49 protein-coding genes (1 of these 49 cut by a window edge) are annotated in these 57,671 nt (G+C 43.4%); 16 read left to right on the top strand and 33 right to left on the bottom strand.

All coding sequences use genetic code 11. From position 1 onward, the window contains the following. The 7 genes from NSQ66_RS10915 to NSQ66_RS10885 form a co-directional block, all read right to left on the bottom strand. Positions 1-2,907, bottom strand: partial view of a beta-galactosidase gene (locus NSQ66_RS10915; RefSeq protein WP_076140970.1) — the 5' portion only. The gene continues 228 nt to the left of window position 1, outside the view; 2,907 of the gene's 3,135 nt are visible here — the first part of the coding sequence; its start codon is at positions 2,905-2,907; the stop codon falls past the left edge of the window. Next, positions 2,904-4,223 (bottom strand): glycoside hydrolase family 125 protein, encoded by a 1,320-nt coding sequence (locus tag NSQ66_RS10910; protein ID WP_038569961.1) that lies wholly within the window; start codon positions 4,221-4,223, stop codon positions 2,904-2,906. The genes NSQ66_RS10915 and NSQ66_RS10910 overlap by 4 nt, the downstream gene beginning before the upstream one ends. 122 nt (positions 4,224-4,345) lie before the next feature. Next, the gene (locus NSQ66_RS10905; protein ID WP_038569959.1) at positions 4,346-5,863 is read right to left on the bottom strand and encodes an ABC transporter substrate-binding protein; all 1,518 of its coding nucleotides are present in this window, start codon (positions 5,861-5,863) and stop codon (positions 4,346-4,348) included. A gap of 85 nt (positions 5,864-5,948) precedes the next feature. Continuing rightward, positions 5,949-6,872, bottom strand: a complete 924-nt coding sequence (locus NSQ66_RS10900) for a carbohydrate ABC transporter permease (RefSeq protein WP_076214321.1) — start codon at positions 6,870-6,872, stop codon at positions 5,949-5,951. Positions 6,873-6,890: 18 nt separating this feature from the next. Next, positions 6,891-7,820 carry an ABC transporter permease subunit gene (locus tag NSQ66_RS10895; protein ID WP_076100799.1) on the bottom strand — a complete coding sequence of 310 codons (930 nt, stop codon included), beginning with the start codon at positions 7,818-7,820 and terminating at the stop codon, positions 6,891-6,893. Between the two features lie 281 nt (positions 7,821-8,101). Continuing rightward, complete coding sequence (locus NSQ66_RS10890) at positions 8,102-9,676, bottom strand: response regulator transcription factor (protein ID WP_076214319.1); 1,575 nt, start codon at positions 9,674-9,676, stop codon at positions 8,102-8,104. Next, positions 9,651-11,489, bottom strand: coding sequence for a sensor histidine kinase (locus NSQ66_RS10885; protein WP_179089304.1), 1,839 nt, complete (start codon positions 11,487-11,489; stop codon positions 9,651-9,653). Before NSQ66_RS10885 ends, NSQ66_RS10890 begins: the two co-directional genes overlap by 26 nt. Positions 11,490-11,738: 249 nt before the next feature. Between NSQ66_RS10885 and NSQ66_RS10880 the strand changes: the two genes are divergently transcribed. From NSQ66_RS10880 to NSQ66_RS10870, 3 genes are all read left to right on the top strand, one after another. After that, positions 11,739-14,885 carry an alpha-mannosidase gene (locus NSQ66_RS10880; RefSeq protein WP_339279686.1) on the top strand — a complete coding sequence of 1,049 codons (3,147 nt, stop codon included), beginning with the start codon at positions 11,739-11,741 and terminating at the stop codon, positions 14,883-14,885. A 171-nt stretch (positions 14,886-15,056) separates the two neighbouring features. After that, on the top strand, positions 15,057-16,247 hold the full coding sequence (locus NSQ66_RS10875) for a pectin acetylesterase-family hydrolase (protein ID WP_339279685.1): 1,191 nt from the start codon (positions 15,057-15,059) through the stop codon (positions 16,245-16,247). A gap of 46 nt (positions 16,248-16,293) precedes the next feature. Further along, entirely contained in the window at positions 16,294-16,929 is a 636-nt protein-coding gene (locus tag NSQ66_RS10870; protein WP_051491631.1) for a TetR/AcrR family transcriptional regulator, read from the top strand. A gap of 2 nt (positions 16,930-16,931) precedes the next feature. Here the strand turns inward: NSQ66_RS10870 and NSQ66_RS10865 are convergent, their stop codons facing one another. From NSQ66_RS10865 to sbnA, 4 genes are all read right to left on the bottom strand, one after another. Then, positions 16,932-17,624, bottom strand: coding sequence for a HAMP domain-containing sensor histidine kinase (locus NSQ66_RS10865; RefSeq protein WP_339279684.1), 693 nt, complete (start codon positions 17,622-17,624; stop codon positions 16,932-16,934). 169 nt (positions 17,625-17,793) lie between these two features. Continuing rightward, entirely contained in the window at positions 17,794-18,504 is a 711-nt protein-coding gene (locus tag NSQ66_RS10860; protein WP_081388114.1) for a serine hydrolase domain-containing protein, read from the bottom strand. Between the two features lie 201 nt (positions 18,505-18,705). Continuing rightward, positions 18,706-19,671 carry a 2,3-diaminopropionate biosynthesis protein SbnB gene (locus NSQ66_RS10855; protein WP_076140961.1) on the bottom strand — a complete coding sequence of 322 codons (966 nt, stop codon included), beginning with the start codon at positions 19,669-19,671 and terminating at the stop codon, positions 18,706-18,708. 24 nt (positions 19,672-19,695) lie between these two features. Continuing rightward, a complete protein-coding gene (sbnA, locus tag NSQ66_RS10850) occupies positions 19,696-21,903 on the bottom strand; it encodes a 2,3-diaminopropionate biosynthesis protein SbnA (RefSeq protein ID WP_305953812.1) in 2,208 nt (735 codons plus the stop codon). A gap of 162 nt (positions 21,904-22,065) precedes the next feature. Between sbnA and NSQ66_RS10845 the strand changes: the two genes are divergently transcribed. Then, complete coding sequence (locus NSQ66_RS10845) at positions 22,066-22,875, top strand: YheC/YheD family protein (protein ID WP_076140960.1); 810 nt, start codon at positions 22,066-22,068, stop codon at positions 22,873-22,875. Positions 22,876-22,946: 71 nt separating this feature from the next. Here the strand turns inward: NSQ66_RS10845 and NSQ66_RS10840 are convergent, their stop codons facing one another. Further along, complete coding sequence (locus tag NSQ66_RS10840; RefSeq protein ID WP_038569942.1) at positions 22,947-23,969, bottom strand: NADP-dependent oxidoreductase; 1,023 nt, start codon at positions 23,967-23,969, stop codon at positions 22,947-22,949. A gap of 127 nt (positions 23,970-24,096) precedes the next feature. Next, on the bottom strand, positions 24,097-24,393 hold the full coding sequence (locus tag NSQ66_RS10835; protein ID WP_038569940.1) for a metalloregulator ArsR/SmtB family transcription factor: 297 nt from the start codon (positions 24,391-24,393) through the stop codon (positions 24,097-24,099). 129 nt (positions 24,394-24,522) lie between these two features. On the opposite strand from NSQ66_RS10835, the gene NSQ66_RS10830 reads away from it, so the two are divergent. Further along, a complete protein-coding gene (locus NSQ66_RS10830) occupies positions 24,523-25,302 on the top strand; it encodes a helix-turn-helix domain-containing protein (protein WP_051491630.1) in 780 nt (259 codons plus the stop codon). Between the two features lie 47 nt (positions 25,303-25,349). Here the strand turns inward: NSQ66_RS10830 and NSQ66_RS10825 are convergent, their stop codons facing one another. Next, on the bottom strand, positions 25,350-28,217 hold the full coding sequence (locus tag NSQ66_RS10825; RefSeq protein WP_076140959.1) for a glycosyl hydrolase 115 family protein: 2,868 nt from the start codon (positions 28,215-28,217) through the stop codon (positions 25,350-25,352). A gap of 241 nt (positions 28,218-28,458) precedes the next feature. Here NSQ66_RS10825 and NSQ66_RS10820 point away from each other — a divergent pair, with 241 nt between their 5' ends. Next, positions 28,459-30,201 (top strand): SGNH/GDSL hydrolase family protein, encoded by a 1,743-nt coding sequence (locus tag NSQ66_RS10820; RefSeq protein ID WP_076140958.1) that lies wholly within the window; start codon positions 28,459-28,461, stop codon positions 30,199-30,201. A gap of 86 nt (positions 30,202-30,287) precedes the next feature. Here NSQ66_RS10820 and NSQ66_RS10815 read toward each other — a convergent pair whose 3' ends face one another. Further along, entirely contained in the window at positions 30,288-31,238 is a 951-nt protein-coding gene (locus tag NSQ66_RS10815; protein ID WP_249267666.1) for a methylenetetrahydrofolate reductase, read from the bottom strand. 237 nt (positions 31,239-31,475) lie between these two features. On the opposite strand from NSQ66_RS10815, the gene NSQ66_RS10810 reads away from it, so the two are divergent. After that, positions 31,476-31,874 (top strand): cytidine deaminase, encoded by a 399-nt coding sequence (locus NSQ66_RS10810; protein ID WP_036689594.1) that lies wholly within the window; start codon positions 31,476-31,478, stop codon positions 31,872-31,874. Between the two features lie 133 nt (positions 31,875-32,007). Here NSQ66_RS10810 and NSQ66_RS10805 read toward each other — a convergent pair whose 3' ends face one another. Then, a complete protein-coding gene (locus NSQ66_RS10805) occupies positions 32,008-32,190 on the bottom strand; it encodes a hypothetical protein (protein ID WP_076140957.1) in 183 nt (60 codons plus the stop codon). Positions 32,191-32,441: 251 nt separating this feature from the next. Beyond that, positions 32,442-35,114, bottom strand: a complete 2,673-nt coding sequence (locus tag NSQ66_RS10800; RefSeq protein ID WP_076140956.1) for an adenosylcobalamin-dependent ribonucleoside-diphosphate reductase — start codon at positions 35,112-35,114, stop codon at positions 32,442-32,444. A gap of 386 nt (positions 35,115-35,500) precedes the next feature. Here NSQ66_RS10800 and NSQ66_RS10795 point away from each other — a divergent pair, with 386 nt between their 5' ends. The 3 genes from NSQ66_RS10795 to NSQ66_RS10785 all read left to right on the top strand — a co-directional run bounded on the left by NSQ66_RS10795 (position 35,501) and on the right by NSQ66_RS10785 (position 39,486). Next, on the top strand, positions 35,501-37,246 hold the full coding sequence (locus tag NSQ66_RS10795; protein ID WP_076129985.1) for an SNF2-related protein: 1,746 nt from the start codon (positions 35,501-35,503) through the stop codon (positions 37,244-37,246). Further along, on the top strand, positions 37,243-38,307 hold the full coding sequence (locus NSQ66_RS10790; protein ID WP_076140954.1) for a YqhG family protein: 1,065 nt from the start codon (positions 37,243-37,245) through the stop codon (positions 38,305-38,307). The genes NSQ66_RS10795 and NSQ66_RS10790 overlap by 4 nt, the downstream gene beginning before the upstream one ends. Positions 38,308-38,451: 144 nt before the next feature. Beyond that, positions 38,452-39,486 (top strand): hypothetical protein, encoded by a 1,035-nt coding sequence (locus tag NSQ66_RS10785; protein ID WP_339192915.1) that lies wholly within the window; start codon positions 38,452-38,454, stop codon positions 39,484-39,486. 68 nt (positions 39,487-39,554) lie between these two features. Here the strand turns inward: NSQ66_RS10785 and NSQ66_RS10780 are convergent, their stop codons facing one another. Further along, positions 39,555-39,743, bottom strand: coding sequence for a YqzE family protein (locus NSQ66_RS10780; RefSeq protein WP_036689445.1), 189 nt, complete (start codon positions 39,741-39,743; stop codon positions 39,555-39,557). A 183-nt stretch (positions 39,744-39,926) separates the two neighbouring features. On the opposite strand from NSQ66_RS10780, the gene NSQ66_RS10775 reads away from it, so the two are divergent. Next, positions 39,927-40,679 carry an N-acetylmuramoyl-L-alanine amidase gene (locus tag NSQ66_RS10775; RefSeq protein WP_235219580.1) on the top strand — a complete coding sequence of 251 codons (753 nt, stop codon included), beginning with the start codon at positions 39,927-39,929 and terminating at the stop codon, positions 40,677-40,679. On the opposite strand, the gene NSQ66_RS10770 is transcribed toward NSQ66_RS10775, so the two are convergent. The 3 genes from NSQ66_RS10770 to NSQ66_RS10760 form a co-directional block, all read right to left on the bottom strand. Further along, positions 40,666-41,526 carry a divergent polysaccharide deacetylase family protein gene (locus tag NSQ66_RS10770; RefSeq protein ID WP_076100825.1) on the bottom strand — a complete coding sequence of 287 codons (861 nt, stop codon included), beginning with the start codon at positions 41,524-41,526 and terminating at the stop codon, positions 40,666-40,668. The two genes, NSQ66_RS10775 and NSQ66_RS10770, sit on opposite strands and share 14 nt — an antisense overlap. A 105-nt stretch (positions 41,527-41,631) precedes the next feature. Then, positions 41,632-42,717 (bottom strand): glycerol dehydrogenase, encoded by a 1,086-nt coding sequence (locus tag NSQ66_RS10765; protein WP_076140951.1) that lies wholly within the window; start codon positions 42,715-42,717, stop codon positions 41,632-41,634. An 82-nt stretch (positions 42,718-42,799) separates the two neighbouring features. Then, the gene (locus NSQ66_RS10760) at positions 42,800-43,543 is read right to left on the bottom strand and encodes an SDR family oxidoreductase (RefSeq protein WP_076140950.1); all 744 of its coding nucleotides are present in this window, start codon (positions 43,541-43,543) and stop codon (positions 42,800-42,802) included. A gap of 68 nt (positions 43,544-43,611) precedes the next feature. Between NSQ66_RS10760 and NSQ66_RS10755 the strand changes: the two genes are divergently transcribed. Beyond that, on the top strand, positions 43,612-44,238 hold the full coding sequence (locus tag NSQ66_RS10755) for a hypothetical protein (protein ID WP_339279681.1): 627 nt from the start codon (positions 43,612-43,614) through the stop codon (positions 44,236-44,238). Positions 44,239-44,262: 24 nt separating this feature from the next. On the opposite strand, the gene NSQ66_RS10750 is transcribed toward NSQ66_RS10755, so the two are convergent. The 11 genes from NSQ66_RS10750 to NSQ66_RS10700 all read right to left on the bottom strand — a co-directional run bounded on the left by NSQ66_RS10750 (position 44,263) and on the right by NSQ66_RS10700 (position 52,802). After that, positions 44,263-44,853, bottom strand: coding sequence for a TetR family transcriptional regulator (locus tag NSQ66_RS10750; RefSeq protein ID WP_036689440.1), 591 nt, complete (start codon positions 44,851-44,853; stop codon positions 44,263-44,265). Between the two features lie 455 nt (positions 44,854-45,308). Further along, a complete protein-coding gene (locus NSQ66_RS10745; protein ID WP_081388113.1) occupies positions 45,309-46,238 on the bottom strand; it encodes an alpha/beta hydrolase in 930 nt (309 codons plus the stop codon). A gap of 68 nt (positions 46,239-46,306) precedes the next feature. Further along, on the bottom strand, positions 46,307-46,714 hold the full coding sequence (locus NSQ66_RS10740) for a MerR family transcriptional regulator (RefSeq protein WP_051491619.1): 408 nt from the start codon (positions 46,712-46,714) through the stop codon (positions 46,307-46,309). A gap of 166 nt (positions 46,715-46,880) precedes the next feature. Next, positions 46,881-47,324 (bottom strand): DinB family protein, encoded by a 444-nt coding sequence (locus NSQ66_RS10735; protein ID WP_036689438.1) that lies wholly within the window; start codon positions 47,322-47,324, stop codon positions 46,881-46,883. Positions 47,325-47,327: 3 nt separating this feature from the next. Further along, on the bottom strand, positions 47,328-47,855 hold the full coding sequence (locus NSQ66_RS10730; RefSeq protein ID WP_036689436.1) for a pyridoxamine 5'-phosphate oxidase family protein: 528 nt from the start codon (positions 47,853-47,855) through the stop codon (positions 47,328-47,330). 44 nt (positions 47,856-47,899) lie between these two features. Next, positions 47,900-48,679: an ABC transporter ATP-binding protein gene (locus NSQ66_RS10725; RefSeq protein ID WP_036689433.1), complete on the bottom strand. Its 780-nt coding sequence runs from the start codon at positions 48,677-48,679 to the stop codon at positions 47,900-47,902. A gap of 1 nt (position 48,680) precedes the next feature. Beyond that, entirely contained in the window at positions 48,681-49,670 is a 990-nt protein-coding gene (locus NSQ66_RS10720; RefSeq protein WP_051491618.1) for an iron ABC transporter permease, read from the bottom strand. A 16-nt stretch (positions 49,671-49,686) separates the two neighbouring features. After that, on the bottom strand, positions 49,687-50,724 hold the full coding sequence (locus NSQ66_RS10715; RefSeq protein WP_051491617.1) for an ABC transporter substrate-binding protein: 1,038 nt from the start codon (positions 50,722-50,724) through the stop codon (positions 49,687-49,689). Positions 50,725-50,957: 233 nt separating this feature from the next. Further along, the gene (locus NSQ66_RS10710) at positions 50,958-51,509 is read right to left on the bottom strand and encodes a GNAT family N-acetyltransferase (protein ID WP_076214314.1); all 552 of its coding nucleotides are present in this window, start codon (positions 51,507-51,509) and stop codon (positions 50,958-50,960) included. A gap of 25 nt (positions 51,510-51,534) precedes the next feature. Beyond that, positions 51,535-52,236 (bottom strand): hypothetical protein, encoded by a 702-nt coding sequence (locus NSQ66_RS10705; RefSeq protein WP_076214312.1) that lies wholly within the window; start codon positions 52,234-52,236, stop codon positions 51,535-51,537. Between the two features lie 194 nt (positions 52,237-52,430). Continuing rightward, the gene (locus NSQ66_RS10700; RefSeq protein ID WP_051491616.1) at positions 52,431-52,802 is read right to left on the bottom strand and encodes a hypothetical protein; all 372 of its coding nucleotides are present in this window, start codon (positions 52,800-52,802) and stop codon (positions 52,431-52,433) included. A 217-nt stretch (positions 52,803-53,019) separates the two neighbouring features. Between NSQ66_RS10700 and NSQ66_RS10695 the strand changes: the two genes are divergently transcribed. Continuing rightward, entirely contained in the window at positions 53,020-54,216 is a 1,197-nt protein-coding gene (locus NSQ66_RS10695; RefSeq protein ID WP_339279678.1) for a S8 family peptidase, read from the top strand. On the opposite strand, the gene NSQ66_RS10690 is transcribed toward NSQ66_RS10695, so the two are convergent. Next, entirely contained in the window at positions 54,208-55,017 is an 810-nt protein-coding gene (locus NSQ66_RS10690) for a class I SAM-dependent methyltransferase (RefSeq protein ID WP_076214309.1), read from the bottom strand. The genes NSQ66_RS10695 and NSQ66_RS10690 overlap by 9 nt on opposite strands. Positions 55,018-55,217: 200 nt before the next feature. Between NSQ66_RS10690 and NSQ66_RS10685 the strand changes: the two genes are divergently transcribed. The 3 genes from NSQ66_RS10685 to NSQ66_RS10675 are packed head-to-tail and all read left to right on the top strand — an operon-like array spanning position 55,218 to position 57,159. Next, the gene (locus NSQ66_RS10685) at positions 55,218-55,589 is read left to right on the top strand and encodes a GntR family transcriptional regulator (protein ID WP_036689422.1); all 372 of its coding nucleotides are present in this window, start codon (positions 55,218-55,220) and stop codon (positions 55,587-55,589) included. Further along, on the top strand, positions 55,586-56,476 hold the full coding sequence (locus NSQ66_RS10680; RefSeq protein ID WP_076104627.1) for an ABC transporter ATP-binding protein: 891 nt from the start codon (positions 55,586-55,588) through the stop codon (positions 56,474-56,476). Before NSQ66_RS10685 ends, NSQ66_RS10680 begins: the two co-directional genes overlap by 4 nt. Beyond that, the gene (locus NSQ66_RS10675; RefSeq protein WP_038569897.1) at positions 56,476-57,159 is read left to right on the top strand and encodes a hypothetical protein; all 684 of its coding nucleotides are present in this window, start codon (positions 56,476-56,478) and stop codon (positions 57,157-57,159) included. Before NSQ66_RS10680 ends, NSQ66_RS10675 begins: the two co-directional genes overlap by 1 nt. Positions 57,160-57,671: the final 512 nt, after the last annotated feature.

Below are 57,671 nucleotides of genomic sequence, written 5' to 3'. Positions count from 1 at the left end.
CCCACCACTAATCCATTCAAAATCACATTCCACAAAAGCAGCATTAACCGCGTAGCGGTAAAGTGCAGCCGTAGTATCCCTACGCTCACTCAATTCAACTGGCAGTGGGCTCCATAGGAGTCGACCCTTGCCAAGCGGAAGGTTCACGACAGTCTCTATAGTTGAACTTCCACCAGTTTCTTGAATGATCGTTTCCTTTGTCACCTCAGCTATCCGGCGGTGGCCGAAAGAGACAGGCAGGACTTGACCTTGAAGCATAAGCACTTCTTCGCGGCGCACATTACGCAATTCACGTTTGCCAAGGATATCACTCAACCGATCCGAAGAACGCCAATAGGCATCAATGCCTAACGGTCCAGTGGCAAGCAATACCGCTCCTGTCTCTTCAACAATGTGTAACAACCGTTCCATTGCTGCATCAGCGAAGTTATGCGCGCTTGGCAGTATAATCAGTTTCGCAGGGTTCTTCTCCAAATCATCTAGATGGTATTCGGAAGCCCCCCGAAAAGACATCTTGAGCTCATAAGACAGAATGCGGGTAAGCTCTGTTGTAGCAGCAAAAGCCAACTTCCGATTAGAGAAATCATTCGAATAAGGGAACACCACCGCAATCTCTTCCAATTTCCGATCACCAAATATATCACGGATACCTTCTATAAACTTCCCGAAATCATAAGATACGCCTGCCTCAGGCTTCTCGGTTCCATCTGCTCTCAGTGCTCCGATATGGGACTCATTCGCATTATCCATATAGAAATTCGTATTCCAGATCCAGTGAATAGCCCCCGCACCTGCCGTTCCAAAAGCGTAAGCATACTTGCGTTCCAGCAAATTCTGCAGCTCTTGTTCTGAACGTTTGGCTCGGCCATCTGGAGTTTCTACATACATGACGCCAGTCTCCTGAATTAGGTTTGGCTTATTAGGCGTCTTGGCAAAGATGCCATCCCACACCAGATAATCATTAAACCACCAGGAATGAACAGTGGTGTAATCCACCGCCTCCTCGTAGAAGAACGGCGAAGGTCGCTGCGCTCCTAGTCCCTCATCCTGACCAACCGTAACCATCTGAGCTGGACATTGCTCCTTAATGGCGTCGTATAATTGTTTCACCCAACGGTTATGCATCTCCATAGAGAACAAACAATAATCCAACCAGCGTGTTCCCCTCTTAGCACTGTGCATGTCTTGTACGTCGAAGTTAATCTCTTTTGCTTCTGGCAGCCCTGCAGATGCAAAGTTCGGAAGCTGTGCAGGTGTCATATTCCAGCGTTCCTGCAGCACGTCGATTACACCATGTCTTTCTTGTAGCCATTCCATAAAGGCTTGTCGCTCAAAACGATCATGGCATGAACTCGGGCCGTCCGAAAAAATACGTGCCGGATCAAACATCGACGGTTCATTAATAAGATCCCAATCTACATTCGAAGAATCTTTATGACGAGATACAATAGACCAAATGAACCGCTTCTGAGCTTCCACACTTTGTGGGTCCAGATAAGGATTTACCCCTCCCCACGTTTCCGGTGTGAAGGAGAAGAACGTGAAAGTCACTTGAAGATCATGCTTCTTCGCCGTCATGATGAAGGCGTCGATCGCCCGCAATACTTCTTCCGAGACATGTCCATCGTCTTGCATCACATTGCGATAAGCTGTCCAGATCCCTGTACGGATCCAGTTAATCCCGGCCTTCCGCATCTGGCCCATATCACGGTCCCAAACTCCCACGTTCGGTAGAAATAGAAATTTCCGCGCCACATCACTCGCCATATAAGTCATGCCGACCACTGGTAGCGGACGCCCATCTTTTATAAAGTAATCTCTGCCGCTCGTTACCGGATTGCCTGCTGCCAGCAGCTCAGGAGCATGACCCCAGAACCCTTGGCGCAGAATGCGAACCTCACCATCACTGGCTTCTGCTTCACAGACAATCTGGTAGAGGCCCCTACTTATCTCCAAAGGAATAGGCAGACGCACCATGTTTAGTTCAGCATTCGCCTTCATTTCCAAACTCTGAGACCACTTCAAAGAGGTATCTGATTCATGCTCTACATGAATTGTGAAATTCCATGTATCTTCATTACGCATAGAAGGTCTCACTCGTTCAAGCTGCTGAATCTGAAGGGTTAGGGAAGCACGTTCTCCTAATTCATAAGACGCGTAATTGGGCTTAACCCACATTTCCGTTACACCCTTGCTGCAGAAACGAGCCCAATTGGATATCGCGAAAGGACCTTTTTGCTCCCAAAAAGAAGCTGTTGCAGGTGTATTTACGAACAGCCAGCGTGAGCCTGCAAATAAACCGCTCGTATTCTCCCAAAGAACTACTGGCGCAGAAATTTCCCGACCCTCGAGTGTAACTCCTTTTAATAGCGGGTAAATCCGTGTGCTCATTGGACCTGCAGAGCCCATTTGATGTGGTAAATCACTCGTCTTTGTCGTATGTGGCACGAGGTTCCATGTATTCGCACTCGTTAGAAAAAGAGATTCTTGACCCTTAAGCAGAGGAATGACATCCGAGGCAAGCAATGAATGGTTGCGTGAGCATTCAACATGAAGTGCCTCATGAATATACAGCTCCTGATGATAGGAAGTCTGCTCCGCTTCCACATGCCATTGGCCATTTTCCCAACGAACAGGTTGTTTGAAGGGTGCGCCTCCAATGCTAATCAGCCCGCCTTCTCTTTGCAGGTATTCAAGAATGGCTATCCAGGCCGTTTTCGGGAAATAGGGTGCATGCAGATTGATGAAACAGCCGCCTTCCGTTTCGCGAAGCGTTTCTGCAAGCTGATTCTCATTTACAATAGATCCGAACTCACTCATGGATGTAATCGCATCGCTAGGAATGGGACTGGAAATTGGAAAATCAGAATCATAAAATATGATTACAGGTCTGCTCGGGCTGCTCATAGTAGTCCTTCCTTCATCGTTTTATAGACAAGTTGGGAGAACAGGCTATTGGACCAGGCGAACCATTTTCTAGTGAACGTATTCGGATCATCAACATGGAATCCCTCATGCATAAAGCCAGTATCCGCATCTGTAGCTTCTAACATCGCAAGCATCTCCAACTTTTCCTCCTTAGTGGAAGCCGTCAAACCTTGCATCGATAATGCCATATGCCAGATGTAGTCTTTGGGAGTATGCGGACTGCCGATTCCCTTCGCTGCGGTTCCTTCAAAATAAAAAGGATTCTCCTTGCTCAGAGCAAATCGTCTCGTATTCTGATAAATTTCATCCTCTGCGGTAACATAGCCGAGATAAGGAATCGACATGAGTCCTGGTGTTCCCGCATCATCCATCAAGCAGTAGTTGCCATAACCATCGGTCTCGTAGGCGTAGATTGGACCGAATTTTGGATGACGATAAATGCCATACAATTGAATTCCGTGATCAATCTCAGCTTCTAATGCTTTAAGCTGTTCCAGAAATTCAAGATCACGGAATACCCATTCAGCGAATTCCTGCATATGACGTAATGCAACAACAGCGAACATATTCCCCGGAATGTTGTAATGGAAGTCGCAAGCATCATCGCTCGAGCGGAACCCGGACCAGACCATGCCCGTGTAATTAACAGGCATACCCAGGCCGTTATTACGCAGTGTATCTTCAGGAATCCCATTGTTACGCGTAAAGCGGTATGGAGATAATTCACTATGGCGCTGTTCAGTTTTGAACAGGTTGAATATTTTGACCATTGCTGCCTTAAATCCGGCGTCGAATATATCAGCCTTTCCGGTTTCTTTCCAATAGGCATAAGCCAGACGCATGGAAAAACAAAGAGAATCGATCTCGAATTTACGTTCCCACACCCAGGGGGACATTTCCGTAATATCGCTAGTGCTCCAATGCCAATCATTCGCCGTCTCATTAAACGCATTGGCGTACGGATCGATATGAATATACTCGATATGACGTTTAATTAACCCGCCAATAATCCGCTGAAGATCGGGATCGTTTTTAGCAAAGGGCACGTAGTGCATAACCTGCTCCACAGAGTCTCGCAACCAAGAAGCCGGGATATCTCCTGTAATCACAAACGTTGTTCCATCATCCATAAGCTTAGTCGTTGTCTCAAGCGTATTAGGGAAACAATTCTTAAAGAGCTGCAATAGCTTCGGCCGATGAGCTAACTTCTCCTCTGCTTCGTTTAATACTTCTTGAACCGCTTGAGGAAGCGTCAGCTTCGGCATAGAGATGGTGGGAAGTCGGAATTGTTCCATATTCTCACTCCTTCATAATAAATGGGGATAGATAGAGAGACGGGCAGCATAGCTGCCCGTCTCCACTAATCCTATTTGTGTTACCTTTAGTGATTAATCTTAGGCGTGTTACGTTCATTAGCTTATTTCTTTGTCTGGTTCCACTCATCAAGTTGCTTTTGAACTTCTGCAATGACTTTATCAAGTCCAGCTTCTTTAAATTTCTTCGCTGCTTTTGGCAGATATGTTTTAGGATCAACAGAACCTGTGTATAGCGCTGGCATAAATTCTTTAGTTACGTTGTTGATAGCCGCTACTTCTGTTTTCACAGGTGTAGGATCAAATGCAAAACCGAAGGTAGGGGCTTCTTTTGAAGAATCATTAAACTTCTTAAAAGCATCCCATTTATCAGCAGGGTCATCAGCATGCAGATAAGTCAGTAACATGTTTCCAAGTGTGAAGCCTGGCATTGCATAGCTATCTTGCATAGCTGGCAGATCTTCAATGACATTGTCGGAGATTTTCTTATAATGAGTGCCTTCAATACCATAGTTGAGCAAATTGCGTAAGTACTTATCTGTATTCAAAAGATTCAAGAACATCATAGCCCGTTCAGGATCACCTGAGGTTACGGAAATCGCGTGCATCGAACCTGCGGCGGACTGTGTATATACATAAGGCTCATGCATAGGCGAAGTTACAATTTCATAACCTGCTGAACGAGACCAACCTTTTTCTGCATATGGTTGTGTAATTTCGCGATCGGCAAACCATTTACCCGTCTTAATGTTATCAATACCTTCAAGTGTTGCAACGTCTGGGCGTAAGTAACCTGCTGTGTAAAGTCTACGCATCGTATCTAACGATGTTGCAAGTTCAGGTGTCTCCAGAATATTAACAACCTTGCCATCTGTGGAATCCATATAGACCCCGATAGGTAACTCATCACCTAGTACATAGTCAAATGGCATAAATGGTTTAAAGCCTTTAGGAACAGCTAGCGGTGTAATATCACCCGGCTCGTTCTCTTTAATCGTTTTAAGAAGTGGCTCTAGATCATCCAATGTACGGATATTGGAAATGTCCATGTTGTATTTATCAACATATTTCTTATTGAAGCGCCATACCCATTGCTGTCCAAGCTCCTTATTTACAGGAACACCATAGATCTCACCTTTAATCTTAGTTCCTTCTAAGAAACGAGGGTCCAAAACTTCTTTCGTTTCCTTACCATACTTATCTAGCAGATCATTCAGACCCAAGAACGTACCATTAGCAGCGTTACGACGGAAGTCATTTGTCCAAGAAGAGGTAAAGGCAATATCATAAGGCTCACCAGAAGCGGTGATGACTTGCATCTTCTTATCGTAATCGCCCCAATCGAACATCGTAATGTTCAACGTCGCGTTAATTTTTTCTTGGGTATATTTATTAACTTCTTTTAAGACAAGATCCAAATCCTTTTGAGGTCCACCAATTAAATACATCTTCAACTCATATGGCTTTAATTCTGATGTGTTCCCTGCTGAATTCCCTGCTGCCGCTGAATTGTTTGTTTCTTTAGCAGCATTTGTATTATTATTCGAACCACATCCAGCTAGAAGGCCAGAAAAAAGCATTGTCCCTGCAAGAGCGAGTGTTAAGCCTTTTTTCATTTTCATTTCTATTTTCCCCCTTTAGATTAATGAACGCTTTATTTATATCGATTCCTATCCTAGCGATTCGAATAAATACATCTTAGTAGTGTTACTCCTTTAAAGAGCCCACGGTTAAACCTTGTACAAAATACTTTTGGAAGAACGGATACGCTAGTGCTATAGGCAAGGTTGCCAGTACAACCATCGCCATACGAACGGTTTCTGTTGGCAAGGTTGCAGCAATCTCAAAGCTTGATCCCATCTGTATACTGTTCTGAATGACAAACTCCATATTATTCTGAATTCGCATCAGCATCGCTTGGAGTGGAACAAGACTAGCATCATCTATATACAGCAGGGCATTAAACCAATCATTCCAATATCCCAGCGTACAGAACAATCCAATCGTTGCAATCCCCGGTAAAGAGATTGGAAGTACAATTTGCAGGAAGGTCCGAAACTCACCAGACCCATCAATTTTGGCAGCCTCAATGAGTGCATCAGGTACGCTAGTCTGGAAGAAGGTCCGCATTACTAGAATAAAGAATGCATTCATCGCGATTGGCAATATCAAAGCCCATATCGTGTTGTACAAATGTAAAAACTGCGTAGCCACGATATAGTTGGGAACCATTCCGCCTGAGAATAACATCGTGAAGAAGGCGAAGAAGCTGAAATAATTACGATAGCGAAATGATCTTCGAGAGAGAACATACGCATAAGTTGTTATTAGAAATAAACTAATGAGCGTACCTAGTACAGTAACCATCAAAGTAACTCCAAAGGAACGAAGTAATTGATCACCTGTGTTAAAAACAAACTGATAAGCTGCTAAACTATATTTTTCGGGTAACAAGCTAAATCCATTTAGAGCAAGTACTTTCTCATCTGTAAAAGAAATGGCTATGACAAACAAGAACGGAAACACACAAGTAAAAGCGAAGATGCCAATTATAATATTGAGTACCACATTCCATAGAGGAGTAATGGCGTTGTTGTCGATTTCTTTTGGCTTACGTTTGAATACTGCCATAACATCACTAACTCCTTTCTAGAATATCGCATTCTCTTTGCTGATCTTTTTCACAATAGAATTCGTTACAAGCACCATGATAAATCCAACAATCGATTGATATAGACCCGCCGCTGTACTCATTCCTAGATTACCTGTCGTACTCATGCTTCGATAAATATAAGTATCGATAACATTCGTTACGGAGTATAGAACACCTGAATCCCGAGGGATTTGATAGAATAAACCGAAGTCTGATCTAAAAATACCACCAATCGCTAAAATCGTTAGCGTTACCATTAAAGGTTTAAGCAAAGGAAGTGTAATAAACTTAATCTGCTGCCATTTGCTGGCCCCATCAATCATAGCCGCTTCATAGTAGGACTTGTCGATACCCGCTATAGCCGCTAAGTAAACAACACTTGAATAACCAATTGATTTCCAAATCCCCATGAAAATTAGGATATATGGCCAAAAGCGAGTATCCCCATACCAGGAAATAGGATCGCCTCCGAAGTAAACAACCACTTGATTCAATATTCCTTTATCTACACTCAGAAAGCTGAAGGTAAAGAAACTAATAATGACCCAAGAAAGGAAGTACGGCATAAACATCGCCGTTTGATAAACTTTAGCCGTCCGTTTGTTCACAAGTTCATTTAAGGTGATCGCAATGCCCACCGCAAGAACTAAACCGAGAGAGATCAACGCCAAGTTATAAAGAATCGTATTTCTTGTAATGATATAGGCGTCCTCCGTCGAGAACAAAAAGTTGAAATTTTCAAGGCCAACCCACTTACTATTTAAAACGCTTGCAAAGAATCCATCCCGATGAATCTTGAAATCCTTGAATGCAATTACTGTTCCAAACATCGGTAAGTAGCAAAAGATCAGGAACCATAATGTCCCTGGTAATACCATAAACCAGAGTACCTTATCCTTAATTAGACTTTTGAAAAATGCAGGCATTATTCCACATCCCCCTTCTCTCTATCCCCAAACAACCCCTATATATCCCTTCGATCTTTTTCCCTCGCCCCTTTAACTACCCTTAATTCTGCGCCATAAAAGCGGTTTCATAAAGTTGAAAAACTCCAGAATCAGATGTAAAAATTAAAGATCCACAGCAGAAAGGACATTTAAAAAGTCTATTTCCCCTTAAATTTGAGCAAAAAAAAGGAAACATTCTCGTTATCAGCGTCCATGAAACCCGTACTTGAACGTGGATAGCCAGGAACATTTCCTTTATTTTAGGATTTTGCTTTTTTGTACATATTCCGAAGCTCTGTTGGCGATACACCTACTGATTTTTTGAACTGGCGATAGAAATATGCTGGATCCGGATACCCTACTTCAGCTGCAATTTCGTTGGTTAGTAACGTAGTTTGTAGCAGCAATTGTCTTGCCTTTTCAATTCGAAATTGATTAACATAATCAGAGAAACTACGGCCCATTTCCTTCTGAAATAGCTGTCCCAAGTAATTAGGATGCATTTCCATACGCTGACTGAGCGTTTTCAGGGATAGCTCTTCTCTATAGTGTTTGCTTACTTGATCAACCATATATCTCATATTCGGACTGAGCTCATCACTTACTAACGATAATTGGTCCAGTGTTTCTTTCACACTTTCCTGCACATGGTGCACCAATTGCTCAATAGTATGTATGCGCAGCAATGGATTAAACACGGCACTAAAATTAGAGTTTTTCTCCATTTTCTTGGCAATCAACATTAACTCAATCGCTACGTTGTAATTATCAATACGGGTAATCATGCCACAGCCAAACAGCTTTTCGAACGTTTCTGCGATAAACTGGTTCGTAGCTTCACGGTCTCCAGATAATAATAATTTGGTGAATTCCTCATAATCAATTTCGAGCTTCTCCTCGTGCAGAACCATCTTTGACAGTTGTTCCGCATCTATAATCGGGTAGCCAGGTAGCATTAGATGATCAACATATAAACTCTTCGCCTTTTTATAACTTTTTGGGACTTCCTGAAAAGCATGCTCCTTACTTCCTATCGTTATCCAGACAGACTTCTCCAACTCATGCATAGTCTCATATTGTACTCGTTCCAGTACACAATAAAGCTCTTCTTTGTTCTCAGCTTCAGCCCGCTCAGCAATAATAAGAACAAGATCACCTTCCATATCTATAAATACAATAACGGTTCCAAGTTGCTCTAATGACTTCACAGCGATACGATAACATTCATCCATAAGCAGATTCCTGTGGAGTTTATCCTGCCCCTCATCGTCATCCTGTTCGGTGATAAGCCGAATCGCAGCCACCGTAAAAAATGAACAGTCCAGTGAGATATTTAAGACTTTTGAACGGTGCTGTAGCTCCTGCCTACCTATATTGCCAGTTACCCAGCGGTTTAGAATATTGTTGCGCAGAACTTGCCAATCCTCTTTAGCATGAAATTGTTCAACATCCTCTTGATTCAGCACTTCAACAATTTGTTCAATGGTTGATTCCAATTCATTTATATTAATGGGTTTGAGAATATAATTTTCAATGCCTAGACTCATTCCAGCTTTTAAATACTCAAATTGCTCATAGCCGCTCAAGATAATAAATCTCATTTTTGAATCAAAAACCTTTATTTGTTGAATCAGTTCAAGTCCCGTAAGTTTTGGCATCGTAATGTCAGTAATTAATATGTCGATCCCTTCATCATGATTGCGTAGAAATTCTAAAGCTTCTTCCCCATTAGACGCTTGTCCCGCGATTCTCAATCCATATTTTTCCCATTCAATCACTGAACGTAATCCTTCAAGAATAAGAGGTTCATCATCCACGATAAGTATATTGTGCATTATTAGTACTCTCCCTTACTACTGGTATATTCATGATGACTATTGTTCCTTTATTTACTTCACTAGCGATCGTCAATCCATATTCAGTCCCATAATAAAGTTTAATTCGTTCATTCACATTACATAGGCCTACCGAAGAAGGAGGTTCATCCATTCTCATACTGACTTGAAGCATTTGCTGTAGCTCTGTTAGCTTGCTGGGAGTAATTCCATTTCCGTTATCACTTATAGCAATTTGAATTTCCCCGCCAGATTCAGTAACTTCAATACGGATGAGATTGCCAAAACGGTCAGGTCTAAATCCGTGAACAATATAATTTTCAATAACCGGTTGAATAAGCAATTTAACGATAGAACAATTCATGGCAGCTGGACTTATTTGTGATTCGATTTGGAGCCTATCTTTATGTCTAATCTGGAACAACTCCAGATACAAATTACAATATTCAATCTCATCAGATATTGTAACGACCATACTTTTCTTAATCATCGTTCGAAATAATGTCGATAAAATGTAAATCATCTGACCTACATCCTTCGCTCCTTGCGTAATTGCCCGCATCCTAATCGCCTCAAGTGTGTTATATAAAAAATGTGGATTAATCTGTGATTGAAGTGCAACTAGCTCAGCATTTTTCTGGGTAAGCTCCGAAATATACACTTTGTTAATATAGAGTTCTAGTCTTTCACACATATAGTTAAAATTGTTGGCAATTAGCTGCAATTCATCTTCTCGATTAAGGTGAATACGTGTGCTCAAATCACCTTCCTGTAAGCGCTTCATAGATTTGACAATGATCTTCACTTTTTTAGAGAAACGTAAAATAATTCCGTATGTAAAAGACATTGCAGTAATAATAAGCGCTGTGGTAATCCCGATAATCCAAGTTCGAACCGTTTTCATTTCGTTGTTGACCTGTGACTTCTGAATGATTCCTGCCATAATAAGACCTGAGCTGTTCGTTGTATTTAAGTTAACCTTGGAGATCTCATCCAGTGTTGTCCAGCCATCGGCATGAAGCGCATCGATATGTGGATATCGCTGTCCCATATACCTTCCCAATGAATCATATATAACGTCACCGCTTGGGGTTAAGACCAACAATTGACCATTATTTTCTGCAACTTTTGTGCCAAGCCATTTTGAAATAAGTTCTGCGTCAAAATCTACTATGAGCATACCGATCGTTTTCAATGTAATCGGATCTTTAATTTCCCTAGTCATTGTATACAAATTGTTATTGTCTTCTCTTATTTCCTTAAGCACTAATTTGGTTTCATGCGAGACCCAGCCATTCTTCGGTAAGGATAATTTTTGCTTAGGACCGTCCATGTCGCTCAAATAGAATTGTCGGGTATTATTTTTATATAAATAATAAAATTCTTTCTCTGTGCTGTACAAAATAACGTCATAAATCCCATTTTTCTGATTCAAATAGGTTTTGAAATAAGTATCGAACGTATGAGGAACGGAGCTCCCTATGTCTGCATATTGATCTAAACGGTATTTAAGATAATCCCCATAATCATGTTGCAAAAAGTAGGACAAATCCTCACTGACAGAGGCATCGCTATAAATTTGCTGGATGGCTACTTGGATGCTTTCGTACTGCTGATTCATATACAAACTTACATAATCCAGCACCTCCCGATTGGCATCTACATGTTGGCGAGTGATCGTCTGTTCATAGTATTTATATACGGTAATGGATGAGGCTATTAACGTAATTATGATGATTGAAGAGTATATAGCTAATATTTTATTGAACAGTTTTTTCTGCAAATGGTTTTGATAAAATTTCTTTACATTCAACAAAGCCACCTTCTTTCTGAATATCACCTTTAGGATTAGAAGCTTAACATCACACTTCTTTTTCTGCAATGGAAGCGCATGCATTTTTTATTTATAAATTCTAGCGCTCCAACTTTTCTCTCCACCGAGAGTTTACAACTCACAAAAAATCGTCTATAGTTGATTTCTACCCCCCAAACAAACCTATAATAACCCAAATAGATCTTAATTTCCTCGTCCCCCATCAACATATTGGAGGGGCTATTACTCATGTTTCTAACCAAACGCAAACTCAACTCCCAACTAAACGAAATTTCCGAATATCGTTACCGGGATCGTATACACATTCCTTTTTTCAACTCAATGATTGACGAACAAGGTGAAATTGCAGCCGAACCGCCCGTGGATGGAGAATGGTCTGAGCTACGAGTTGGCGATACCTGGAAAGGCCGCGATTTGTATTTATGGCTAACGACAAATATAGACGTACCCGCTACTTGGGCAGGCCGTAGAGTACTGGGTCGATTTGATTTTGGCGAGACGGGTGCTGGAAACAACTCCGGATTTGAATCCTTATTCTTTTTCAACGGCAAACCCTATCAAGGTGTAGATTCCAATCATACCGAAGTGTTCTTGCCAAATGAAACGGTAGGCACTCAGCTTCCACTGACCTTCCGGTTATGGTCGGGACTCGAAGGAGGCGGCCCTAAAAAGGATCAGACACATGGCATTCGCATGGCTGAAATTTGTTGGCTGGATGAAGCAACGGATGATTTCTATTTTACCGCGCTTGCTGTAGTCGAGACGCTGAACGTACTCGATGCCAAAACTCCAGAATATACACAACTTATGAGTACAGTAGACCGCTCCTTTCTTCTGATCGACTGGTCTCGTCCTGGTTCAGACAACTTCTATGCTTCGATCGGGAAAGCCCGCAATTATTTGCGTGATGAAATTAATAAAATGGAGAAGTCCTCACCCGTCACAGTTACCTGTATTGGCCATACCCATATTGATGTGGCTTGGTTGTGGCAATTGAAACACACCCGTGAGAAATGTGCGCGTTCCTTCTCAACCGTACTACGTCTGATGGAAATGTTCCCGGACTATACCTTTTTACAGACTCAGCCGCAACTCTATGAATATATCAAAAATGACTATCCAGAAATCTACGAAAATATTCGTGAACGTGTGGCTGAAGGACGCTGGGAAGCTGGCGGCGGCATGTGGCTTGAAGCAGATTGCAACTTGACCTCAGGAGAGTCTCTAGTCCGTCAATTACTGTATGGAACTCGCTTCTTACGTAATGAATTTGGGGTTGAATGTGACTATTTATGGCTGCCGGACGTATTTGGCTACAGCTGGTCCTTGCCACAAATCCTAAAAAAATCAGGAATTAATACCTTCATGACCACAAAAATTAGCTGGAATCAATATAACCGGATGCCACATGATACCTTTCAATGGCGTGGGATTGATGGCACAGAGGTGTTAACACATTTTATTACAACGCCAGAGCCTTGGTCCGAAGAAGATTCTTGGTTCTACACTTATAATGGCCGGATTATTCCTAAGACTGTAAAAGGAATTTGGGATACCTACCGGGATAAAGAAGTGAATCGCAATCTGTTACTTTCTTACGGATATGGCGATGGTGGCGGGGGTGTGAACCGTGAAATGCTAGAGATGCGCCGTCGGCTAAACGATCTTCCCGGTCTGCCGAAGATTGAAACAGGAACAGCGGGAGACTACTTCCGTACCCTGCAAGAAACTGTTGCAAATACGGATCGTTATGTCCATGTATGGGATGGCGAGCTTTACTTAGAATATCACCGCGGCACCTACACAAGCCAAGCCTACAATAAGCGGATGAACCGTAAGCTTGAACTGCTATACCGTGAGGCGGAATGGCTAAATACACTGCAAAGTGTGATGACAGGTGACTGGTCGAACTATCGTCAGACCGATTTAGACGAGGGCTGGAGAATTATTTTGCGCAACCAATTCCATGATATTATTCCGGGCTCTTCGATTCGTGAAGTATATGAAGACAGTACGATTGAATATGCACAAGCAGAAGCAATAGGTCAGTCTGTCTGGGAGCAATCCAGTAAGGCACTTGTGAGCGGAAATGAAGCCGGTAAATATACGATCTGGAACAATGCTGCTTGGGAGCTGACAGAACTCGTAGAAATTACTGTTGAAGCCGGGATGGAAACAGGACATTGGATAAGCTCAGAAGGAAAACAACTACAAGCTCAACGTGAAGGTGACCGCTGGATCGTTGAAGTATCTAACATTCCTTCTCTCGGATACACAACCATTTCCTTCGTAGAAGATGTGAATTCTGAGTCTCTAAGTGCTCCATTCAAGCTAAATGAATCAGGAATTTCAACGCCTCACTTCGAAATTGAATGGAACGAACAAGGGCAATTAGTATCCATCTATGATATAAATGAACAAAGACAAGTATTAGCAAACGGAAGTCACGGTAACGTGTTCCAAGTGTTTGAAGATAAACCCCTAGCCCATGAAGCTTGGGACATTGACATCTACTATCAGCAAAAGAAACGTGAAGTCACCGACTGCCGCAGCATTGAAGTCATAGAAAAGGGTTCACTGCGATGTGTTGTACAATTCACATGGAGCTATATGGATTCCACGATTAAGCAGCAAATGATCTTACATGCACACCATCGTCGTATCGATTTCGTGACGAAGGTAGACTGGCATGAGCGACAACAGCTAATGAAAGTAGCTTTCCCTGTTGCGATACGAGCTACCGAAGCCACTTATGATATCCAGTTCGGTAATGTTACGCGTCCAACACATTGGAACACTAGCTGGGATTACGCTAGATTCGAGACTGTGGGGCATCAGTGGGCAGATTTATCAGATCGTGGTTATGGCGTTAGCTTGCTGAACGACTGCAAATACGGTTATGACATCAAGGATAATGTGATGCGTCTATCCTTAATCAAATCGGCAACGCACCCTGACCCTGAAGCGGATCAAGGCGAACATACTTTCACCTACTCTATCCTGCCTCATACTGGGGATTGGCTACAGGGTGACACCGTCCGTCAAGCTTGGTCCGTCAACAACCCTCTACGGAGCACCATGGGGCAAGCAGAAGTAGCAACCAAGTCGCTTATTCGCCTTTCTACACAGACGGTTATGGTTTCTGCGATCAAGAAGTCTGAGGATGGTCAAAAATTAATCGTACGTGTGCACGACTATTCTGGAAGCCGCCAGCAAATTGATATGACTAGCGACTTGAATATTATTTCGTGGCAAGAGTGTAATCTAATGGAGCGTCCTGAAGGGGAAGTCCACACTGAACCTGTCATTACTTTTATACTTGAACCTTACGAACTAAAAACATTTGAAATCGAAGCAGAAAAATTAATAAAGTAATACACAAAAATAAAGTAACATACAAAAATCGGGGTGTCCCTGTAGCCATGGATCAAAGGCTATGAGGACACCCCCTTATATATTTTCTCACGATTGTTTCTTACGCTTTTAAGTATACACCTTGTGTAATGAGTGATCTTGACGTATACTCCGAGTAAGGGAGAGATGGATATGAGAAAAATGAGGAAAATCACAATATTCACAGGTATTGGGTTATTCAGCCTTGTTTTGATTGCCATGTTTGCAATCAGCGCTTTTGTAATCAAAAGACCGGCGACTACCACCCCCGTAATCGCGGAAGTGAAGCCTTACAAGTGGAATAAAGTCACGCTAGACGGAAATGTCATATCAAGTGATGGATCAGAGTATTTTTTGTGGAATAAAAAGGGTGAAAATAATAACTGGATCATCTTCTTTTCCGGGGGCGGGGCCAGCTGGGATGCCCAAAGTGCCGCACACCCCATCAAGCTTATGAACTTTATTAAAGGTGGAGATACAGGCAACTATTTCCCCAACATCCCCTTCTATATGCTTACATTGCTGAGAGGCATGATGGATACGGATAACCCTGCCAATCCATTTCATGGCTGGAATGTGGTCTACCTTCCCTATTCGACCGGTGACTTCCATATCGGCAACCGCACGGTTGAATATAAAAAAGATGACGGCAGCCCCTTTACTATGCGTTATAACGGCAGCAATAATGTGCGAAGCAGCCTCGATTGGATATATGCCAACGTGGATAAACCCGGCAAACTACTGATTGCTGGCGAAAGTGCTGGTGGCTTTGGGTCCGCTTTTTGGGCTCCCGAGATCGCCTCTCACTACAAGGACTCCGAGATCTTCCAATATTCGGACAGTTCCTTCTTGAAATCAGACAAGTGGCCAAATGTTGTGAAGCAGGAATGGCAGGCAGACTTCGTGAAGAACTTCGGATATGCCCCTGAAGCGGATATCATCGGGGCAGCTTTTAAAGCGAACGGCCATCTACTTCCTGTGAATGCGATAATATTGCAATCCTACTCGGTATTTGACGAGATTCTGATCCACTTTCAGAACAACATCAACGATTACAAGGGGCCAAGAGATCAAAGCATCATTAATGAGTGGTCACAGGAAATGCGGCAATCTGTTTCTTCTCTGGCAGCCACTTTACCTAATTATTATTACTATCTCACCGACTATGGACTGAACGCTAAGACGGGTACAACTCCGCACACTTTTGCCACCAGAGAGACCTTCTTTCAGGCTGAACAGGATGGTGTGAAGCTTCTGAATTGGTTAGGTGATGCGATCAACCGGCAGAACCCCTATTCAGTGGGCAGCAAATTCCTCATGAATTTGAAGCCAGCTCAGAAATAGTGCTAGAAGCAGCGGAAGAGTTGCAACAAGACAGGAGAGAAAATCAATGAATTTGCGGGAAAAGCAAATGCAAATGACAAGGGAGATCATTAAGGATACAGCGCTTAGCTTATTCTGTGCCCAAGGTATTGAGCGCACGGATATGGCACAGATTGCGGAACAAGCCGGCATCTCCCGGCGTACTTTGTATCATCATTATAAGGACAAGGAAGAGTTAGCCGCTCAAATTTATGCCCTAAATCTGGAGCGGATGTTTGGACAGCTGCTGTTTGATTTTGATTTTGAACACCCTGTACAGTCATTGGAGAACATTCTCGATAAATATCTGGCGTTAAGAGATCATCAGGAAGCCCTGATCTACTATGATGCCATTTTTGGAGTTTACTACAGCACGCTTTCCAAAAATCCCGCGGAACTTCCTGACTTTAAGCAGGCTATGGAAGGCTGGTATTCACGGTTAATTCTCCTTGAGACAATTTCAGTCGCTCCGGAGGAAAAAAATAAGTGGCTGGACATTCTGCACAAGTCCACCCACCTGTATTTCATGTATTTACAAAAAGCCGTCATTATTACTCATCAGCGGGGGGGTGTGGTTACGGAGGAAGATCGGGTTATGGACCGGCAATTCAAGGATTTCATTATGTTTGGCGTACGGCAATCCAAGAATGAGACAAACCCTTAATTTCACTTATGGGGCAAACTGACGATAATCGTCGTTCCCGCTCCAACCGCACCGTCCACTTCTATGTTTCCCTGATGCAGGGAGACAATTTTTTTAACGATTGCAAGTCCCAAGCCATTGCCATTGTTGTTTCCATTCCGTGACTTGTCTATTTTATAAAATCTTTGGAATACGGTGTTGAACTCTTCCGGGGAAATCCCGATCCCGTTATCACTGATGGTGACCGATACATCTGCTGCACTGTCATCTATGCTGATGCGGATGTTCCCGCCTTCCGGTGTGAACTTGATGCTGTTGCTAAGCAAATTCATCCATACTTGCTTCAGCTGATCTTCATCACCCTTAATTTTGACAGCTTCCGGCAGCTCAAGATCGATAACGATGCCTTTGGCTGACCATTGTGGCTCACAGGTCACAACGATGGTTCTAATCTGCTCGTCAAGATTGAAGGAATCTGCGTTAAAAGGATGATGTTCAGAATCCAGGGAAGCGAGCTTCAGCAAATTATCACTTAACCTCGACAGACGCTCACTCTCAGCATTGATGATATCAAGATATTCAGAACGTTCCTCTTCCATGATTAGATCATTGTTCTGCAATGCCTTAGCAAAGCCGGAAATAGACGTAAGCGGTGTCTGAATTTCATGAGACACGTTGGATACGAAATCCTGCCTCATCTGTTCTAACTGCTTCAACTCCCCGGCCATCTCCACATAGCTTTGTGTCAGTTCCCCTATTTCATCCTAAATACTGGACAGCTTTCAAGCGTGTGCATTATACACTAGTGGCACTTTCGGCTGTAGTGATGACTCTGTTTTTCTACTATTGGAACCTGTTGGGTTGGCAGTTCGGATAACTTCGTTTCTACAGACGCAAGATCAAGGCGATGACGCCTCCGGAAAAGTGGGCCATCCGCTTATCTGTGGGAACTGCTGGGTGGGCGCTGCCGGGGGGGCTTACCCGTGCCAGCATATGCTTATTGAGTGCTTCCGAGATTGATCCCGGCAATTTGGCAGGGTCGGTAGTGATTTGATAACCCACTCCACCCTCTTCAAACCCCGCTGTATGTGTCATCAAATGGCGCATCGTGATCGGCTCAGGATAAGTAGCAGGAATCTTCACTGATTTCAGGTAGGTGTTAATATCAGTGTCCAGATCTATCTTGCCTTGTTCGACCAGCTGCATCACCGCTGTCCAGGTGAACAGCTTTGTTGTTGAAGCGATTCGAAACATGCTGGTTGTCGGATCAACCGGTGCCGCTTCTTCCAGATTGGAACTGCCATAACCTTTGGCTAAAATAATCTTGCCGCCTTTTACAATGGAGATAACCGCTCCCGGAATTTGCAGCCGGTTCATATCTTTTTCCATAATTCCATCAACGAAGCTAGTCAGTCCTGCGGCATCATCGAGATTGGCAGATGCTTCAATTTGAGCTGCCGGTAGCGCGGTTTGACCCATTTTGGTCTCAGCCGAGGCCTGTTTCCCGGGAAATACCAAGCTTGCGCCTAAGCCGGCACTAATTATAGCCAATAGAGTCAGACCAGCGATCAGCCTTTTTTTCATAGGTGTTAACATTATTATCCTCCGAGTCATCATTTATTGGGGTGGATGATCATCCGCCTAACACTTATAGAGATTATCAGAGTATTATGAATGGAACGTTAACAAGACAATAAAAAAACTAGACAGCAATCCACCCTTAAAAGTGACGGATCATAGTCTAGTTACATCACAAAAACCTATAAAAAATCCCATAGCGAACGTATGCCTACCACCTTACTGTAGCTCAGTCCCGATCCCTTTTTCTCTCGCCTTTTTCACGAAGTATACCGCTGTTGCGATATCAAAAACCGCCATCCCCATCGGACAAAAGAAAATCGGCTCATCTGCTCTGAGTTCATTCAGGCAATGGCGCGAGACAACATCGGTAATCATTCGGGTATCGGCACGAGTTAACCCATGTTTCAGATGGAGCTGCTGTATGTCAGTATTCTCGCGGCACACCTCATCCCAGTCGTCGACGATTATGGCCTTCACCGAAGCTAATGCCTCAGGCTTATAATCACGCAGTGAAATATTCAGTAGAAGACTACCTTCCGCCGGAAGCATATCGATATATCTATGATTGGATACGGTACAGGTGATAAAGATATTGGACTTTCGATAAACGTCCGCCCACGTCTCCTCCACTTCTATCCTATCCTTATATATAGATGAGATGTCTGACAAATCTACTTCCCTTATATCAAAGATGCGGATACGTTCAACTCGATCTCCGTACAATGCCATAACCATTTGAAAATGATATCGCCCGATTGGTCCCCAGCCGATAATGCCAAGATGAATCCGTTCAAGTGAACGAGCCTGCAAAAAGTGACCAATCATCAGTCCACTGATGGAAGCTGTCCTTACGATGCTGGGGAGCGGAGAGCTTAGGACGGATATAGGCTCGCCCGTAATGGGATCATTCAAGACAATGATGCTATGCGCGCGGGGAAGACCAACCTGGATATTATCCGGGAAGCTGGAAATCCATTTGATCCCTGCTGCGTTCACGTTCCCCCCTACGTATGCGGGCATTGCAATAATACGATTTTGAGGATTTTTATACCTTAGGTAAGGTTTTACGGGCTGCGCGTAATCTCCAGAATCAAGTATGCGCACCGTAGTTTCTATCGATTCCACGAGAGAAGGCCAATCAAGCCCCACCTCCCGGATGTCCCGATCGTTTAAATACAGCATTCCACAACCTCCTTTTGCCGTTCGTTAAGCAAGAACATCTCCACCGTCAGGCGAGAATTCCTGCCCAAATTCATTCTGAATCCATGGGTCAGAGTATACTGTATCGAGGTAACGCTCCCCTTTGTCATGCAGAATCACCGCACAGACAGATCCTGGAGCCATTTCTTGCTCCATACGCCTAACAGCGGCAAGGTTAGCCCCTGAGGATGCACCGGCCAGAATCGATTCATTCTGGGCGAGTGCTCGGCATCCTTTTACGATATCCAAGTCTGAGACATGCACGATACGGTCGATTAAATCCGTTCTGCAGAAAGGGGGTACGATACCAGCACCCAGTCCCGGGAACCGCCGTTTCTCTTTGTTCCCACCAAAAATAGTACTTCCCTCCGCATCGACGGCAACAATCTTAGTCTTCAGACCCTGATCCCTTACATATTCCGCGAGACCACGAATCGTGCCGCATGTACTTACGCTGCAAAACAAATAATCTACTTCGCCAAGCTCAGTCACGATTTCTTTCATGGTCGTATGGTAGTGGGACAAATAGTTATTTGCGTTTGCATATTGATTCGGCCAGTAGCTGCCCGGTATTTCCTCCAAGAGTCGCTGCACTCGATTCAGTCTAGCAGGCAGATATTCACCGGTCTCGGGATCGGGTTCGCTAACAAAGTCAATTTTCGCAGTTAATGCTTTCAGAATCTGCAGATTTGTTGTGGTAGTTCTTGGATCAACCACACTAATAAACCGCAGCCCTAAATATTGGCAAATCATCGCCAAGCTAATCGCCATATTTCCCGAACTCGACTCAATAATAGTAGTTCCCGGCCCGATTTTCCCTTCCTTCCATGCCTCATGGATCATCCGCAGAGCTGGACGGTCTTTCGCACTTCCTCCCGGATTTAGCAGTTCCATTTTTGCGTAGACTTCGAACTCACTGTTCTGGAACAGATTATCCAGCTTGATTAATGGTGTTTTTCCGATAGTCGATAAGATACCGTCTTGGATATTTATGTCCACCTTAGCTTTGTCCTTCTGATAATATAACTTCTTGTTCTTGACCTGCCCGCTGGCCAGCGGCTCCCCTTTAGCTACTATAATGATCTCAATATCATCAAGCAGATGGTTGCGAATCATCATCCCGATTTCCGGAATACACTCCCTGATTTCCTCTTTGATTACCGGAATAATAGAGGGCTTCACAGATTTACTCTTGATATAAATAGAGAGCGCATTGTTTTTTACTTTGACCCGAATGATCGCATCTTCAATATGACGGTATACGACCTGCTCGATATCGTACAGGCTGATTTTCTCACCGTGCTTCAGTTCCTGACCCACTCTTTTTACAATGGACTCAAAGCTTTGTTGTTCAACCCCGTCTATCATCACAGGCCTAAAATCCCTTACGACGTCATAAGTAACAAAACGAAGGGCTGGCAGCATCCTGCGGACAGTTGAGGTAAGCACCAGAATACTTTCATTGTTCCGAAGTGGCCTTACTTCTTCGTCTAACTCATGAACCCCGATTCCTTCCGCAAAAATTCCGTCGGCAAAAATGTACCTGCCATGATCATGGGAGTAATAAGCGATCGTACCGATTTCAATGGAGCCGTAAGTATCGATGATGTCTCTAGGCTCAATACCGAACATGCCAGCCATGTTCCGCTGCCACTCAGGCGGAGCAATTTCCCCTACCAAAATAATCTTGCGAATTCCGAATTCACGCGGGTTTCCGGCAGCATATACGATATGGTCAAGGATGGACGGCATCGTATAGAGCAAGTCAGGTTTAAAAGCTTTAAGCTGTTCAATATGCTGTTCGATTGGCAGTTCAAAGGGGATTGAACTTTTTTCCAATCCTAACCTTTCAAAAATGGTCAGCGCAGTATTTGCTGCATGTCCAGTGCCCATATCCGCCAACGCTCTGTTACATCCGCTTCCCGCAATAAGCTCGCCGAATAGCTTCGTTTTAATATCCACATAGTGTTTGTCATCTTCCTCAGAGTAGAGGATTGCTTTTCTACGGCCTGAGCTTGTACCAGACGTCCTATAAACAGTCCAAGAAGGATCGATGGGTTGGTTATAATAGAAAGTTTCAAGTGTTTTCGAAGACATAAGAGGTAAGTTCTGCAGGTTATAATTCGTTTTCTCCCCATCGATCAACCCCTTGTACCAAGGGTATTCGTCCATTACTTCTTGCACCTTATTCTGCAATTTCCCGAGCAGCATCATAGCCGCCTCCCGTTGACCGCATGCTGCAGCCCAAGTTTAATAAATGCCTCCAATATTCATATGTAGAATTCTTTGCATGTGTTCTATTCTTCTGTGGTTGCCCAAGCAAAAACTGCGTATTCCCGTAATATAGCCTATAGATATATAGAACGGAGGAACAAAATGAAGGAGCCAATACGGCGGATATCCAATAAGCTGACGAAAACAAAGGTACTGCTTAGAAAACAAGAGCTAAGGAAGTATATCCCGGTAACGAAAAAAATGAATAAAAACGTACTCTATGAGATGTTGCAAAAACATAAAATGGTGTACATTAAGCCCTGCTGTGGATCTTTGGGACAGGGTGTAATCCGGATTGAAAGATCACAAGATCATTCCGCCAAAAAACGACCAGCCTACAGCTATCAGTCCGGTACGCATAAACATACATTTTCTGATTACGAGATGGCTTATCGGGCAATCTTTAACGAGACCCAAGGAAAGTCCTATTTGGTGCAAAAGGGGATTTGGCTTTTGGTTTATGAAGGAAGGCCATTCGATATCCGGGTAATGGTGCAAAGAAATCTTAAGGGTGGGTGGGAAGCTACAGGCATTGCGGGTCGCGTTGCTCATCCTCGCAAAGTGGTTACGAATGGGAGCCAAGGGGGAACGATTTATCCGGTAGAGGCATTATTAGAATCCTACACAAACATAGAGAATAGTAGCGCGTTGATCCGGTCCATGCAACAAATTGGAGTGAACTCCGCCAGACAGCTAAGCACAGCCTATCCCGGCCTGCAGGAAATCGGTGTGGATATTGCCTTGGATCGACGCCTTAAACCATGGATCTTGGAAGTAAATACGGCCCCCGATCCGTGCCCGTTTACCAAACTGAATGACACCAGCATGATTGAGCGAATCGTCAAATATGCGAAAGCCTATGGCCGCACATACAATCTTAAATGCATGAAGTCCAAACAGGGTATGGTCTGAACGAATTAGATTGGTGATAATACAAACAGCCCTGATATATAGAAGTCTCTACCAGGGCTGTTTGTGTTGTTTTAGAATTCGGAGTCGCTCACCTTAACAAGCATCTTCCCTAGGTTCGCACCTTGGAACAATTGCAGGAATGCTTCCACCACATTGTCGAATCCTTCAACAACTGTTTCTTCATATTTTAATTTACCTTCTGTTAGCCATTTTCCAAGCTCTTGAAGGCCTTCTGACTGGCGGGCTGCGTAATCACTAAGAACGAATCCTTTGATAAGGGAGCGGGTTTTGATCAATCTGCTCTGAATACGGGGACCCATATCTCCATCTGTACTGTTATAGGAAGAAATAGCGCCACATAGTGGAATACGTGCATAATCATTAAGCAAACTCATCACAGCATCTGAAATCGCTCCACCCACGTTGTCAAAATAAACATCAACACCATTTGGACATGCTTCTTCCAAAGCCTGGCCTAAATTTTCCGTTGTTTTATAATTAATGGTTGCATCAAAGCCAAGTTCATTTTTTAAATAGTCGCATTTATCATCGCTACCTGCGATCCCAACGACACGAGCGCCTTTGATTTTGGCAATCTGTCCAACAAACATCCCCACTGAACCCGCTGCCCCAGACACTACGACAGTCTCTCCTTCTTTCGGCTGACCGATATCAAGTAAACCGAAATATGCAGTGAGCCCTGTCAAACCAAGAACACTTAAGTAAGCCGATACAGGTGCAATCGAATCATCGATTTTGGTTACTGCTTTAGCATCTACAGTATTATATAACTGCCAGCCCAGCATACCGATGACTTTATCTCCAGCTTTGAATAGCTCCGATTTGGAGTCTACGATCTCTCCCACAAGTCCTCCAGCGATGACTTCATTAAGCTGATACGGAGGAACATACGATTTAGCATCATTCATTCTTCCGCGCATATAAGGATCCACTGACAAATACAACGTACGTACAACAACTTGTCCTTCTTTTGCTTCAACTACAGGAATATCTTTGAACTCGAAATTTTGCTGGGTTGGCATGCCTACAGGACGTGAAATTAACAGGACCTGTTTATTTTTCAACTGATTCATAGATCACTACTCCATTAATATTTATTTTTGCTGCTACCTATAACTATTAACCAAACCCTGTACATGATTATCAAATAGTTATAAAACTATCAAACTATCAAGAAAAAATTATAGGTTTCCGGACATATTATAAACTGTCCAAGAAACCCGGTAATAATTCGCTAAACGTATCCTCTCGAAGCTGGCTAATCTTATTCTGCCCCATACGTGTGACACTTACTAAATCAGCTTCATACAAAATCTTCAGATGGTACGACACATTAGATTTGTCCATTCCCATAGATTCACCAATGGACCCACATGTATTGTTCTCCTTATGGAGATGAAGATAACGAATCATTTCAATTCGTTTCACTTCTGCTAATGCTTTAAAAATCTTCACTCGCTTTTCATCATCTTTTAAGGAATATTGTTCGATAGTCATAAAACTATTGTATTCTTCTGATTGCGCAAAGTCAATTTACAATCCCATTTCTTAATCGGTTTCATTTTTGTATAATATACCAATCGGCATTAGCGCGGCTCTATTTATTAGGAAGGAGGGGTGGTAGAAATGGACATTACCAAATATGAAAATCTTGTTCCCCGTGTTTTTTTGTTTGTTGATCGCCGATCCTTCCCGGATTGGGAGATTACGAGGAGTAAAATCGATTTCCATGATCTTACCTTCATCGTAGAAGGGAAGTCTGACTATTTTATTAATGGAGAGAAATTCACGGTTGAAGCCGGAGATATGCTCTATGCCCCTTCTGGCAGCATTCGGGAAGCTCAGACCTTTAAGGAGGCACCCATGCGTTCTTTTGCGTTTAATTTCTTCTGGGAGGGGGAGGACAATCATGTGCAGCTCCCTTTTGAGACTGTAACTAGGAATTGGAGAACTAAAGAGATTCTAGAGGATATTAAAGAATTCTCACATGTCTGGATGGGCAAACAACCTTTCTACAAAATGAAGGCCCGGGCCATCTTTCAACTGATAGTGTACCGCTTATTAAGTATCGCCCACCATCAAGAAACACCTCTGATAGATCTAAGAATCCAAAAAGTGATGACCTATATTATGGATCATTATTCGGAGGAAGTTACGATCAAGGAGCTGGCAGATTTGGTTGCCCTAAATCCCGTATATCTTGGTAAGCTATTTAAGCAGAACACTGGCTCCACCTATAAAGAATTTATAAACAAGGTGCGGGTGAACAATGCTGAGATGATTCTATCGGCAGGTGGTTTTAATGTGTCCGAAGTGGCTGCGCACTGTGGTTATCAAGATGTCGCCTACTTCAGCAACGTTTTCAAAAATATAAAGGGTTATCCTCCGTCATCTGCCCTGAAATAACGGAGGATTCGAAGCAACAACCCAGTTGTTCGCCCTTTTAATTCAACCTAACTAAGAATGGACGCCGTCCCGCTAGTATAAAAGCTCTCCTCCGGCCCTAAATAGGAATAAGGAAGCTGGGCAGCGGACAATACAAGCTTTTGCAGAACCAGACCCGCATCCAATCCGTAAAAGCGGAGGGTATGAAGATCCTTTGTTAAAGCATGGCTGGTGGTCACAGCATGAATATTGTCCATAACCGCGCGGCACCACGGTTCATTATCATGATTACCGCCTTCAAAGTTCGTTGGTAAAGCATCCTTAATCACGGGTGCCTGATCATCGAAACCTATCGCATATTTCAACCCACTAGTTTGTGACAGATTGTTTGTCGGCGCAATATACGCGGTTAAGCTATAATCAGTGTCCTGCTGCACTATAATCCGATATTCCAGATAAGGTGCATCCTCCGGTTGTTCAAAAGATACAGCATCCGGATACATTTTAACCGAGGATAAAGAACGTCCATAGCTGTCAATGGTCTTCCATACCACCCCTGATTTCGAAACACGAGTTATGGTATGCTCCGCTTCAATGGACACAATATTATGGGTCTCGATGAAAGTCATCGGTGGCACATCCGGAATGTCTATCCAATCCACGGCTGCCTTCACCTTAACTATATTCCCGGCACCGGAGATCGTAATTTCGCCCGTCGATGCTTCTTTGACCTTCTCCCAATCTACGGAAACCTGAAGCGTCTCCCCTGCCTCAATCCAGCCGCGTATTTTCTCAAGCTTGATCCAATCCACGCTGCTCCGCACCTGATATTCAAAACCCGCTTCTCCACCGTTACTGATTGTTATGCGATAGTTTTCTTTTTGGAGATTTGTAATTACCGGAAGTTCAGCTGTGCCGGAAACATACGCTTGTTCCGTTCCTTCCACATCGACAATCATTAAAGAACCTTTGGCGGGAGTTTGGGTGTTTACATCCGGATAGTTCCACCCTTCTGCATTCCAATGTATATACCCAACATGAGGGGAACTCATCATTCCCTGCCATTTTCCATCCGAAATCCCGCTATTATAAACCAACTCCAGATACTTATCCCGTTCGATGGTTTCGCGGGTCAGAGCAGCGTAAGTATTTGCCAACATACTATTTCGTTTAGCGTATAGATGGTTCAGTCCAGCATAAATTTGCATTTTGACCACATTGGCCGAGGCAACAGCAGGGAAATATACGAGCTGGAAGTAAGCATCCTTTAGTTGTTCCGGGATTAGCTCATCGTATTTGCCGGCAGCCTTCTCGGTCATCACCGCTTGCTCCAGAACTCTGTGCGCCTCATTGTAATGGATAGGACTGAAGGTGGACGGATAAATAATTTCAGGCTTGCACCGACCGTTCATCCGGGTATAATCACCTAACAATTGTGCGATTCCCAGACATGTCTCTTGTTCCAGCGCATATCCGAATTGCTGCTCTACCCAACGGTTGGTGTATTCCACAATCCGATTGATTGCACCTGTCCCCCAAGCCTCAAAATCGTAGGCCAAATCCAGAAAGTAGGAAATGGGCAATTCCATAGGCTTCAAATCTCCGACGTTCACAATCCATACATCACGGATTCCATAGTCAAATGCCATACACATTTGCTCCCAGACTTTTTCAAGCGGGGTCGTATTTAACCATTCATAGGAATGCGGACCACCATGATAGTCAAAATGATAATACATCCCCCATCCTGCGCTGCGATTACGTTCGTTTTTCGTCGGGATTTTGCGGAGATTGCCAAAGTTATCGTCAGCAAGCAGGATCGTAACGTCATTCAGAACATCCCAGTCCTTCAACCCTTCCACCCCGGCAGTGCCATACCAGTACTTCTCAACTTCCTTATAAACGGCCAAAATTTGCGGCGCATGTTCAAGATTGTATTTCTTCAATAGTTCTTTTTGCGTAAGTATAATGTCCTTCAGCAGATCAATATTCTCCTGGTCGGAGCCCTCCAGCGCAGAGTCACTTTCCCCCCGCATACCTAGAGTAATCAAGTTATCAAAGTCCTGATTGCGCTTGATTCCGTCTTCCCAGAAATCTGTAATCGCCTGTTTATTACGGGCGAAATCCCATAGGTTACTTGTCCCGTATTGACTGTATACCTTCTGCCATTCACTGCCTGCCCGGAATAAGGGTTCATGATGGGAGGTCCCCATAATAATTCCGTATTCTTGTGCATGCTTGGCGTTGGCAATCGGGCTGCTTTTACCATTCAGGCTGAATTCGGCGCTCCACATCGCCGGCCATAAATAATTCCCCTTCAAGCGAAGAATGAGTTCAAATACCTTGTCATAGAAATCTTCATTAAAGTCACCAAATCTTTGAGTTACCCAAGAACCTAAAGACGGCCAGTCGTCATTCAAAAAAATACCTCTATATTTAACCGAAGGCTCCTTGGAGATCACATGAAGCTGGTTATCAGGAATGGACAATGCCGGCTTCTTCTCCGGCACAATATCCGCCCAGTACACCCAAGGACTAACTCCAATCTTTTCGGAGATCGAATACAACCCGTAAATCGTCCCCCGTTTATCACTTCCTACAATGACGAGCGCCTTGTCCACTCCCGCTGTGGGTTGTTCAACCACCTGAATTTTATAACATTCTCTTTTACCTTGGATGGCCGATACATCAACGGTTCCCTCCGCGATTAAATCATCGATATAATCATTACTCCCTATCGACCCAGCGATTATGACTGTTCCATCCAATTCGTTCAATTGTGTATATATCTCAGGCTCTACCTCTGTTACCTGTTTAACATCTGCTGCAAAAGACTGTGCCACCCGGCGTAATCCCTCATAATCTTTCCCCATGGGGTCTACGTAAATCTTGGCAGCACTGCCCTGCTTCACAAGGTGCAATTCCTTCGTAGGCATGATAATTCTCCCCTTAAGCATCCTATTTTCGTATGACTAGGCACATTATATAAGTAAGCGATTTCAACATCCATGTGTAAACTAGCAACTTTTTGTAATTATTAAATGAAACTTTGTTTATCGGTTGAACAATCTGGATATTTGGTGTTACTGTTAACAGGTATTCCTTCTAATAAAAATATGTTTTTTGCAAGCGCATCCATAACAAGAAAAGCTTATACAAAAAGCGAGGATGATCAATATGAAAAACAATAACGGGATCATTACAGGAGGCAAGATTGAAGGTCCAAAGGCACCCAAGGATCCGGCTGAACGCAGGAACGGTTTTTTTGTGCTCTACGAAACCGCGATTGAGGCGACAGCCCGGGCCGAAGGTCCACCTTCACAGGAAGTTTATCTGGAAGGTAACTATCTAATCGACAAGGCCAGATATATTGGCGGCGTCACTGATGAGACAATACTGGAGCTGCTAGGAAACTGCGTTGGATTTCGCAAATTGGTTCATAGTATTGGAGTGTCTGTGAGAAGGGATCCTGAGCAGAACGAGCCCATCTCTTTTCTATTGCAGAACTGGGGCAAAACCAGCAAATACGAAACAGGCAGCAGCATACGTGTGCCCTGTCCCCCCGACGGTTCAGAAGTCCTCTTGAAGTTAGAGGATTTGGAATGGTCTGAAGAGGATGCGGTGCTCGGCAAATTCGCTTTTGAATTTAAACATGAAGGCGAACTGGCCATTGCGAGTATAATTTTTTATTTGCATGACGGTTATTCTGTACCAGAGCTAATCATTGAACCGCCTGTAGCGTTTGAATCTAACGAATACCGGGAGATCATTACCCAATCCTTGCTTCATCCGGGCAATAATAAAAGATTAAAAACTGCCATCCATAAGGCTATAAAAGGTGAAGATGTCACGATTGCTTATATTGGGGGTTCCATTACTCAGGGAGCAGGCGCTAAACCGATCCATACAGAATGTTATGCCTACCAATCGTATCTGAGATTTAAGGAATTATTCGGTACGAATGGTGGCGGGAACATCCATTTTGTGAAGGCTGGGGTAGGTGGAACACCATCCGAGCTTGGGGTCATCCGTTATGAAAGGGATATTCTCCGGGAAGGTTCTGTAACACCGGATATCGTGGTGGTGGAATTTGCGGTAAACGACGAAGGGGATGAAACGAAAGGCAACTGTTTTGAAAGCTTATGCCTAAAAATACTTTCCGCCGATAATAGACCGGCTGTAGTTCTCCTGTTCAGCGTGTTTATGAATGACTGGAACCTGCAGGAACGGCTCTCCCCCATTGGCCGGGCTTATAATCTTCCTATGGTTAGTGTAAAGGATGCGGTATCCGGGCAGTTCCGCCTAAGCAAAAATGAGGGGAACATCCTCTCGAAACGGCAATTTTTCTATGATATCTATCATCCTACTAATGATGGTCACCGGGTGATGGCTGATTGTCTAGCTTATTTATTCTCCGAAACCCACAAAACGCTAATGGACGAAGATGATCTCCTATTGGATCAACATCCGGTCATCGGGAATGATTTTGCGGGAACCCTCCTGCTGGACCGCAAAAGCCATATTGACGCAGGCAGGATCGAGGTGGGCGGGTTTTCGGGGATCGATACCGATTTGCAGCGGGTAGAAATGGATGCCAATCCTTTCGGAACTCCGGAATTCCCTCATAATTGGATGCATTCAGCGTCGTCTGGGGAACACAGCTTCAAGCTGACGATAACAAGCAAAAATCTCATCCTCGTATACAAGGATTCTGGCAGCAGCGAATTCGGCAAGGCGAACATTTACGTCGATGGTTGTCTTGTAGTCACCGCTGATCCACATGAGAATAACTGGACACATTGCAATCCTATAATTCTTTATCAAAATGAGGTTAGCGGGGAGCATCAGATAGAAATCAGAATGGTGCCGGAAGATCAGGACAAGTCTTTTACTATACTGGGCTTCGGCTATAATGTTTAATAAGTTGACCTAGTGGCATATAAACTAAAAAGAAACCCATGGTCTTTAAATGACCTGGGTTTCTCAATAATTTGAGGAATCTTTTTCTATTTGGTAGGCAGCTTTTTATCTAAAATGGCCTTCACATCTTTAACAAGCTGTACGGACGCTTCAATCTCCAACTTACTTGTTGAAACACTTTCAATACTGCAACCAATAGGAATTCCCTTCTCCAGCCCGAAATCTAGTAATTCTTCAAAGATTTTTTGCGATAGCTGGATTGATTTATCCAAAATATCATTCGAGTATTTCAACTCGTTTTCTAACCATCCCGGGATACTGATCCCTAACCACTTCATAAATTGTAATGTTTTCGCTGTGCCGCATGGTGCAAGATTAAATAAAATAGGAACCATCTCAAAACCGTTATTTGTATAGTAATAATATAAATCAGACAATAAATTCTTAGATGCCTCTACATTATAAGTTGCCTGAGTGATAAAAAAGTTGCACCCATTGTTGGTCTTTTCGACAACCCGTATATGCTCATCATTCTTTTTTATATGTCTTTCCGGAATGACAACCCCACCAAAAGTTAAATTACTATTTAACTGTTTGCTTAGCTCATAAGCATCTGGTAAATTCAATTTCACCTCTTGTTTACTTGACGAAGCGCCCACATATACTGAAAATCTATCTTCATTTTCGTCAGTTTTAACCCAATCCTCGAACTGGGCTCTTGTATCATTACCGACGCACCGGTAAATTATCTTTGGGACCTCCACCTGTCTTAGATATTTATCACCATAGACAGCCGGATCAATCGTTGGTAAATACGGATATGGTCTTTCATGATCCACTCTATCTACTTCTTCCTGAACGTCGTACAGAATTAACGCATCTAAATCAAGATTTTTAAGTCTTTCAACCTGTTTCTGGGCGATTTCCGAGACCTTTTCTGGTGCGTGGCTTGCCTTCGGTGGTGTCATCCCATATGTTATAATACCCGGTTTTTTGCTCAATATTTTTTGTTTAAATGTATTCTCTGCCGCTCCCACATTACAAAACCCCTCTACTCGTCGCTTTTAAGATAAGGTTACCATGGCAGGCTTAATATGTGTAACTTCTATTTGCTATATCTAGTTATATTTTAAAACTATGATTCCCTAATGATACTTATCGAGTAGTACATGTTGACAACCATTTGATGTGACTATAATATTAGAAGTCCTGCCAACCTTAGTTGGCGATAAGGGGACCGAAAGGTTCATTCTTATTTAAAAAGGGTGAGTATTATGAATAAAGAAGAATTAATGGAAAGCGCACGTAACACAAAGAAAGCTGCTTATGCCCCTTATTCTAAATTTCCAGTTGGAGCAGCCTTATTACTTAAAGATGGAAATGTTATTAATGGAGTAAACGTAGAAAATGTATCTTTTGGTGCTACTAATTGTGCAGAGAGAACAGCAATCTTCACAGCTATTACAAAAGGCTATACTAAAGGTGATTTTCAGGCTATAGCTGTAGCAGGTGACACAATGGATTTTCTGCCGCCATGCAGTATCTGCAGACAAGTATTATCGGAATTCTGTTTGCCTGACATGCCTGTCTATTTAACCAATGAGAAAAAAGAAATCTTAGAGCTGAGTTTAAGGGATTTATTGCCTTACGCATTCAAAAATTTAGATATGTAAAAATAATTCCTCTCGTAGTGGAATAACAAAAACACGCGTACCTTTGTTAGACAAGTACGCGTGTTTTTTGTGTTAAAAAGCTTAGCTAGACACGAGTTCACAGACCAGACACACCGCGTAAATACGTTGTTACTTACCAAATCGCAATTCCAACCTTATCTTTTTCTTTAAATACTACCTTTATCATCTCCAAAGCATTTCTTACCCTAAATTCAATAAATTCTTTATCATAGTCTGTATGTAGTTCTATAGTATCTAAATTATCAAGCAAAATAAGGAATTCACTTTCCAGTTTCTCTGCATGATTCGAAACCAAATAAATTATTGTGTGGTGCAGGTACCTGCTCCTCCAAAAAATTAGTATCTACAATTATACTTCCCTTTTGAATTACACTAATTATCAAACTCATATAGTTAAAACCTCTTAATGAACATCATCAATAATAAAAAAACAAGCGATTCATTGAGATAAAAGATTAACACTTCCTCTCGATGATCGCTGGCTTTTAGTAGCTATGCATAGTCACATTTCTAGTTTTCCCATAAAACACTTATTGGCTCTAACGTTTACCCACAACGACTATACCCGCAATTGCCACAAGTCTTACAGCCCTCAATATTAATCAGCGAGGCGCTGCCGCAGGATGGGCAAAGGTCACGGGAAGCCGTAGAGTGATTATGTCCATGATGATCACCATGTCCATCTTCCGTAGCTGACGGAACGCTCGATTTTATCTCCGCATTTAACGCTTCATTGAAATCCTCCAGCTCCAAAGTTGCTGCAATCGGAGCAGGTACATGATCATCATGAGCATTGTTCAGCACATGTGATTCCAGTGCCTTAGCTACAGCGTCAGCAATGGATTCAACACGATTCGCGCCGAAGCCGATAGCTCCTGATCCGCCAATGCCTTTCAGATGTTTAATCAACAGCTCCACTTTCTCACCATGATCTCCGTAACGGAGGAACAAGGAGCAGACACGGCCTAATGCTTCTGCCATAGCAAAGACGTCAGAACCTGCTTTACCTACATTCAGGAAGATTTCAGCCGGTATTCCATCAAGGTCATTAATCGTAATATATGCCATCCCAAATGGTGTATTGATTTTATAGGTAGCGCCGCGCAGAACCTGCGGACGTTTTTTGTATTGTTTATCCGCCTCTTTTGTAGTCACTTGAGGCGCTGGACTTGCTGCTACAACACTTGTACTTGCTTCTACAGTAGTTGCAGCTTCCTCTGCCGCAACCGGAGCGGCTTCTTTAGCTGCGGTATCTTTTTTGTCTTCCTTCTTCGTGGTTTCCAGGACTTGAACATCACGGCTTCCATCGCGGTAGATCGTAACACCCTTACATCCTAGATCAAAGGCCATTTCATATAGCTCAGCCGTCTCTTCAACCGTAAAGTCAGACGGGCAGTTCGCTGTTTTGGAAATGGAGCTATCTACCCAGCGTTGGATCGCTGCTTGCGCACGGATATGATCTTTAGCTGACAGATCCATCGAAGTTACAAAGTAGTCCGGCAGCTCTTCACCTGGATGAGCTTCAAGCCACTCTTGAGCGATTGGAACAAACTGTTCATCATAGCCAAGACGACTTTGACGGAAATATTTGAAGGCAAAATAAGGCTCAATTCCCGTAGAAGTCCCCACCATTGTACCTGTACTACCTGTAGGTGCTTGTGTAATCACTGTAACGTTACGCATACCGTGTTCACGAATTGCTTCGCCAACCTCTGGATACGCTTCGACTATATTTTTCATAAAGCCGCTCATTAGATATTTCTCAGTATCAAAAGCTAGGAAGGAACCCTTCTCTCCAGCAATTTCTGCCGATGCAAGGTAGGCTTCACGAGCCATAAAGCCGTATAGCTTGTCCAGAAACTCCAACGATTCCGGGCTGCCGTAACGGATGTTCAATTTAATCATCAGCTCCGCCAATCCCATGGTTCCGAGACCCACGCGGCGTTCCTTTTTCTGATTCGCTTCATTTTCCGGGAAATGATAAGGTGTTTTATCAATTACATTGTCCAGAAAACGGACGGAATAACGTGTGGTAGTCGCAAGATCTTCCCAATCCACATCATGATTTTTCTCATCGTAGAACTTGGACAAGTTCACCGCAGACAGATTGCAGACTCCCCAGCCAGGCAGGCCTTGTTCACCACACGGATTTGTACAAATAATCGGGTTGAAATACCAGCTATTAGACATCTGGTTATAGTATTCCATGAATACGACGCCCGGCTCAGCGGATTTCCATGCCGATTCAATGATCGTACGCCACACGTCACGCGCTTTTACGGTGCGATAATGGATAACGTTTTTGCCGGCAGCTTTCCACTTGTCGAGATCTCCATCCCACATTTCGTTATATTCAGGATCGGTTGTATCCGGGAATACGAGATCCCAGTCCAGATCTTCTTTTACAGCCTTCATAAAACCATTGCTCACACATACCGAAAGGTTAGCATTAGTGACTTGGCCCATCGTTTGCTTCACGGTAATGAAGTCCTCAACATCGGGATGCCAGTCATTAATCATTAGCATGAGCGCACCACGACGGCTGCCGCCTTGCTCAATAAGCCCCGTAGTATAACTAAACAAACCGCCCCAAGATACGGAACCACTGGATGAACCATTAACCCCTCTAACAATCGCACGACGAGGACGCAATGAAGACAGGTTAATGCCCACCCCGCCACCACGGGCCATAATCTCCGTCATTTCAGACAATGTCTGCATGATGCCGCCACGGCTGTCTTTTGGAGAGGGAATCACATAACAGTTGAACAATGTTAATTCTTCACTAGCACCTGCACCAGCCGCAATACGTCCACCCGGTACAAGCTTCCAATCATCCAGGATTGAACGGAATTTGCCTGCCCATTCTGCTTGAAGCTCAGGTGTCTTCTCTACAGAAGCCATCGCTGTGGATAGACGGTCCCACATTTCCTCAGGAGTTTTTTCTATATTAAGGGTCAACTTTTCAACATCCGATTTCACAAGCTCGCCACTGCGTGTCTTTACAGTTACAATTCGACCACTGCGCTCCACAATTTCTCCGACTTCCTTAGTTGGAAACTTCGGATCATCTTTGGTCAGCACCAATACAACGTCGCCTACTTTAGCATTGTTGCTGTCTGCATCCTTCCAAGCATAACGATCCAAAAATATTTTTTCACTTAGCCCTTCAAGGCGTTGCTTACGTTCCACTTTACTCAATAAAAAAACCTCCCGCATGTGTAGTAGATATTAGTTTCCGGTCCAAGGTATGGGCCCACAACAAAAACTCCCTTACCATCCTCCGCTGCTTAACAGGTGTATGTAGGAAGCTCATCTTGTCAATAACAAATACCAGCTAAGCACTCTATAAAAAATACATATTCAAGCTTTTGTCACAATATATTGTGTGCGTCAGCTTTTAAACTATACCACATATTGTATCGAAGGTCTTATTCGAAAATAGAGTCAAGTTGCCGAATTATCGCAAACGTTGCTGCTTTTTCTCGCTCTTGCTCTCTTTTTTAAAGGCTATCGTGAAAAATAAGAGGTTATGAATTCTCTCGTTTACGAGCATACTACTCTTACGAATGGTGATATAAATCCGAGCTTGAGGAGGCTGCATTATGACGCAATTATTCCGTAATTCTCTACCCCAGCAAGGGGGAACACCCGCGCCGATACTGCCTGTTCCTCTTTCTTTTGACCGTAATTGGTTGCAAGATCTGGAGCTCAAACTGGAAAAGGGCGGCCCATGGGGAGACTACCGTTTATCTAAGCTTGCCGTACAAGGAGAGGAAACAGGTCTAGTAACGAGCTTCGATGAGCTGCAATGTATGAAGCATTTATCCGGCTTGTCCCCTCTTCCCCATCAGCTGGATACAGCGCATAAGGTTCTGTTCGAAATGTCAGGCCGCGCGATTCTTGCAGATGAGGTTGGACTTGGCAAGACCATTGAAGCAGGACTGGTGCTGAAAGAATATCTCGTTCGCGGTCTTGTCTCTAAAGTGCTTATTCTCGTACCTGCTTCTCTAGTATTGCAATGGGTTCGTGAGCTGAATGCGAAATTCGGCATCACTGCTGTCGCTCAGAAAAAAGCCTATTCTTGGGGCAACGCCATAGTCGTCGCATCGATGGATACCGCCAAACGCGATCCGCATAAGGAAATCTTGCTGGAAAATGAATACGATATGTTGATCATTGATGAAGCTCACAAGCTGAAGAATAAAAAATCGACCAATTATCTATTTGTACAGCAATTACGCAAAAAATATTGCCTGCTGCTCACCGCGACTCCCGTTCAGAATGATCTGGGCGAACTCTTTAATCTGATCACTATACTGAAGCCGGGGCAACTTGGAAATCAGGGCGATTTTGCCTCAAATTTCGTGGTTGATAAACGCCAGCCCAAGAATGAAGGTCAACTGCGGGACGAGCTTTCGAAGGTCATGATCCGCAATCGCCGTGGTGAAGGTCCAGTTAATTTCACGAAACGAAAAGTCCGTAATATTCCCTTAGTTCTCTCCCAAGAAGAGAAAGATTTGTATAACAGTGTTACTTCCTTTGTCAAAGACCAGTATCAGGAATCCGGCGGCAATCTTAGCAGCATGCTTTCTCTGGTAACCCTTCAACGTGAGGTGTGCAGCAGCCGGGATGCCGTCTTTATCACTTTAGTTAATTTGATCAAAAAGCTGCCTGCGGATTCACCAAAAAGAGACCGGATGATGGAGCTGCTACAGACCCTCCGTACCGTTAAAACAAACACTAAAGCTGAAACAACCTTAGCACTCATTCAAGAAATGAATGAAAAGGTCATCGTCTTCACGGAATATCGCGCAACTCAAGAGTATTTACTGCAGTATTTCCGTGAACATGGGCTGATGTGTGTCTCTTATTCCGGCGGCATGAACCGTGGCAAAAAAGATTGGATGATGGATCTTTTCCGCGGCCGGGCTCAAGTTATGATTGCTACGGAAGCCGGTGGTGAAGGGATAAACCTGCAATTTTGCCACCATATGATCAACTTTGATCTGCCTTGGAATCCCATGCGCGTGGAGCAGCGTATCGGCCGTGTCCACCGGTTAGGGCAAGAAAATGACGTAGTGATCTACAACTTGTCTACGCAAGGCACGATTGAAGAACATATCCTGCATCTGCTGCATGAGAAAATCAATATGTTTGAAATGGTGATTGGCGGGCTGGATGTAATCCTGGAACGTTTTGAAAAGAAGGAATCGCTGGAGAAAAGTTTATACAAAATCATGCTCGAATCCCGCTCCGACGAAGAATTGCGGCATGAGCTGGACCATATTGGTGAATCCCTCAGTGAATTGACACAGGGTATTAAAAAAGAAAGTGGGACTGCGACATGACCCTCACCGCACAGGAAGTACGCAAGCATGTGATGGACTATCTTGAAGCCACTGAATGCTCCATCATTGAGGCTTCGCCCCTTCACGTAACTGTGAAATTATCACCTAGAGCTGACAAAATGCTCACCGACCGGCCGTATTATTGGGGATTCGTGGAGCGCACAGGTGTAGATCCTGAGACCCTTTCTTTCACCTTTGTTTTTGATCCGGAAAAATACGACAGTCAAGCTGCTGTAGAGGTTCCCCCCATTGCAAATCGTAGTGCTGGCATTTTGAATCAAGTTGTCACCGGAAGCCTAACTACAGGTGTAACAAACGATGCAGAGGCCAGCGCTGACTTACTCGAACCCGCCTCCCCGGGCTCAGAAGCAGTGAATGCTCCATCTACTGACCCGGAGGAAAGTATCCTAGCCCGCTACTTCGGCATTGTGCCGGCACTCCCACGAATTGGACCCGGGATGATCCGAAGAGAGGATATTATTTACGGAAGCAAGCGATTGCAACAAATTTGGAACGCCGCTAGGGACGAAGGGAAATGCCTTTATTTATTTGAGGACCCGGGCAGCAGGCAGCGAAACACGCTTTTCTCTGCCGCTTACGAACCATGGCTTAGTGTCTGCTATAAAGTGGAGATGAGCTGCGATTTGAAACGTGAAGAACTCCATTATCTTGGCATCTCCCTAACAAAGGGAACCATCATTGATGACTTTAATGCAAAAGTTTCCACAAAAGAGATGATGCCACGCTTGCCGGAAAATGTGCATATCCAGCCTTATGAAATGACAGTAGCAGCCGCTACCGAACTATTGGAAACTCATCTAACCGCTCAGCTAGCCGAACTGGACTATACTTGGGCAGAACAGGCGCGTGAGCGGCTAAGGGTTGAGCTGGACATCATTGATGTCTATTATGGAGAGCTGTTGAAGGAGCCTGATGAAGAAAAACGCCTAGCGACACAAGAACAGTATAACCGTCGTCGCCAAGAGACCATTTGGCAATATGAGCCGCAAATCGCAGTTTCTGCGGTAACCTATGGACTGTTTCATCTGCGGAGCCTATAGAATGCGACCCTACTCGCTAAAAGCAGGCAAAAAAACAAGAGAACTTCCGCCTTCCGGCGCGACAGCAAGCAACAGCCTTTTTATAGCTTGTCCTCTACAATAAAAAGGAAGCTTATACTTTCTGATATTTCATAACAAAGAAAGGTGAACGACGCCATGAAAATAAGTGTACGGCGGAGGCTGCTTCTTGCAGGTCAAAGCTGCTTCCTCCTGCTTCTATGCATCGGACTCATCGCAACGAGCTCCGGTTCCTCTTCTGCGCTTGCCGCTTCCAGAGTAAGTGTAGTTGATTCAGTCACACAGGATTTGATACCTGTACTGCAGATGGATATCTTACCTTCACCCGGTACGGTCCAAGAATTTGCCAAGAGTACACTGAACAAGCTCGCAGCAGAAGCTCCATTTACAGCCTGGAAGGACGCAGGAATAGAATATTATCCTCTGGGTCCAGGTACTCATAGCTGGCTTGTCAACGTTATGAAAGGTGAACAGCGGATCGGTTACATGATCATTTCGGCTACGGATCAAGGTGGTTATATGCTTAGCGAATATGGAGCTGGCACTTACGGTCTCCCCTATAGTTTATTAGAACTGCGCCAATTTTTGGTGCAGGAAGGACTTATACCTTCATCTTTTACAGGCAAAATAAAACTTACAGCCTTATATGCACCACTTCTACCCGTATGGAAAATCGCCATTGACGATAAGACGATTTTTATCAATGCTTCCGTACCCCAAGTTTTACCATGGACGCTCAGTAAAGCGGAAGAAGTGCTTAAAGGGCAGCAGACAGAAACGGATGTAATCACTAACTTAACTACTGACCTGTCGCCGCTTTCTGCCTATCAAAGCGGGGGAACAGATGATCCTTATAAAAATATCATGTGGTTGACCTCCCCAAAACTGCTTGCTGTAGGCGGTGACAATATCGCCGCACTGATTCGTCCCAAGGAAAGTATCGCTTATCAAGCCGCTGGCCGAAATGATATCGTAGGGGCCCCTTTTATGATTACAGGTTATCAAAACTGGTTGCCTGCTTCGAATAAAACACAAGCAATAAACAACATGCCTACCGTTTACGCAGCATCAGGGCCAGAAGGAAGACGGTATTTGCCACTCACTGCCTTGCAGGCTATCGGAACACTGCACAAGCTGCCCGACAAAAATATCTATAACTAAAAATAACAAATAACCTTCCGCTGCCACCCTCGATTAGGCACTGGAAGGTTATTTGTTATTTGTGATATTCAATCCTTATCACTGTGGCTCCATTTGCTTCGCCAGATCGACCAACCCAGCGGAAGCATACCGAACCATTTCTGTGACCACGGCTGCTTAGTAGCCGCTCTTCGAGCATGAATGGCACGCGGATCCTCGATATAAACAACTACCTTCTCAGTGATATACTTTACAAGCTCATCGCCGCCGGAAGCCATTTGTAACACCTCCTACATTATAAGTGAATTAAGATAACCAGCGTCGTTCCATGCTCTTAGTGTGCACCAGCGAGCATATATCTAAACTCTTGTCCCGGATTGTTCGAATAGGTTTACCTATTAAAGCACAATCTAACAAAGAATCTAGGGCACGAGGTTATTCACATGCAAGGAGGAGTTCATTTGAACAATGGGAGAAATAAAGCTTATTCCAAGACAGCAGCTGCAATATGCGGCTTACGTATTACTTTAACTACAGTTGGACTTCTAATGCTGTTTGTGGGGAGTGCATATGCTTCTGCAACTCCATCCAAACCCGTAGTGAATGATGAACGTCAGCATCTCTTAAGCCACGGCCACCGTATGATCTTAATTGATGCAGGACATGGGGGGATCGACGGAGGTACTTCCTACGGCAACATTCTTGAGAAGGATATTACATTAGATATCTCACGCCGATTATTTCTGCTGCTGCGCAGCGATGGATTTGATGTTGCCTTAAATCGTAATGGAGATTATGCCCCAAGTGATGAGAACCGCTGGCTGCGCAGTAAATCCCGACATCTGCGCGATCTTGCCCAGCGTAAAGAACTGGCTGAGACATTACCAGCTACCGTAGTGGTCAGCATCCATGTTAACTGGGCACCTTCTCCTTCCAAACATGGTCCGCTTGTATTATATCGCCAAGAAGGCCGCAGCTTTATCCTTGCCCAGACCATTCAGCAACAATTAAACAGTCTCTATAATATCCGTGCTGAGACAAGACCGGGTAAGCCCTTTTATTTACTCAACAAAATAACCGCCACAACTGTAATTGTTGAGGCGGGTTTTGTAAGCAGTCCGACAGATCGCGAAAAGCTATGCACCCCTAAAGGGCAACAAGAAATTGCAGAAGCGATTGCTGGAGGCATAGTAGCTTATCTTATGGAAGTGTAGGATTCGAGTTCCAGTTCATTTCGTTTTTGACTAGATCAGAAATGCCTATAAATTCAACATCATCTTTTATTTGCTCAACACCGCTGCGGATGCCTGCGGCGGTTTCTTTTCCATATACACCAACATGACCAATGGTTACGCAGAATCGTTGATCCTTCGCCAGGTTATTTACGAGGCCCATTTGTTTCAGGACATGATTGGCTGTGTGTGTATCATCCAAAAAGATATGATTCTCTACACGCGGCAGCCCCATTCGATAAGCCATATTGCCAGCAACAGAACGGTAGTTGGTTTTACTGTCCACAAAAAACAATCCCCGCTCTTTGCACACGGATAAGATCACACCCATAATCCGTTCGTCCCCGGTAATCTTAGAGCCCATGTGGTTATTTATGCCGATAGCATAAGGCACATTATCGAGTGCTGCCTCTACTTTTTGACGGACTTCCTCATCAGACATCTTGGCCAGTACAGCTCCTGGTCCAAGCCATTTAGGATTACCTTGGCGCGGCTCCATCGGTAAGTGGAGAAGAACATCATCTCCGCGTTCATGCGCGCGTGTGGCATCCTTCACAGATGTAGGCAAAAAGGGCATGACCGCCACCGTAAGCTTAATCGGCAGTGAAAACATTTCATCCGTCCCCTTCATGTCATTGCCGAAATCGTCAATAATAATTACGACCTTATTACGTCGAGATGCCTTCTCTTCACTTGGTGTGTTTGTAGGGTTGTCTCTGGACTCGGCAGCTGAAACAGACGGTACCACGGAACCGATTAAAGTAACCATTAGAGCAGCAACAGCAATCCAAATCAGTAAATAACGTTTGAAACTTCGACTGTCCTTCATCAAGAGGAACGCCTCCTTCGTCTTAAACAATTGTTCTCATTGTTTGGTTCACGAAGGTTAAATATGTACGAGGAAGGTTCGCAATAATTTACAGTCGAGTTTTTTCTATTGTCCCCGTGCGTCTGCGGCAAGAATAGCTTCCAGCACATCCAGTGCTTGAATTTCAATTGGCATATTCCAGATGGGGCTATCCTTAGAACAGCTAGCTTCAGCTACAGTCATCAACTGATTGATATCCTTATTGGTAATCCCAAGATCTTTGAGAGTAACGGGAAGGCCGATTTTTTTGCAGAAATCAATCACCTGATCAATCTCTTCATATGGTGCTTTCTCCAGTACAAGCTGAACGATCGTAGCAAAAGCAACCTTTTCACCATGAAGAGTATTCCTGCATTCCTCATGCAGCGTCAATCCATTATGAATCGCATGCGCCGCAGCAAGTCCGCCGCTTTCAAACCCAATGCCACTTAAGTAAATATTGGCTTCAATAATGTGTTCCACCGCAGGAGAGGTAATGCCTTGCTTAACATCTTTTAATGCCGTTTCACCCTCTGCTAGAAGGGTATCCAGACAGGCACGAGCTAATGAAAGGGCTGCAATTGTGCTAGTCCCACCTGCATGGGTAATAGCCCCAGATTCTCGGCAAGCTCTTGCTTCATAAAAAGTAGACAACGCGTCACCCATTCCAGCAACAAGCAATCTTGCAGGAGCTTTGGCAATGATATCGACGTCTACGATAACCAGATCGGGATTTCTTTTTAATGGAAGATAACAGTCAAAGTCTCCTTCATCCGTATACAACACTGATAAAGCGCTGCAAGGTGCATCCGTTGAAGCCACTGTGGGTACAATAACTACCGGGAGGTTACTCATGTGGCTTACTGCTTTTGCCGTATCCAGGGTCTTGCCGCCACCAATCCCTATAATGACTTCCGCATCCTTCAAGCCAAGTGCTGCAACTATCTCATTAACCTGATTACTGCTGCACTCGCCCTTGAATTCAGTCATCACTAGTGGCATTTCGTTCATTTCAAAACTGTATGTGATCTCTTTTTTGTACACAGAGAAAATATAAGGATCAATAATGGCATAAGCTCTTGTCGCTCCAAGCTGCGAACAATAATCTCCCAGCTTACGAATTTCACCATGTCCTTGTATATATTTAGTTGGTGAGCAGATGATCTGCGTCATGGTTCACTCCTCCTTTTATTTACATTCATATTAGAAGGATTGACCACATTCAGCTATTAAAAAGATCCCTTTAGCCACCAGCTTAAATAAATCCACCATTCACACGGATCGTTTGCCCTGTAACCCACTGTGATTCCTTGCTGGCTAAGAACAACACAATGTTTGAGATATCCTCAGGCTCGCCTAAACGTCCAAAGGAATTCATATTCCCTACGGTCGCAATCTCTTCCGCTGATTTTCCTACGGTAAATAACTCCGTATTCACAGGTCCCGGTGAAACAGCATTGATAGTGATTCCTTTTCGTCCAAATTCTTTGGCCAGCTGACGAGTGATTTGTTCCACTGCTCCCTTAGTTCCTGCATAGACGCTGTAGGTCGGGAACATTTGACCCGTAACGGAAGTTGAAAAATTGATAATCCGTCCGTTATCATTCATATATTTAGCTGCTTGCTGGCAAGCAAAAAAGGTGCCTTTCACATTAATCGCAAACTGCATGTCGAAATCCTCTTCTGTCATATTTAGAATCGGCTTCGTGATCATAATACCAGCGTTATTGACGAGAATGTCGAGTTGTCCATAAGCTTCTAGTGTGGTTTGGAATAACTGTTCAAGTTCTGCCACCTGGCTGATGTCTGCCCGAATAGCGACGGCCTCTCCACCCTTTTGCTTAATACCGGTTACGACTTCCTCGGCTTTGCCGGGGTTACTCGAATAGTTAACGACCACCTTCACACCTTGTTGTGCCAAGTTCTCCGCAATCTCCCGGCCCATGCCTCTCGATGCACCTGTTACTAATGCTACTTTTCCAGCTAAATTGTGGTTCATATTTATTCCTCCTATTACTTTGTCCTTCTTGTTGGTCTGATTATAAATCGATCGATTACAAATTACAAGTGACATTTTTTAATATTTGTCATTCTAATTCGCTTTTCACATATTTTGCAACAGTCGCTCGATTCAGACTAATCCACGGGATTTATACCGCTCATTCGCTGCTAGTCGCTCGATTCAGACTAATCTACGGGATTTATACCGCTCATTCGCTGCTAGTCGCTCGATTCAGACTAATCTACGGGATTTATACCGCTCATTCGCTGCTAGTCGCTCAATTCAAACTAAACTGCGGGATTTATACCGCTCATTCGCTGCAACTCGCACAATTCAGACTAATCTACGGGATTTATACCGCTCATTCGCTGCTAGTCGCTCGATTCAGACTAATCTACGGGATTTATACCGTTCATCTGCTGCAAGTCGCTCGATTCAGCCTAATCTACGGGATTTATACCGTTCATCTGCTGCAAGTCGCTCGATTCAGCCTAATCTACGGGATTTATACCGTTCATCTGCTGCTAGTCGCTCAATTCAAACTAAACTGCGGGATTTATACCGCTCATTCGCTGCAACTCGCTCGATTCAGACTAATCTACGGGATTTATACCGTTCATCTGCTGCTAGTCGCTCAATTCAGCCTAATCTACGGGATTTATACCCCTTTAAGACACAAAAAAACCTCCTGAACATCAGAAGGTTTTAATTAGATGCTACAAAGAAATCCCGGAAAGGAGCAAATCCCAAACAGAGGCGAAATCCTGATCAATCGTAGCCGACTGCCACTCTATAGCATGTGCTGGATGATGGTACCGCGAAGTAGCATTAAAAATTGCTCTAGCCGTTACCACTGGTTCCACCACTCTATACTCTTTGGATTGTATGCCTTTTTCAATAATGCCTGCAATTTGCCCAATTAATTGATCTACGTGTAGGGTAATCATATCCACCGCTTCTAAAGTTACAGCTGCGTACATAGCAAACATTTCGGCATCATCCACAGCATAGGTGCGTTTACTACGAATCAGCGTGTCCATCCATAATCGGAGTTGCTCTTTGGCATTCCCATCAAAATGCTCTGAAATATTCTTTAAAGGCTCTGAAATATTATACTGCAACCATCTTTCGGTTACTGCTTCTCGCAAAGCAGATTTACTGGAAAAATGTCTATACAACGTACCATGACTTACTTTAAGCACCTTCGCTACATCAACAACAGAAGTCTTGTCCGGGCCAAAACGCCGGAGCACTTGTTCAGCCGCGTCCAAAATGTTTTCTTTTGATAATGGAAGATCATTCGACATATGTATTCCCCTCGCTCTATCTCTGGTGGTAATTATCATAGCATATCATGTCCAAAAACGAACTGACAATATTACCACTTTGTCATTCGTTAAATCATTATCAGTATATACTCACACCCATTTATTAAACTTAGATACACGTCTGGTGTCTAATTCTCCGTAGCCCCCTTCCTACATGAATTCGGACTGAGGAGCCCTTATTTCCGAAAATCACCGTAATTCACCATGCTATCGGACTCAAATGCAGCTATCCACCCAAATCCCCACCTTTTCGGCGTTCTTATGTGCCAATAAGAGCTATGCAGTCCGAAAAGTTAGTCAAACGCGCTGAATTGAGCAAATAGCTGCAATACGGTCCGTTATGATGAAGAAGCCCAGCATCTAGCAATCCACCTTCTGCGAACCTAACGATTTCGCCAAAAAACCTCCTTGATCTCTCAAGAAGGCGGGCAACATCATCTGCTTTTTTGCTCAATCCGATCTAGCCTTGTTCTAACAAACTTACCGACATTCGCGATCGCTTGCTGCGCCTCTGGCAGCATATAAGCTAAAAAGTGAAAGACGCTCCACATGTTCTCCCATATTTCCAGTTCTACATGAACATCCGCGGCTTGTGCTCGTTCAGACAACCTCGTTGCATCGCTTAACAATACCTCGTGGTCGCCTACTTGAACAAGTAAATCAGGTAATCCCTGCAAATCCAACCTTAAGGGAGATAATATAGGAGCTAGTTCTGTCCGAGCACCTAGATAAACATCAATTATTCGTTTATTTCCTTCTATGCTGCCTGTTGGATCAAACTCCGCTCGACTCAGATACGATTCACCATCCAAAAGGACGAGATCTGTATGCGGCGAGATAAAAAACGCACCCGCCGGCAATTCCACACCCGCATCCCGTAAAGTAATCAACGTCATCAGCGCAAGGCTGGCTCCAACAGAATCCCCTCCAAGCACGACATTCCCGGCAGAATATCCATTCGCGAGCAGCCACAGATAAGCGTCTATACAATCTTCGTTAGCAGCCGGATAAGTAAATTCTGGTGCCAAGCGATACTCAATGATTAGGATTTTCTTACCACTAGCTTTTGCAATTCGTGTAACCAAATCCCGATAAAATTCACAAGTCCCAGAAATAAAACCCCCACCATGGAAATAAAGGATCACTTCATCAGCGGGTGGAGCAGATTTCACAGGAATAATCCACTCTCCACTTACGGGCCCAATCATGACCCGCTCGACGATAACATCCGTAGGAATGGGCATGTTCGCAGCCGTCGCGGACATCTCCTGCCGTATTTGCCCGATAGACTTGCTATCCAATCGGTTGCTTTGTCGCAGATAATCTTTGATCGCTGCAAGCTGCTCTGTACTTGACTTTTCCATATCGTTAATCCCTCCTACAATTCTTTTCAACTCAGATTGTAAAGTCTGTAGGAGACTACAAGGTCAAGTTAAGAATCCATTTTTAGGATTTCGAGCGTGGACTGTACGCCTGGATGTTTATCTGTGGCTAACAAATTTTTTCTCAAATCTGCGAGGGCTGTTAGTTTTATTTCCTGTTTTGCAATTTCGCCACGAACTCGATCCATTTTCTTATCCACAACAGTTACAAAATCATCTATGCTAATGCCGCTGCTTTCAGATTTAGTGAGTGCCTTCTTGATTTCCTTTAAAGTGAAACCACACAGTTTAGCATTATGTATAAAAACAAGTCGGCTAAGCACCTCATCCGAATAAAGACGATAACCAGCTTCTGAACGTAAGGGAGTGCTAATTAATCCGAGCTCTTCATAATACCTTAACGTCTCCATATTCACATTCGCCATTTTAGCAATTTGGCCTCGCAAGTATTCTGTCATAATCAGCGCCCCCTTATAATCCCCTACATTATACCAAATTCAGAGGCAGCAGAGGACATCAAAAGGACATCAAGGGACATCAAAAGAACGTCAACAAGTAACCAAGCTCCCTTTTAAAAACTCCTTATTTACGCACAAAAAAAACGACATTTCTGCCGTTTTCTCATCAATCATTTCCCAATTTACTCACTTCACTTCGGACTGCATTTTTCTGTATAAGCGAAATCTGTCCGGCATGAATGCCTGTATGATACATAAGCCTGCCTATCGCTTCAAGCGGTGTAGATGTGCCAAAAGCCGACTCCACACTCACATGCCACGCTTCTTCCGGAAATTCCTGCATCGCAGCAGTTAGATTCTCATTGGAAACAGTCAGCAGATCAACGAGTTCATTCAATGTAGAATATGCCGCCTTGTCGCTTTGAGGATTAGGTCTTGCAAAAAAACACTCTGCGAACATAAACTCAACTTCCGCATTATGCTGAATTAATCCCCCAATCGTAGAGTTCCCTAGCTTAAGGTTAAGATCCTCTTCCGGCAATGCCTTCACCATTTTATGAAATCGCGTTTGCACCGCTTGCCAGATTGGCAACACTAAAGTGAAAGTCATAGATTATTTGCTCCCTTGTACAGTGGCTTCTTCGTCTTTTTTCTTGTCGATCACCACATGGTTGAACAGGTTCGCATCTACGTCGATGTCAAAGGCCAAACCAAAACCAACAACATAACGCCCTTGGAGAGGGGTCAATTCAAACAATGAAAAATCCAATCCACGCAGCAAATTCACCATTGCCGCCCCATGATCAGCATTAAACAATTCAAAGATCTCCTCATGCCCGTCATTCCCGATATTGCTTGAAGTGCAATTCCACCGCACACGCTCCGTTGCAAATTTATTATTCGTTGCAGACTCATCTGCAATTAGAAGCGCATCTACAAACTCGTTATTTTCCATATATCGGTAATGCTCGGCGATCTTACTAATGTAAATATAAAGTTTGCCTTCATGCTTAACAAAAGGAGCATAGCTGATAAAAGGTTTTCCTTCGTCATCTATTAAGCTCAAAATCAGATTTTTACGATTCGCAATAAATTGCAAATAGTTTTCTTTATTTTTCTCTACATCTACAGGCTTCTTCATTATAATATCCCTCCATTAATAGGTTATGTAATCTAGCCACGAATCTAGCGAACGGTACTTAGCAAATGAATACGAGGTTTCGTCTCTGCAGGAACATATTGAACTTCGGCATCCATTCGGTATATATTCCGGATCATATCGGTTGTCATAACTTCATTTGGTGTCCCATACATCGCTTTTTCACCCGCCTGCACCACAACAATACTGTCACTATAGGTAGAGGCTTGATTGAGGTCATGCAACACCATCACGACGGTCATCCCCATGTCTTGATTTAGCTCACGTACTAGCTCAAGAACTTCATGCTGATGCGAAATATCCAAGTAAGTGGTCGGTTCGTCAAGCAACATAACCAAAGGGCGCTGCGCCAAGGCCATAGCAATCCAAGCACGCTGTGATTCACCACCGGATAACGAGGAAACTGCTCGATCCTTATAATCCTTTAAATGTGTCTTTTCCAGTGCCCAGTGGACAATCTCCATATCCTCATGATTTAATTTTTCGAACCATTTTTTATGAGGATACCTTCCATAGGAGACGAGATCGATCACGGTCATATCATTAGGCGCTTGGTTCTTCTGGCTCAGCATGCACATTTTTCGAGCCACTTGTTTGGCAGTCATGGACTTTAGATCCGTACCCTCGAGTGTGACCGCACCCGTATGATATGGAATTAGTCGTGATACCGCCTTAAGTAATGTAGATTTACCTGAACCGTTTGGTCCTATAATCGAGACGATTTCACCCTTTTTTACGGAAAAAGAGAAGTTGTTAATAATGTTTTTCTGCTCATACCGAATCGAAATAGAGTCGACAGTAAACATGTTAGAACGCCTTCTTTCTCATCAGGTATAGAAAATATGGTCCACCGATCACCGCCATAAGGATACCCGCAGGAATATCTAAAGGTGCAAATAAGGTACGTCCACCTGTATCTGCTATCAACAATACCAATGCTCCAAGTCCCATACTCATCGGCAAAAGAAATTTATAGTCTGAACCCACCAACAATCGAGCCATATGTGGCACAACAAGTCCAACAAAGCCAATCATCCCTATAGCCGCTACAGAGATAGCCGCTAGAAATACTGCCAGCAAGGAAAGTAGAATACGAATTCGATCCACATTTTCACCTAAATTCGAAGCCACCTGATCGCCTAAACGTATAATATTCGCCTTGCGGATCGCGAAAAAGGATAAGATCCAGCCTGCAATGGCATACGGGAAAACCATCATCAAGGCATTGTTCCCTTTTGCAGCCAAACTGCCATTCAACCATTGGACTGCTGCCGGAAGTCTGTCGCTGTACATGATGGTCAGGAGTCCTATTAATCCCCCGCAAAGAGCATTCACAGCAACTCCTGATAAAATAATAGTGATCGGCGAAATGCCGGTTCTTCTCCACGCTAATGCATATACAATCCCTGCAGCGATTAGTCCACCAACAAAAGCCGCAATTGGAATAAACTCCGTATATTGTGGTGCTGCAAGCATAATGACAAGCACACATGCAGCCGCTCCACTCGTTACACCGGTCAATCCTGGATCAGCAAGTGGGTTGCCCATCACAGCTTGCAGCAGAGCGCCTGAAACCGCGATATTTGCCCCAATGATCATCGCCAGTAATACACGCGGCAAACGAATATCCCATATGATGGTGGCATTCACCGCTTTTGCCGCTGACCCAAAGATTGTGCTTAGGATGTCTGGTATGGGGATGTATACTGAGCCTAGTCCAATCGCAATTATGGCGGCAACGAGCGCAAGTGCTAACGTTACAATAACAATAATTCTGCTACGAGATGTATTTATCACTTGCTGTCTCCTTTAATTATTCATAGAAGTATTTTGCAATTTCGGTTAAGGCTGTCTCGGCGTTAAGGATCGAAGTAACACCGAATACGCTGTAATCTAGAATGTTGATTTTGTTGTTTGCATAAGCTGAGAGCTTTGTCCAAGTTTCATTTTTCTCTATTTCTTTTTTGAACTTATCCTCTGTCGCTCCGTGGTCGCCTGAAGCGAGTACGAGAATGATGTCTGGATCAGCGGCTACAATGTTCTCCATATTAATAGGTGAGTAAGTGTCAGTAACTTGCAATACAGAAGTTGCGATGTTATCAGCACCAAGCTTTTTCACCAAGCTACCTAAATAAGATTTCTCACTCATGACCATAAAAGAATCCGCGGTTCCGATTACGAGCAGCACGCTTGGCAGCTCTTTGCCTTCGGCTAATTGACTCAGCTCATTTTCTTTGTCCAAGATCTTAGTTAAAGCAGCATTCATTTCATCTTTTTTATTAAAATAAGTGCCTAAAACTTTGAGGCTAAGCTTTAAATCCTCGAATGATTCTGTTCTCAAATATGCTTTTTGTAGGTCGATTCCTTCTAGCGATTTGTCTAATGTGCTGCGAAGTGATTCCGCTCCCAGCAGCAAGTCTGGTTCAAGTTTTGTCACTACTTCCAGATCCGGTGCCATAGGAGATCCAATACGATCAATTGTTTCGAAATCAGCAGGGATTGGATTCGTTGAAGTAGGTACACCTACCGGTGTTATGCCGAGCAAATAAAGCATTTCTGTTAACGGTACAGAAGTTGTTACAATACGCTCCGGTACTGTAGAAGGGAATTGGCTTAAGGCTTCGTTGAACAACGTTTCATCCACACCATCATTCTCCAGACTGTACACCTTGCCGGCAGCTTCCGCTGTATTCGCTACTTCTGTTGTATTTGCTGCATTCGCTTCTTTCGATTCATTAGCAGTTGTATTCGTTACTGCTTCATTTTTTCGATTGTCCGTTGTATTAGTAGACGAACAAGCAGTCATTGCAGTAACCGCTGCAACAACCAGGAGTACTAATAATTTTTTCAAAATCTATCCCTCCGAATATGTATATTTATACGTTTCATGTAGTGATAATGATTTTCATTTTCAATCATCGATTCCTATGATAATCGTTATCAATGAGAAGTGTCAAGAATTTTATTTAAATTTTAAATAAGAAGGGATTTCATTATTGTCCGTTGAAGCGGACTAGCATTTCTAATAAAAAAAGCCACGCCCAATGGGCGTGACTTCAAATAGTGGTGTATGAAATCCAAGCGTTAGTCAGTAGCTCTCGTATTTAAAATCCCATAATGAATAAGGTCCACAAACTCATTTTCTTTATAAATATGCTGTAACAAAACGCCTTCTTTCAGCATGCCAGATTTTTGCATAACCCGTCCCGAACCAGGATTTGTAGCAAAGAATCTGGCATACACTTTGTGATAATGTTTTTCTGTAAAAGCAAAATTAATGACCGCTTTTGTTGCTTCTGTAGCATATCCATTACCCCAGTGTTCCTCACCTATCCAATATCCAAGCTCGCCGTTTCTGTGTGTCCGGTTATTTCTCAGTCCTATAGCACCATACAGCTCGTTTGTATTTTTATCAGTAATAGCGAATTCATATGAATTATCATTATTGAACTCATCTTCATGTGTTTCAATCCATGATAACGCACATTCAATGGGGTATGGATAAGGTAGAGTTAATGTACTTTTGTAAACATTATAATTATTGCAGAGCTCACTGACACGCTGTGCATCAGACAATGCAAAAGGTCTTAAAATCAATCTTTCAGTAGTAATTGTTCTCTTCTCTGGATTGTACAATGGTATCCCCCCGTTAAACTAAATATTATAAAACAAATACAAGCCAGATAAACAGAAAACTTGGCCACCACTGCTTACCCGCTTTCACAAACAGCCAGCCAAACACCAAAGAAAAAGCAGTAATATACAAGCCGCTTTGCAGACCATGTGTCAAATGACCTAATCCCCAAGTCAGCATTAAACCTATTCCGCCATAAGGAAGAGAAGGATTCTTAAACCATACTTCTCCTGCAGACTGCATTAGCGCAACCAATAGTACAACTAGTACAGCTTCCACAATGTAATATATGTTTTGAACCAAGGCAACCCATACGCCCATAAAACCATGTTCTAACTTGAAGTTTTCATATTCTCTATAAATCTGTGGAATGCTCTCCCCATTAATCCAAAATTCCAACACAGCGAACAAAAAGCTTGATATAAAAGCTACAATTAACAAAGGAATGACCTTAGAGCTCCAACGCAAAGATATTACCTTTTCAATCAACTTCCTCTTCCTGAACCAAAGTAGAAATATCATAGCTCCAACTGACCACAATATGGTGACTATGCTCCAATGAACAACTAGTACGTACCAAGGGCTGACAAAAAAGTCGTCTATATTAAACAAATCCCCCCATAACCATTGATCTAATCCCATGATGAACATATCCATTCCTAACATTAAAAATACAAGCAGTCCTAATAAAAAATATTGAATACCTGATATATTCCCTTTTTCTTTCACGAAACCTCTCACCCGCCTTATGTCCATTTTTGTACTATATTCCCAAAATTATGATGCTGAAAGTATGGCATCCCCCCATTCTGTTTGTCTGTAACAAATCACTCACTTGAATCAAAGTTAGAAAAATACATAAAAAAAAGCACGCATCGATATAAAATCGACACATGCTGTTTACTTGACCTGGCTTGTCCAAACTAGAATCTAGCCACAAAAAATTCGCGGTCTGCGGGAACGTTAAAACTTCTTATAGTAGCTCCACTCTCATCTCTTAAAGTGAGAAGATAAGGTACTGATGTTAAGGTACTAATTGTTGGGAATCTAACTACACCAAATTCGTCAAAATCAGCAGTAACTGTTGTAGTTCCAGCTCTCAATGAAGCTGACCACCCCGTAGTATCTTTAGGTGTACCCGTTGCATTTGTACCAATAGCAACAACAATAAATCTATCCAGAGTCTGTCTAATTCTACGTTTCTTTCTCGTAGGAGCTGCTTTCGCTTTTTTAGCCGCGAGAACTTTGCTAGCCATAACTGCTTTCTTGTTAACTGGTTTTTTAATAATTGCCATTTACTTCACCACTTTCTTTTTAGGATACGTTAGTAAATGCAAGAATCGTAATGTTTGACCTCTCTTTCACCTACAAATCTGAAAATGTGTTAAATCCTAGTTTCATAGTTTCGTGTCCACTAGCTCTGCAGTGCATATAATACCTTCAAGAGGTGATTCATTACTAATGAACGGTCAAAAATGGCTAGAGCAATATCATTCGAAAATGCACCATTCTTTGAGAAAAAGAGTTCAACGTTCCTATCTTCCAGCACATAAGGCAAATTCCATTCCAGTTATCATTAAATTCAAACAAAAAATAACTACAGCCCAGCTACAGTCTTTACAAAACCATTTAAAATCCCACGACCTTCCGATCAGACATCATCTTCACCTGCTCAATTCGATATCATCCAAAGTTTCAAAGAACTGCCTGAACCGGATGTGCCGCTGGGATGGTATCGAAAAAATTTATTTGGATCAAGTCAAAAAAACATCCCTTAATATAGCGACACCATCCATTGGTTCCACAGCTGCCCAAAAGAAAAAGCGGCTTACCGGAAAAGGGATTAATATTGCTATTCTTGATACAGGGGTGTATCGGCACCCTGACCTGTTTCGCCCTGTTAACCGCATAGTTGCTTTTAAAGATTTTATCAATCATAGAAAACAGCCCTATGACGATAACGGCCATGGAACTCATATCGCAGGGGATGCAGCAGGCAACGGTTGGATGAGTAAAGGAAAATACAAAAGCCCTGCTCCAGAGGCAGGGATAGTAGGTGTCAAAGTACTCGATAAAAATGGCGATGGATATGATTCCACAATCATTAAAGGAATTGAATGGTGTATTGCGAATCGGAGAAGACTTAATCTTCGTATTCTTTCGATGTCATTCGGAGGTAAGGTGAATCTTCCTTGTTCAGATGATCCACTCTGCCAAGCTGTAGAAAAAGCAATTAAAGCCGGACTGAACGTTGTAATAGCAGCTGGAAACAGCGGACCGGGACGCAGTACGATCGAATCTCCAGGGATTAGTCCTTCAGCAATTACTGTCGGTGCAGTGGATGACCGTCGCACGCTCACGCAAGCGGACGACCGAATCACTTGGTTCTCCAGTCGTGGACCCGCACCGGGAGGAAGGAAGAAACCGGATCTCGTTGCTCCAGGCGAAACGATCATCTCCCTTCGTGCCCCACGATCCAAGCTGGATCGCGAGCTTCCTTATTTGCGGATAGCTAAAGATTACTTTGTACTGTCCGGTACCAGTGTCTCAACACCTATCGTCTCGGGTGTGATCGCGCAATTACTCCAGAAGAACCCTTCTCTTACGCCTAAGCAAGTAAAATCCATACTAAAAAAGAACACGTTTCGCCTTAAACTAAGTCCTAACACAGCAGGATGCGGTGAGATCAATGCGCGGTTTTTATCGTAAATCCGCTTCTTTTTTAAAGGCAGTAATGATTGAAACCGACAATTCCTCTGTAAATATACCTGTAGGCTCTATTTCTAATAAAGCTGATTTCATATCATCTTCAAAACGTTCTAAGTTATCTCTAAATAATCGCTTAGAGGCATAAGACGTAGAATACAAATTTCCTAGAATAGAATTAACAGTCCAAGTGATGGAATAACTCGATAACACCTGTCTTTCAACATCTGTAAAACTGGATCGCTTTACAACATCCTCATGTCTTTCTTGTGGATGTCTATATGTACTGTTCCCGGCTATTCTTTCGTCACCCAACCAGCGTTTCACTACTTCATCTACCTTTTGTTGCCAAGGTAACGGTTCTTGTTGTTCATTAAAAGTATCAATTACAGCAATACCGCCGTTATCATCTAAACTGTGATAGAGAATTTCAAGAATGGATTCTCGGTCCATCCAGTGAAACGCCTTAGCCATCATGATGAGACGAAAGGAACCCCAGTCATTGGATAGTTCTTCCGCTCTCCCCTGTTGCCAGCTAACATTCTCAACCCTGTTGTACTTTGATAACAGCTTTGCTTCTTCTAGCATCTCTAGTTCAGTATCTACGCCAACAATTTTTTCGAACCAATCCGTAAACCTTTGCGCTAACTGCCCAGTACCACAACCTAAGTCTAGCAACCGGCCCTCTCCGTTAAGTGAGAATTTGTTCACTAGATATCGAATCAGTGAGGACGGATATAGCGGGCGATATCTTGTGTAATAGCTTGCAGTATCTTTGAACAGATCCGGACCATAATCATTCATAGCTGAACTCCCCCTTCTTTTTTACCAAGGACAAAATCATAGCATTTATGTAATGCAAATAAAAGGCTATCCAGAGCATTCTGGGCAGCCTTTATTTATGTGGATACAGCCCAAAATAATTAAAAAATATTGACAATTAACTTCGTTGCATATATGGTTAATTGCATAACTAACTAACCAATGGAGTTGGCGGTGAATACATGGGAAACTTAATGGATGATACACGACCGATATTTATGCAGATCGCCGAACGAATAGAAAATGACATCATCGAAGAAACACTGCTGGAGGAGTCACAAGTTCCTTCGACAAATCAGTTTGCTGTTTTCTACCAGATCAATCCGGCTACGGCTGCGAAAGGTGTGAATTTGCTTGTGGATCAAGGGATATTGTACAAAAAACGAGGAATCGGTATGTTTGTAGCTTCTGGAGCGCGTGCAGTATTGATGGAGAAGAGAAAAGAACAATTCTATGAACAGTATGTAGTAACCATGATCCGTGAAGCTGAAAAATTAGGAATTACGTTGGATCAATTAACAATTATGATTCAGAGGGGAGACAACAAGTCATGAATGAAGTCGTTGAAATCAAAGGATTGACTAAGTCATACGGAAATGTCACTGCCATCCATGAACTCAGTTTTTCTTTGGAGAAAAATAAGATATACGGGCTACTCGGCAGAAACGGTGCAGGAAAAACCACAATAATGCATATGATCACAGCTCAGCTTTTCCCTACAAGTGGTGTCCTGAACGTATTTGGTGAACATCCGTACGAGAATAACCGGGTTCTCAGGCAGATTTGCTTCATTAAGGAAAGCCAAAGGTATCCGGACACGTACCGAATCATCGATGTACTGGAGGTATCCGAATTATTTTTCCCAAACTTTGATCGGGAATATGCTCACTCTTTAATCAAGGATTTCAATCTGCCATTAAAAAGAAGAATAAAAAAGCTGTCCCGAGGTATGCTCTCGGCTGTAGGAATTGTAGTAGGTCTAGCCAGCCGTGCTCCACTTACCATTTTTGACGAACCCTATTTAGGTCTTGATGCAGTAGCTAGAAGCCTATTTTACGATCGCCTAATTGAAGATTATGCTGAAAATCCACGTACGGTTGTTTTGTCCACCCATTTGATCGATGAAGTAAGTCAGCTTTTAGAGCATGTTATCGTCATCGACAACGGCAAGCTAATTATTAACGAAGATGCTGAAGCCCTTCGCGGGCAAGCTGTTACGGTAATCGGCGCGACAGCAAAGATCGAAGATTTTATCGCTGGCAAACAAGTCATTTCCCGCGAGTCTTTTGGCGGATTGCATACAGCCACCATTATCGGCTTCAACGTGAAGGATCAAGCACATGCTGAAAAGTTAGGCTTAGAAATCTCACCTGTATCTTTACAGCAATTAATTGTTCATCTCACAAATAAAAAATCTCTAGGAAAGGAAGTGACCGTGTAATGAATCCTACGGCAGGTATGTTAAAAATGCATTTCAGAGATAAGTGGTTATGGTTGTATACGCCTTGGGTAATCTTGTTATCCAGCTTCTTGGTAAATGTCATCGTCGCTTCTTTCCTCCAAGAACCGATCTATACCGGCGGTCTGGTTTCTATCTTCATTTATATGTTAATCACCGGTATACTCATTTTGGTGCAGACCTTCCCTTTTGCTCTGGGCTTAAGCCAACGAAGAACGGATTATTTCATAGGCACTTCCTTAATGGCTATTATAACTAGCGCCGTCTACTCAATTCTCCTCTACCTGCTCTCCATCATTGAAAGCAAACTGACAGGTGGCTGGGGTTTGGAACTACATTATTTTCATTTGCCCTATTTAAATGATGGTAATGCCCTCGAACAGCTATGGATGTATTTTGCGCTCTTTCTGCATATGTTTTTTCTGGGGCTAATGATATCCAGCATCTTCCGGAGATTTGGCCGAAGCGGTTTGTTCATTTTCTCAGGGGTTACGTTTATCCTGTGCAGTCTCGGCGTATTGTTAATGACCTATAATCAGTGGTGGGTAGACCTCTTTAACTGGTTTGCTGGATATACCGCATTTGAACTTGCCTTGTGGTCCATGCCTCTGACAGTCGTGTACGCTCTTTTATCGTTTTTGATGCTGCGTAGAGCAACCGTGTAATTCATTATCCTATAAAAAAACAGGTGTGTCCCAATAACCATGCAATGGTTGCTGGGTGCACCTGTTTTTTTTCGTGTCTTAGACTTTGATCTAGACAACAAACTTCATTGGATTCGAGCATAGTTGCGCGCGCGAAGTTGCTATGGGACTCAGCGGGTTAAGTAGCGTAGAAGCAAAATTCAGTGTCGCTATTGCAGATAGCGAAGGACCAAAACACAGATTAGTATTTCGCCAATCTGCGCGTACGAAGGCGCTATCGGACTCAGCGGGGCGAGTAGCTTAAAGCAGAACGTAGTGCCTCTATTGCAGATAGCGAAGGACCAAAACACAGATTAGTATTTCCCAATCTGCGCGTACGAAGATGCTATCGGACTCAGCTGACCTTATTCGCAGCTTTAGAGCACATTTGGATTCCTATCGGACCCCACAGTCGCTATCGGCATAAAAAACGCCAAATTCGATCCTTTTCCTATGCGATAGCTGCACTGGGGTCCGAAACTATGCTCAAAAAG

Source organism: Paenibacillus sp. FSL H3-0329, from assembly GCF_037963285.1.
Taxonomy (GTDB): Bacteria; Bacillota; Bacilli; order Paenibacillales; family Paenibacillaceae; genus Paenibacillus_AQ; species Paenibacillus_AQ odorifer.
The sequence above is the reverse complement of the archived record's forward strand: the minus strand, read 5'-3'. Positions and strand labels throughout refer to the sequence as shown.

Excerpts from the sequence above, each read along its gene's own strand:
- NSQ66_RS10910 (WP_038569961.1), bottom strand. The coding sequence starts at position 4,223 with ATGGAACAATTCCGACTTCCCACCATCTCTATGCCGAAGCTGACGCTT.
- NSQ66_RS10905 (WP_038569959.1), bottom strand. The coding sequence starts at position 5,863 with ATGAAAATGAAAAAAGGCTTAACACTCGCTCTTGCAGGGACAATGCTT.
- NSQ66_RS10900 (WP_076214321.1), bottom strand. The coding sequence starts at position 6,872 with ATGGCAGTATTCAAACGTAAGCCAAAAGAAATCGACAACAACGCCATT.
- NSQ66_RS10895 (WP_076100799.1), bottom strand. The coding sequence starts at position 7,820 with ATGCCTGCATTTTTCAAAAGTCTAATTAAGGATAAGGTACTCTGGTTT.
- NSQ66_RS10890 (WP_076214319.1), bottom strand. The coding sequence starts at position 9,676 with ATGCACAATATACTTATCGTGGATGATGAACCTCTTATTCTTGAAGGA.
- NSQ66_RS10880 (WP_339279686.1), top strand. The coding sequence starts at position 11,739 with ATGTTTCTAACCAAACGCAAACTCAACTCCCAACTAAACGAAATTTCC.
- NSQ66_RS10875 (WP_339279685.1), top strand. The coding sequence starts at position 15,057 with ATGAGAAAAATGAGGAAAATCACAATATTCACAGGTATTGGGTTATTC.
- NSQ66_RS10870 (WP_051491631.1), top strand. The coding sequence starts at position 16,294 with ATGAATTTGCGGGAAAAGCAAATGCAAATGACAAGGGAGATCATTAAG.
- NSQ66_RS10860 (WP_081388114.1), bottom strand. The coding sequence starts at position 18,504 with ATGTTAACACCTATGAAAAAAAGGCTGATCGCTGGTCTGACTCTATTG.
- NSQ66_RS10855 (WP_076140961.1), bottom strand. The coding sequence starts at position 19,671 with ATGCTGTATTTAAACGATCGGGACATCCGGGAGGTGGGGCTTGATTGG.
- sbnA (WP_305953812.1), bottom strand. The coding sequence starts at position 21,903 with ATGATGCTGCTCGGGAAATTGCAGAATAAGGTGCAAGAAGTAATGGAC.
- NSQ66_RS10845 (WP_076140960.1), top strand. The coding sequence starts at position 22,066 with ATGAAGGAGCCAATACGGCGGATATCCAATAAGCTGACGAAAACAAAG.
- NSQ66_RS10840 (WP_038569942.1), bottom strand. The coding sequence starts at position 23,969 with ATGAATCAGTTGAAAAATAAACAGGTCCTGTTAATTTCACGTCCTGTA.
- NSQ66_RS10835 (WP_038569940.1), bottom strand. The coding sequence starts at position 24,393 with ATGACTATCGAACAATATTCCTTAAAAGATGATGAAAAGCGAGTGAAG.
- NSQ66_RS10830 (WP_051491630.1), top strand. The coding sequence starts at position 24,523 with ATGGACATTACCAAATATGAAAATCTTGTTCCCCGTGTTTTTTTGTTT.
- NSQ66_RS10825 (WP_076140959.1), bottom strand. The coding sequence starts at position 28,217 with ATGCCTACGAAGGAATTGCACCTTGTGAAGCAGGGCAGTGCTGCCAAG.
- NSQ66_RS10820 (WP_076140958.1), top strand. The coding sequence starts at position 28,459 with ATGAAAAACAATAACGGGATCATTACAGGAGGCAAGATTGAAGGTCCA.
- NSQ66_RS10810 (WP_036689594.1), top strand. The coding sequence starts at position 31,476 with ATGAATAAAGAAGAATTAATGGAAAGCGCACGTAACACAAAGAAAGCT.
- NSQ66_RS10800 (WP_076140956.1), bottom strand. The coding sequence starts at position 35,114 with ATGCGGGAGGTTTTTTTATTGAGTAAAGTGGAACGTAAGCAACGCCTT.
- NSQ66_RS10795 (WP_076129985.1), top strand. The coding sequence starts at position 35,501 with ATGACGCAATTATTCCGTAATTCTCTACCCCAGCAAGGGGGAACACCC.
- NSQ66_RS10790 (WP_076140954.1), top strand. The coding sequence starts at position 37,243 with ATGACCCTCACCGCACAGGAAGTACGCAAGCATGTGATGGACTATCTT.
- NSQ66_RS10780 (WP_036689445.1), bottom strand. The coding sequence starts at position 39,743 with ATGGCTTCCGGCGGCGATGAGCTTGTAAAGTATATCACTGAGAAGGTA.
- NSQ66_RS10770 (WP_076100825.1), bottom strand. The coding sequence starts at position 41,526 with ATGAAGGACAGTCGAAGTTTCAAACGTTATTTACTGATTTGGATTGCT.
- NSQ66_RS10765 (WP_076140951.1), bottom strand. The coding sequence starts at position 42,717 with ATGACGCAGATCATCTGCTCACCAACTAAATATATACAAGGACATGGT.
- NSQ66_RS10760 (WP_076140950.1), bottom strand. The coding sequence starts at position 43,543 with ATGAACCACAATTTAGCTGGAAAAGTAGCATTAGTAACAGGTGCATCG.
- NSQ66_RS10750 (WP_036689440.1), bottom strand. The coding sequence starts at position 44,853 with ATGTCGAATGATCTTCCATTATCAAAAGAAAACATTTTGGACGCGGCT.
- NSQ66_RS10745 (WP_081388113.1), bottom strand. The coding sequence starts at position 46,238 with ATGGAAAAGTCAAGTACAGAGCAGCTTGCAGCGATCAAAGATTATCTG.
- NSQ66_RS10740 (WP_051491619.1), bottom strand. The coding sequence starts at position 46,714 with ATGACAGAATACTTGCGAGGCCAAATTGCTAAAATGGCGAATGTGAAT.
- NSQ66_RS10735 (WP_036689438.1), bottom strand. The coding sequence starts at position 47,324 with ATGACTTTCACTTTAGTGTTGCCAATCTGGCAAGCGGTGCAAACGCGA.
- NSQ66_RS10730 (WP_036689436.1), bottom strand. The coding sequence starts at position 47,855 with ATGAAGAAGCCTGTAGATGTAGAGAAAAATAAAGAAAACTATTTGCAA.
- NSQ66_RS10725 (WP_036689433.1), bottom strand. The coding sequence starts at position 48,679 with ATGTTTACTGTCGACTCTATTTCGATTCGGTATGAGCAGAAAAACATT.
- NSQ66_RS10700 (WP_051491616.1), bottom strand. The coding sequence starts at position 52,802 with ATGGCAATTATTAAAAAACCAGTTAACAAGAAAGCAGTTATGGCTAGC.
- NSQ66_RS10690 (WP_076214309.1), bottom strand. The coding sequence starts at position 55,017 with ATGAATGATTATGGTCCGGATCTGTTCAAAGATACTGCAAGCTATTAC.
- NSQ66_RS10685 (WP_036689422.1), top strand. The coding sequence starts at position 55,218 with ATGGGAAACTTAATGGATGATACACGACCGATATTTATGCAGATCGCC.
- NSQ66_RS10680 (WP_076104627.1), top strand. The coding sequence starts at position 55,586 with ATGAATGAAGTCGTTGAAATCAAAGGATTGACTAAGTCATACGGAAAT.
- NSQ66_RS10675 (WP_038569897.1), top strand. The coding sequence starts at position 56,476 with ATGAATCCTACGGCAGGTATGTTAAAAATGCATTTCAGAGATAAGTGG.